The organism is Acinetobacter sp. GW821-FHT09D10, assembly GCF_059416285.1.
On record NZ_JBWKOW010000005.1, the window covers coordinates 131,277 to 188,947 of the forward strand.

The following is a 57,671-nucleotide window of genomic DNA, read 5'->3' on the forward strand; positions in this document are numbered from 1 at the left end:
GGTGGGCGCTGACGGGATCGAACCGCCGACATTCTGCTTGTAAGGCAGACGCTCTACCAACTGAGCTAAGCGCCCTTTAACGTCTTCATCGTTTGTGAGGTGCATTATAGAGAATCTTTAACAGGTGTCAAACGCTTTTCGACTTCTTTTTAAAAAAATGCGAATGAATGATTAAAAATAAGTCATTATTAAGTAAAAAACAATTTTTTGTATTTTATTTAAACACTTATTTCAATATTTTCTGCATTTACACCGCTAACCAAGAATAGATAAAACTCGCACTCAGGTTAAAGATTGTTCAGATAAATAAACTAATGCATCTTCAGCAACTAAATCAAATAGCTCAATGATTTCTTCATTACGCATTCGAACACACCCATGTGACATTGGCACCCCCATTGATTGCGTGTCTGGAGTTCCATGAATGTAGATATAACGTTGCATAGTGTCGTGGCCTTCCCCTTTATTAAACCCAGTCTCTAGGCCATCTAACCAGAGAATACGAGAAAGTATCCAGTCTCGTTCAGGATATTGGGCAGCTAACTCAGTGCTATAAACCTCCCCTGTTGGCTTACGCGCGATAAAAACTGCATTTTTGGGAGACTCTGCACCAATTTTCTTAGCCACTCTGTGCCATCCACGTGGTGTTCTACCCGTGTTTTCCTGCTCACCAATTCCATTCTTTCCGGTAGAGACAACATAAAACTTATTATGTTTAGGCAAAGTTAACGTTTGATTTGCTAAATCGATGAGAACATCAGCATCTTCGAGTTTAAATTGAGTCATTGAACTTATTCTCTTATCTGAATATCACTTTTGAATATATTTGTTAGGTTTTACAGCTCAACAATGGTTAACCATTACCTATATTTCTATACACAGCCATGTTGAAAAACAAAATATTAGTGGTCTTTGTTTTCTGGCTCAGGTCTTAGCCATAACCAAATTGCAACGATCAACATGGTAGTATCAGTAAAAGCCTTGACCAAAAGTGGCGCTGAAGTAAATAGCATTATAATTCCGCTAATTGCCATCATTATGCTTGCAATCCACTTCGCTTTACGAGGTACTGTGCCATTGGCTCGCCAATTACGTAATGTTGGTCCATATTTAGGGTGATTTAACAACCAATCATCCATTTGTGGCCAGCCTTTTGAAGCAGCCCAAGCAGCCAGAATCAAAAACACTGTTGTCGGCATACCTGGTAAAATTGCTCCAATAATGCCTAGCGTGATAAAAATCACGACTAAAGAGCGCCAGAACAATGTTCGCATATATAAACCTTAACCTGCTGTTGGCGTTAGTATAAAGTGTTTTTCTAATGTTTTTTTGTTGATCCGTTATGAAATTAGGATGAATTACTTCGAGTATTAAATGTATGAATATTGCCTCAGTTAAAACGTCCTATTTCGAGCCATGGCTTCAATTTCAACATCCTATCGTTCGACAACTCGCTTTTTGTATTGCCAGCCCAAATTTACTTTGCCAATTACCCACAAGTTTATCTATCCAGCATCACTTTAATTTGCATAGCGATAAAGTATGGGAAGATCATTTTCAAGATTATTTACCACGGTTAAAAGAACTTGATGAATCACCAGAACCCCTACTTCAATTTTTATCTCAGCTTAAAAGTACACGTTTAGGTTTACGCTTTGAACATCTACTTTGGTTTTGGCTACAAGAGGATCAGTACCATCCCTATCAATTATTGGGACATAGTATTCAAAAAATTGAAGGGGCAAAAACATTAGGCGAGCTGGATTTTTTAATTTTAAATAAAGACACTCAAAAAATTGAACACTGGGAGGTCGCCTTAAAATATTATCTCGGTGAGGCAGATTTACATTTAGAACAATGGATTGGCCTAAACCGTCAGGATACTTTAAGCAAAAAGCTTTACCACTTTACCAACAAACAATTTCAGTTTCCTGAAGCATTAAACTTTGAAATTCATCAACGCTTTGCAGTTTTAAAGGGACAACTTTATCTCCCTATAGAGTTAAATTTGCAGCAGCCCCTACCAAACTGGATCAATTTAAAGCGTCGTTTGGGATATTGGGGCACCACAATTCCACATTCTTCTTTTTATCGATTAGAAAGGCACGAATGGCTGTGTCCAAATAAACAACCTAGTTCCGCCCCAGCACATTGGTGGACAGACGGCTTATATTGTAAAAATGGTCAGGAGGTTGTGTTTTATATGTTTAGACACCCTTCACACTTAAAATTTAAGTCAACATTCAGAAATTCAAACAATTAACAATAACTTTAAGCTTCCAGAAACATTTTATAACGTTTTTACTATTAAACAGTCATGTTTCTTTTTCCGTTTGTTTTTTAATCTAAATTTACTTCATTATTAAATTTAAACGGAGAAAATGATGAAAAAAGTTTTAGCTGCTTCTGTAATGATTGCTGTTGTTTTAACAGGCTGTAATACGTTTAAGGGTTTTGGTAAAGATGTTTCTAAAGCAGGTGATGCTGTAACGAATACTGCTGAAAAAACACAAGATAAAATGTAAGTTAGAGTTGTCACTAAAAAACCTTATCATTCCGATAAGGTTTTTTTATTTTTACATACCCATCCCGTAGAGATTCGCCTATTATATCGGACTATATTTCACCTGATCAGCACGCAATTTCCGGTATGAACCATTCAGATACTCTCTCGCTTAGCCTAGAACTTTTACAACAACCTTCTGTTACTCCAATTGATCACACTTGCCAGACCATCATGGCAGACCGTTTAAGCCAAGTTGGTTTTCATATTGAACCAATGCGTTTTGGTGAGGTAGATAATCTCTGGGCGCGTCGCGGAACTGAAGAACCTGTATTTTGTTTTGCAGGTCATACTGACGTAGTCCCGACAGGTAAATTAGAAGCATGGAATTCAGACCCATTTGCGCCTGAAATCCGCGATGGAAAATTATATGGTCGCGGTTCAGCTGATATGAAAACTGCTTTGGCAGCTATGGTTGTCGCATCTGAGCGTTTTGTAGCAAAACACCCAGACCATAAAGGATCTATCGCATTTCTGATTACTTCCGATGAAGAAGGTCCTGCGGTTAACGGTACGGTTAAGGTTATTGAGACTCTTGAAGAACGTAATGAAAAAATTAAATGGTGTTTGGTCGGTGAACCCTCAAGTACTCATAAATTAGGGGATATTGTTAAAAATGGGCGTCGTGGTTCCCTCAATGCTGTATTAAAGGTCCAAGGTAAACAAGGCCATGTGGCTTATCCACATTTAGCACTAAACCCAATTCATGAAGCATCACCTGCTTTAACAGAGCTATGCCAAAGTGTTTGGGATAATGGAAATGAATATTTCCCAGCAACATCATTTCAGATTTCAAATATTCATGCTGGAACTGGTGCAACTAACGTAATTCCAGGTACTTTAGAAGTTACCTTTAACTTCCGTTATTCAACAGAAGTGACGGCTGAACAGCTTAAACAACGTGTTCATGAGATTTTAGATAAACACGGTTTACAGTATGAAATCGTTTGGAATCTCTCTGGTTTACCTTTCCTGACTCCAGTTGGTGAATTGGTTAATGCGGCTCAAACTGCGATTTTAAATGTAACTGGCACTGAAACTGAGCTTTCAACAAGTGGTGGTACTTCTGATGGACGTTTTATTGCCCCAACAGGCGCACAGGTATTGGAGTTAGGTGTTCTTAACGCAACAATTCATCAAATTAATGAACATGTTGACGTACATGACCTCGATCCACTGACTGATATTTATGAGCAAATTTTAGAAAATTTATTAGCTAAATAAAAATTAAAAAAGGAACTCAAATTGAGTTCCTTTTTTTTATAAATGAAGCGAATTTTGGATATATTGCAAATTAGGAACGTGGTAGCGTTGATTCTCCATACGCACATATTTAAATACAGTTGGGTGCTGTAAAGAGTCCTGTATATCTTCGTTTTCATCTACGACTTCAGAAATACGCAGACGAACTGAAACTGGCATCGATTTACATATGAGTGCAAAACGTTGGCTGATATCTTCACTTTCAATAACTAATGCTACCGCTCGCGAATCAATTTCATTATGCACTGTATAGACTGGAAGTTTTACGTCATGCCATTCAATATGCTTGATACCATTTTTAACATCCATAGCTGATAACACTATGTTTTGAGGCAATAGCATCGGTACTTGCTGATCGCATTCAATAATATATGCATCAATAAAACCAGTTGAAACAGTAATTAAATGTTGAAGTTCTTGCTGATCCATCTCATTAATTAAAGATGTACTGATATGACTCTTCATTAGGCAAGTTCCTCTTCACGTTTCGTGAAAAAAGCATCAATATTGTGAAGTAAGTCTTCTTCTTGGAAAGGTTTACCCATGTATTGGTTAACCCCTAAAGTAAATGCTCGTTCACGGTGTTTTTCACCAGTTCTCGATGTAATCATAATGACTGGCATATCTTGATGTAGATCATGATGTCGAACGAGATTAAGTACCTCAAAGCCATCCATTCGCGGCATTTCGATATCAAGCAGCATCAGATCTGGTTTAATATTTTCCAACTGCTCAATTGCATCGATACCATCTTTAGCAGTGACTACGTCATAGCCCTGACGTTCGAGTAAACGAGTCGTTACCTTACGGACTGTGACAGAGTCATCTACAATCATAATGAGACGGCGTTCATCAGACTCACGTTGTCTATAGATAGCTTCATTCAGCTGCTTATGTCGGCGGGTAGACTGAATTTGGCGAGCAATATTTTGTCCATCTAAAATTAGACAAACTTGACCATCACCTAAAATAGTTGCGCCTGCAATTGCACCAATACTAGAGAACTGCTGCCCGATTGGCTTGACCACAATCTGCGCACGTGAACCAATAAGCTGATCAACCAATAATGCAATTGTTTGTCCATTATTGGTCTTAATCATTAATACTGGTAGTGAATACATCATCCCGCTTAAACGAGGAATCGGTTGATTACCAACAAACTCAGATAAATAGCGTAATGGATAGCGTTTATTTTCAAATTCAAAGAATTCTTGTGCACTTCCAAAATACTGTTCTAATGATGTTGGTGAAACTCGAACAATTCGATCAATTTGAGCCAAAGGAATTGCAAATTGTTGATCAGCAACTTTAACCATTAAGGCATCACTAACAGCTACTGTGGTTGGAACGCGTATTGTAAAGATTGTTCCTTGCCCATACACAGAGTCGACACTCACATGTCCGCCCAAAGCTTTAATATCACTTTGTACAACATCTAGTCCTACACCACGACCTGAAATCTGAGTGACTTGATCGGCCGTACTTAACCCTGGATGGAAAATCAACTGTAAAATATCTTGATGTTCTAATACTTGTTCAGAATTAATCAAACCAGACAATAGGGCCTTTTGACGGACCTTCTCGATATCAATACCTCGGCCATCATCCTTAAATGTAACAACAACATCCGTACCTTGACGATGAATATTCAGTTCAATACGTCCAGTTTCTGGTTTTCGCACTTGTTCACGTTGCACACGATCTTCTAAACCATGGTCAATCGCATTTCGAAGCATGTGCTCAAGTGGTGTAACCAAACGCTCTAGCATCGTCCGGTCTAATTCACCTTCGGTATTATTAACAAAAAGCTCTGCTGGTCGATCCAACGCAGTAGAAGTCTGCCTCACAATTCTTTGTAAACGAGGTAGCAATCGAGAAAATGGTACTAATCGTGTTCGCATTAGCCCTTCTTGAATTTCGGCCTGAATACGTGATTGCTGTACCAGCAAACTTTCGGTGTCTCTGATTTTTTCGGATAATGTATTTTTGAAATCCACTAAATCCGATGCAGATTCGGCAAGTGATTTCGATAATTGATTCAATGAAGAATATTGGTCCATCTCTAGAGGATCAAATTCTGTATAACGAGAGTGCTCAATACCGTGTTTTGCAATAATCTGACTTTCTAATTCGCCTTCCATTCGACGTAACTGGTCTGCTAGTCGTTGAATGGCTAATTCCATTTCTACTAACGTATGACCAAATTGACTGAGATCCATTTCAATTCGTGAACGGTTAATCGAATTCTCACCAGACAAATCAATCATTTTCTCAATTAAATCTGCCGAAACCCGGATCATCTCATTATTTTGTTCAAGATGCTGCGTTTGTTCCCATGCCCCCATCATTGGCGGTGGTTCTGCACCATCACCTTGCACAAAGCTCATTACAGGTTCAGTACTAAATAGATCAGTTCTAGTCAACTTACTTGGAATTTGTATTGCAGTTTCAATAAACTGAATATTTTCTAAACTTTGTTGTAAACCATCGAAATGTTGATAATTTTGCTTAAAAATTGCCTCTTTTAACCAAACAATCGCACTCTCTAGCAAGTTGTCATAAATATTTGAGCTAAAATGATAAAGCGCAAATTTTTCAAAAGCGTTTTCAAGTTGATAAGCAATCGCTTGTACGGTTTCAAGTCCCACCATACGGGAACCACCCTTCAAGCTGTGCACAGCCCTTTGTAGCTGAAGCAAGATACTACGATTGGTACGCTGCTCAAACCACTGCTTTAATAGGTGATCGGCCATCTCTAACAGCTCGGCCGCTTCCTCCATAAATGTCTGCTCGACAACAGAGTCAATATCCTGATCTTGGATACTGTCTGTATAGCCTTCTGCATCAAAAACTTGTAATTCTTTGTGTTCAACAAGTCTAATATTAGACTCAACAATCTGCTCACAATTAGAAGTTAACTCATCGAGATTTAACGCAGTATTGTGTATAGCTTCTTGTTGTAATACTTCAAAACTTGATTCCGGTATAACATCTGTTCCAGACTCTGCTTGCATCTCTTTAGCAGCAGACCCGAGTGAATTATATACCTTACCTGCATTCTTAAGCGCTTGAATAGTATGAGAAGCAGCATAATCTAGGTGCTGTTCACGTACTATTTGTAGGCGATCAGCTAAATCATCTTGGACCAGACGGATAAAATCAATGAGAGCAGATGAAGTAATTAGCTGTCTTTGAATTAATCGCTCATAAATACTTTCTAATTCATGTGCAATTAAACCAATATAATTTGCCTGAATCATATTTGCCCCACCTTTTAAGGTATGCAAATAGCGCATCAAATTATTAAGAGCAGCGAAGTTCTCTTGATCATTAACCCAAATATTAAGATCTGTATCCATTCCTTCAAGCAACTCATCGGCTTCTTCAAGAAAAATATCTAACAATTCTGGATCAAAATAACGGTTTACGTGCTCAGTAGACATGAACTGGCGATCTAAATGCACACTCTGACTCATGACTACATGATCAGTTAGTATACTTTCGATAGATGCTGAAGGTTCATTTGCTGTTTGTTCTACATCAGCACTAAAGAGTGACTCAACAACGTCCTGATGACTTTCTAATGGTTCAGAATTAAGGCTTGGAATATATTGGGTATATAGTTTTAGCTCTTCCAAAATATTTTGGTGTTGCTCAATAATACTAACTCTTTGACCCGCAGCTAATGCATCAAATAACTGAATTAATTGTTGATGTGCTTTCTGATAAATTTCAAAAACATAATCTGATTGTAATAAATCAGGTCGATCAAGCAATACGTCATAGCTATCTTTCAGCTGGTTCGTATATTCATATAAACCAACCATGGCCTGCGACTGAGTATGTTGCAATAACAAATCAGCCTGTTCACTTAAACGTTCAAGATAATGAGGGAACTCAGAACGAATTCCTTTCTCAAAATCTAACTCTGCATCAAGTAATTCTGAAACATCGAGCTGTAACAGCTGAGATACTAAACCATGTGGAGGCGTGAGCGGGCTCGCATGCTCCCCATGTTGTTCCATATAAGCATCCCAAACCTGATTGAACTGTTTCAGGTTAGAGTCTAATTGCTCATTAGAGCAATGCGCAGCCAATAGATCTAAACAATTTCGAATAAACTGACGGTAATCACGGAGTAGTAAAATTTCTTCTGAATGAGAAGATAGCTCTTCTTGTAATAGGATTTTAAATAAATGCTCAACTTTAGTACTAGCATCAAAAATTGCTTCTACCTGAGCCATTGCTGAGCTGCCACGCAACGTATGTAATGCACGGATTAGTGCATTGTAACTCTCGTGCTGATGTATTTCTTGTTCTAAGAACTGATCGATGGTCGCTAAGTGCTCCTCCGCTTCTTCCATAAATAAAACTAAGGTTTCAGCAAGGTTATGTTCACTTTCTATGGCGGTTTCTAGAGTTAAATTATCTGATTCCTGTTCTAAATCACCCACCTCTAAACCAGTCTTAGTTTCCACAGTGAGACTATCAGACAATAATAAAAGTTCTTCTAAAGCAGGCTCTAAACTTTGCTGTTGTTGTAATTGTTGTCCTAATAAAATAAGGGGTCTAAAATCTACTGCATGTTCCTTTTTAGATTTAAAGTCATCTACTAATTTAAAGAAATAGAACTTAAATACCAACTGAACATATTGTTGGATGTTAGGAGTTAATATGAGACTTTCATTGATTACCCGATTAAGCGTATCTTCTACAGTCCAAGCAAGCTCAGCAGAGGATTTCGCTGCAATCATTCGCCCCGAACCTTTCAAGGTATGAAAATGGCGACGGATTTCAGTCAGCGTAGCAACATTTTCAGATTGCATCCATTCATGAATCAAAGATTGCAATTCAACAAAAATTTCTTCAATTTCTTCAACGAAGATATCAAGAAATTCGGCATCTTGTTGAGAATAGCTATCTTCCGGTAGCATCATTGCTTCAGTTAAAGTTTTTAATATTTCTTTCATAGCAAAGGCTTCTTTTGCTTGTCCCCTAAATGGAGAAAAACGACAGAGTCAACACCAGATAAATAGCTGTGTCCCCAATACTTATCTGGTGTTGTTAATACTTTTTAGAAGAATAGCTAGTATAGAAACAGCTATCCTCGTCCCCAATTTAATCAGGTAATTTAAAGTCCGTTACCGATTCACGTAATGACTCTGCCATATTTGCTAATTCAGAAACAGAACGCGCTGTATCGAATGTTGCAGTTGTCGTTTGCGAAGTAATTTCTTGTACGACGGTCATGGTTGTCGCAATGTGACTCGCAGATGCAGACTGAAGTTTTGCTGCATCAGAAATGTTGGCCATCAAGTTTGCCAAGTCACCAGATACTTTTTGAATCTCGTCCAAGGCAATACCTGCATCTTTTGCCAAGTTCGCTCCGCGCACAACCTCAGTGGTTGTTTGTTCCATTGAAATAACAGCTTCATTCGTATCGGTCTGAATTGTTTTAACCAGAGTTTCAATCTGTTTAGTTGCCGATGCAGAACGTTCTGCAAGACGCTGTACTTCATCTGCAACCACGGCAAAACCACGCCCTGCTTCACCTGCCATAGATGCTTGAATTGCTGCATTTAATGCAAGAATGTTTGTTTGGTCCGCAATGTCATTAATTAACGATACGATGTTACCAATTTCTTGTGAAGACTCACCCAAACGTTTAATACGTTTAGAGGTTTCTTGGATCTGTTCACGAATCGTGTCCATACCTTCAATTGAACGGTTTACTACTTGTGCTCCATTAGAAGCAATTTGTACCGAACGTTCTGCTACTTCGGTAGATTCAGATGCATTTGAAGATACTTGGTCAATTGATTGCGCCATTTCATTCATTGCGGTTGATGCGCCAGCAATTTCTTGTGCCTGATGCTCTGATGCTTCTGCCAACTGGTTAGTAATATTTTGTGTATCATGCGTATAGCGGGCAACTTCCTGAGAAGTTTCATGAATCCGGGATACAAGATCACGTAATTGGTCAATCGCGAAGTTAATCGAGTCGGCAATCGCTCCTGTAAAGTCCTCAGATACCGTTGCATATGAACGCAAGTCACCATCTGCCAAGTCGGCAATTTCATCTAGTAAACGTAAAATCGCGTTTTGGTTACGGTCATATTCTTCTTGCAAGGTAGCTACACGTTGTTTATCCGCTTTACTACGAAGTGATAAAAGCTTTAAGACTGAGCTAATTAAACCAATAAGTGATAATGTAAGAAGCGCAACTAAAGCAAAGGCTTTCCAACCATACTGTGTTTGCTTAGAAAGATCACCCAATACAGATAACATTTCATCAGATTCCGAGAAGATCTCACCTGATGATTGACGTACGTTTACAATCTGATCTGTATGTTTAAGAACTGATGCCGCTGCAGATTTTAAAACTTGATCATATTCAGATTTAATACCTTCCAAAGATTCACGTACTTCTGGAGACTCAACTCTAGCAACACCCAATTCAGCATTTCCGTTTAGCTGTGCATTTAAATACACACCAAAGGTCTCAATATCGACACTAAAGTCATGCGCTGAGTTCTCAGAGTTCTCTGAACCAACCAAAACAGAGTTAATAGAGCGTAAAATACGTTCTGCAATAAATACCTGGTTTTTAGCAATAATCACCTGACTACTCGGTGCTTTTTCGCGAACCATCTTATCGACCATCAAGTTATATTCAGCCTGAATCTCTGGAATAGAGTCACTAATCGAGATGTTCATGTTATATAACTGATTAATTACGTCCTGATGTGATGAGATCAAGTTAACGTCATAAGACAAAGCTTTCCACAGAACCGCAACCTTTTTGTATTCTTTTGAAGATGTACCATGAATATTTTCAACATCTTTCATATTTTCTGCAAAAAGTTTATTTGATTCAGCCAAGTCTTTCATCGCTTTAGGTGATCCAGAAGCCGTTGCTTCTGTAGCCTGTCTAGAAATAGTTTGTGACAATAAGCGCAACTCACCCAAACTACGGGTTAATTCGTTATGTCGAGGTACGCTATAAAATAAATAAGCGAGCGAAGTTAAAGCAAATAATAAACATAACAACGCTACATAAAGGATAGGCTTGGACTTTTCACTTTCCCCAAATAAACTGGCGTATTGCTCAATTCCCGACTGGATTTTTGCAATAAAATTGAGACCCGATTTTTCGGACGCAACACGATTGCCGCCTTTCTTTTTAAGCTTAAAGCCCATAGCTTCTCCCCAGAAAATACTCTGTTTTTCACAGCGTAAAAATTAGTTTATAAATTTTGTCGATGCATTCATGTAGTGTGGGTTTTGCAATAAACGACTAAATAAAAAGACATGCCAATGCTGGTTATGTTGGTGAAAATAACCTTGGCAATAATCTTTTAGATTTTCCTCTAAGTCTAAGCTTTGAGAAAAAAAACTTTTTTTATTAAAGTGCTGAATCCCCAAGACCTGATCCACAACCAACCCCACATACTGGTCGTGATGGCTAATACATAACACTTTTTGGGCAGACGAAAATGTACTTCGTTGCCCTGAAATAAAATGAGCCAAATCAGAAACCGAAAGCAATCGCCCCCGAATGTTCGCCAAACCTTTCACCCAACTTTGAGCATTTGGAACTGGCGTATATTTCGGTGGATAGATAACTTCTGACACTTCCCCAAGTGGTGCGACGAAGTATTGCCCTCTCATTTCAAAAGCAATTCCTGACCATCGCTGTGCTTCATTTTGAACTGAAGCGTAATTCTTATTACCCCGTTTAGACAAACGAAGTAACTCGATAAATCCATTCGCTGCCATACTCGATCCTATAAAACGGGCATGTAACCCCGTTATTTATGTTTTTATGGATGGATGAGTTACTTTAGAAATTGTTTAATTACATCAATCAATTGCTTTTCTTCGATAGGTTTAATCAGATAGTCGATTGCACCTTGACGCTTGCCCCATACTCGGTCAGTTGCCTGATCTTTAGTACTCACGATTACCACAGGAATATGCTTAGTGTCTTCATCACGGGTAATCTGGCGGGTTGCCTGAAAGCCATTTACACCTGGCATGACAACATCCATTAACACTAAGTCAGGCTGTTCTGCTTTTGCCAAAGTTACACCATCTGCACCATTAGATGCTTCAAGTACGTCATAACCATGCTTGGTTAGAATTTCTTTAAAACGAAAAGTTTCTGTTGGTGAATCATCAACAATGAGAATACGTGTCATTTCTTTGCCCTTAAATTACTTAATTATGAACTTACGTGATTACGAATCGCGTTTAACAATTCATCTTTGCTAAAAGGTTTCGTCAAGTATTCATCTGAACCTACCACACGCCCTTTTGCCTGATCAAATAAACCATCTTTACTAGAGAGCATGATAACGGGAATGTTCTGATAATTTTGAGAGTTTTTAATCAAAGCGCAAGTTTGATAACCATCTAAACGAGGCATCATGATATCGACAAAAACAATATCTGGATTTGCTTCTGCAATTTTGGACAAAGCTTCAAATCCATCCACCGCAGTAATCACTTCACAGCCTTCTCGCTGTAATAAAGTTTCGGCTGTACGGCGAATGGTTTTTGAGTCATCAATTACCATTACTTTCAGATTTTGGAATGCATCTTCCATTTAATCTTCCATCCCCAATAAATATAAAATATAAATGCAATTTAACTTAAATTTGTTTTTACACATTTATAAGTATTTTTAACATATCTCACGGTCTATTTTCAATGAGGCATTTTTGTCTACTTTCTCATTTATAAACAATAACTTTTAACCTCATCACACTTTAATTGAAATTATCATTTTTTTTATAATGACTATATTTTTATTCAGCTAAATAATAACTAATATAATAAAGATTAATTATTTAAAAATAAGCGATTTAGCTTTCTTTTTTGGGGATTTTCAATGAATAATTGGATGAAATATGCCTTTTATAGGAACTGCTTGTCTGTATCTATAGGCATTATTTCCTTCGGTTCACTCTTTTTCTGGGCTTCCACCCTTGCTATAGCCGATACTTCTAAAGTGGTCTGGTATCGTTATTATGATCAACAGGGTACGGCCAATATCAGTACATCAGTCACACCTGCTCATATTCGTTATGGTTATGAAGTTCTAGATCAAAATATGCAAGTGATTAAAAGAAACCATTCTTATAATGCACAGGCTGATTTAAATCAATCAAGTCAACGGGCATTATCAGCACGGCATAGAGAACTAGATATCAAATTAAAAAAAGCCTATAGCAATAGTAAGACAGCTTTGATTAAAAGAGATCAAGCACTACTTGCTATAAAGAAGCAAATTAACTATCAACAGGAACAACTCGACCAGTTACAACAAGATAAAATTTTATTTAAACGTCAAGAAATGGAATATTTCAGAAAGAGAGAAGTTATTCCTGAGCACCATAAGACGTTGATTGAAAACAATCTAAATAATATTTACAGGGTCAAACAAACACTTGAAACACTTTCCAAGACCTATAACCGTACCAATAGCGAGTATGAAAATATTATCGAACGTTTAAAAAAGCTTGAATAACTGTAAAGGTTTATCAAGAATAGGGACAAAATAAAATTTGAATTATAGGATGATGCTGTATGCACAAAATGCATCTCACCCCTTCCACTATTTTTAAACTGAGTATTATTAGTTTATGTTTGATTTTAGCTGCATGTAATCAGCAAGAAACAACTAAAACAACGGCACCAGCTCCAGCAAAAATTGAACTCATTCCTCAAGACCTGATTGCAGTTAAAGAGGGAGCACTTGACTCTCAAACTGCTTTTACAGGAACGATTCGTGCGGTTCAGCAAAGTTCAATTCAGGCTCAAGTGAGCGCCACGGCGACCACTGTAACTACAAATGTTGGTCAACAGGTACAAAAAGGCCAAGTTTTAGTGAGATTGAATAATCAGGACAATGTTGCACGATTAGCCCAAGCACGCGCCAATCTTGCATCAGCTCAGTCACAAGCTGAACTTGCACGCAATTTAATGAACCGAAAGCAAAGACTGTTTAATCAAGGATTTATTGCTCGTGTCGAGTTTGAACAAAGTCAGGTTGACTACAAAGGCCAACTTGAAAGTGTAAAAGCTCAACAAGCGAATGTTGATATTGCTCGAAAGGCTGATCAAGACGGAATTATTACCAGCCCAATTTCAGGTGTGATTACTAAACGACAAGTAGAACCTGGTCAGACTGTATCAGTTGGTCAAACACTATTTGAAATCGTAAATCCAGACCAACTTGAAATACAAGCCAAGTTACCAATTGAGCAACAGTCTGCTCTTAAAGTAGGTAACAGCATTCAATATCAGATTCAGGGAAATTCTAAACAATTAAACGCAACGCTTACTCGTATTTCACCTGTTGCAGATCAAGACAGCCGACAAATCGAATTTTTTGCAGTTCCTAAAGAAAAAATTGATTCGTTAAGCATAGGAGCTTTCATTAATGGAAATATTCTTCGTAGTGATACCAATCAAGGCCAAACGATTCCTTTAGACAGCATTCAAAATATGCAACATGATCCTTTTGTATGGGTGGTACGTAATCACACCATCCAAAAAGTTAAAATTCGAGTGATTGAACAGCGCTATAACGACAATATTGCTTTGGTTGGCGGTTTGCAAAGCACAGATATGGTGAGCCGTATTCAATTTGAAGATTCCGACATTAATAAAAAAGTGACGGTTACAAACGACAAAAATAAATAAGGTAGCAAATAGCGTATGTGGTTTACTCGAATCAGTGTGAAATACCCCGTTTTTACTATTATGATGATGATCAGCTTAATGGTACTCGGGTTAGCTTCTTGGAAACGGATGACCGTTGAAGAGTTTCCAAATATAGATTTCCCATTCGTCGTAGTGACTACAGAATATGCGGGTGCCTCGCCTGAAGCTGTCGAATCAGATATTACTAAAAAACTCGAAGATCAAATCAATACGATTTCAGGCATTAAGCAAATTACTTCACGTTCAAGTGAAGGTTTTTCGATGGTCGTTGCAGAGTTTAACCTTGATACATCTTCAGCCATTGCAGCACAAGATGTTCGAGACAAAATTGCTCCCGTCGCAGCACAGTTCCGTGATGAAATTGATACACCAATTGTACAGCGCTACGATCCTTCCTCTAGCCCAATTATGTCTGTTGTCTTTGAATCTACTAGCATGAATTTGGCTCAATTGAGTTCATATGTCGATAAACGGATCGTGCCTCAACTCAAAACCGTTTCAGGTGTCGGTAATGTGAATTTATTGGGGGATGCCAAACGACAAATACGAATAAAAATTCTTCCTGAGCAATTGCAAAGTTACGGTATTGGCATCGATCAGGTCATTAATACGTTAAAAAATGAAAACATTGAAGTTCCTGCTGGAACCTTACAACAAAAGAACTCTGAACTGGTTGTACAGATTCAATCCAAGGTTATTCATCCCCTTGCATTTGGAGATTTGGTGATTGCCAATAAAAATGGTTCACCGATTTTCTTAAAACAAGTGGCAACTGTTGAAGACACTCAAGCAGAACTACAATCAAGCGCTTTTTATAATGGTAAAACGGCTGTCTCTATTGATATTTTAAAAAGTTCCGATGCCAATGTAATTAAAGTCGTCGATCAGACTTATCAAACTTTAGAGAAGTTAAAAGCTCAGATGCCTGCGGGTTTAAATTATAAAGTCGTAGCTGATAGCTCTAAAGGCATTCGTGCTTCAATTAAAGATGTTGCTCGTACCATTATTGAAGGTGCCGCCTTAGCAGTTTTAATTGTTTTATTATTTTTAGGCTCTTTCCGCTCTACAATCATCACAGGTTTAACCTTACCCATTACCCTTCTTGGAACCCTAACTTTTATCTGGGCTTTTGGGTTTAGCATTAACATGATGACGCTTTTAGCCCTATCACTCAGTATTGGTCTATTAATTGATGATGCAATTGTGGTTCGGGAAAATATTGTAAGACATACAGAACTTGGCAAAGATCATGTCACAGCAGCCCTTGAAGGGACAAAAGAAATTGGTCTGGCTGTACTCGCAACTACCCTTACTATTGTGGCAGTCTTTTTACCGGTTGCCTTTATGGGCGGACTGATTGGACGTTTCTTTTATCAGTTTGGTGTAACAGTCAGTACCGCTGTTCTAATTTCAATGTTTATTAGCTTTACGCTCGATCCAATGCTTTCTGCTCACTGGAAAGATCCGGTCAAGAAAAAAGATAATTGGCTACAACGGTTTTTTGACCATATTTCTAATTTGCTAGATCGGCTTAGTCATGTGTATGAAAAGCTATTAAAACTTGCTCTACGTTTCCGTTTCATCACGGTGATTATTGCAATCGCTTCATTATTTGCTGCATTAGGACTTTCTAAACTCATTGGAACTGAATTTGTGCCTACCCCAGATAAAGGTGAAATTCGGATTCAGTTCGAAACTCCTGTAGATGCTTCTTTAGAATATACCCAAGCAAAACTCCATCAGGTTGACCAAATTATTAGGCAATTTCCAGATGTCGTTTCAACTTATGGTGTTGTCAATAGTGGGGTTGATTCTGGTAAAAATCGCGCTGGTTTGGGAGTTACCTTAAAGCCGAAACAACAGCGAAACAAGGATCTTAATGCGCTCAATAATGAATTCCGCGATCGTTTGCAAACTGTAGCGGGCATTCGAGTTACATCTGTTGCAGCGGCACAAGATTCTGTCTCGGGCGGGCAAAAGCCAATCATGATTTCTATTAAAGGGACAGACTTAAATGAACTACAAAAAATTTCAGATCGTTTTATCGCTGAAATGGAAAAAATTAAAGGTGTAGTTGATTTAGAAAGCTCTTTGAAAGAACCGAAACCAACTTTGGGTGTTCATATTAATCGTGTACTGGCAAGTGATTTAGGCCTATCTGTTTCACAAATTGCCAATGCGATTCGTCCATTAATTGCTGGTGATAATGTGACAACATGGGAAGATCGGGATGGTGAAAACTATGACGTTAATGTCCGTTTAAACGAAAATAAACGTATGCTCCCGCAAGATGTACAGAATCTATATCTCAACTCAAATAAAACCAATGCAACTGGACAAAACATTTTAGTTCCACTTAGCGCAGTGGCAACGACTGAAGAGAAACTCGGTGCTTCACAAATTAATCGACGTGATCTTGAGCGTGAAGTGCTCATTGAGGCAAATACATCTGGGCGACCTAGTGGTGATATTGGCCAAGACATCGATAAAATGCAAAAGGCGTTTAAGCTACCTGCTGGCTATACATTTGACACTCAAGGAGCCAATGCCGATATGGCAGAATCTGCCGGATATGCATTAACAGCAATTACCCTATCGATTGTATTTATCTATATTGTTTTAGGTTCTCAATTTAATAGCTTTATCCATCCAGCTGCGATTATGGCCTCTTTACCATTATCACTAATTGGCGTATTCCTTGCCCTCTTCTTGTTCCAAAGCACACTGAACCTGTTTTCGATTATTGGCATTATCATGCTGATGGGGCTTGTCACTAAAAACGCGATTTTGCTTATCGATTTTATTAAGAAAGCGATGGATCAGGGTGTCAGCCGTTATGATGCTATTTTACAAGCTGGCAAAACCCGTTTACGCCCAATTTTAATGACTACAAGCGCCATGGTAATGGGGATGGTTCCATTAGCTTTGGGTTTAGGTGAAGGCGGTGAGCAAAGCGCACCAATGGCTCACGCTGTGATTGGGGGAGTGATTACCTCTACCCTGTTGACTCTTGTGGTTGTACCCGTCATTTTCACTTATCTAGATGACTTGAAAAACTTTATGCTGCGTCAAACTCGACGATTCATGTCATAATGCAGCGATTATCGTATAATCTGCGTTTTTATAACGCTTAACTTTTAGGACTTTTTCCATGCGCGCAAGCCGCTTTTTATTTGCAACGTTGAGAGAAACCCCAAATGATGCTGAAGTGATTTCACACCAGCTCATGTTACGTGCGGGGATGATTCGTAAATTGGCATCTGGTTTATATACATGGCTGCCGATGGGAACACGTGTGCTTAAAAAAGTAGATGCAATTGTTCGTGAAGAAATGAACCGTTCAGGTGCAATGGAAGTATTCATGCCCGTGACTCAACCCGCAAGTCTTTGGGAAGAATCAGGTCGCTACGAACAATACGGTCCTGAACTATTACGTTTTAAAGATCGCCATGCGAACCCATTTGTACTTGGACCAACGCATGAAGAAGTTATTACAGATATGGCGCGTAACGAACTCAAAAGTTATAAGCAGCTTCCTGTAAATTTCTATCAAATTCAAACCAAATTCCGTGATGAAATTCGTCCACGTTTTGGTGTAATGCGTTCACGTGAGTTCATCATGAAAGATGCTTATTCTTTCCATGCAACTCAAGAATCGTTACAAGAAACTTATGACGTGATGTACGACACATACAGCCGTATTTTCACTCGCTTAGGCTTAGACTTCCGCCCAGTACAAGCAGATACAGGTTCAATTGGTGGTTCAGCTTCACATGAGTTTCACGTTTTGGCTTCAAGTGGTGAAGATGACATCGCATTTTCAACTGAATCTGATTATGCAGCAAACGTTGAAATGGCTGAGGCTGTTTTAGTCGGTGAACGTGCAGCCCCTACTCAAGAATTAAAATTGGTTGAAACACCAAACCAAAAAACGATTGACGATGTATGTCAGTTCTTAAATGCTGATCCTAAGCAATCTGTTAAAGCATTATTGGTTCAAGGCGTTGCTGACGAAAAAGGCCAAGTTCCTGTCGTTGCTCTATTTGTACGTGGTGACCACGAACTTAATGAAATTAAAGCTGAGAAGCATCCTTTAGTGGCTGCCCCTCTTACTTTTGCAACTGAAGAACAACTTCAAGCATTTGGTTTAACTGCTGGCTTTACGGGTCCACAAGGTTTAGTCGAAAAAGGCTTAACTGTGATTGTTGACCGCGCTGCATCTGTTCTTTCAGACTTCGTTGCTGGTGCAAATGAAACTGACAAACATGCTGTAGGTGTAAACTGGGAACGTGATGCACAAATTACCGAAGTTTTCGATTTGCGTAATGTAGTTGAAGGCGATCCATCTCCAGATGGCAAAGGTACACTACAAATTAAACGTGGTATTGAAGTAGGTCATATTTTCCAGCTTGGTACTAAATACTCTGAAGCTTTAGGCTGTAAAGTTCTAGGTGAAGATGGCAAACCATTTACAGTAACCATGGGATGCTACGGTATTGGTGTAACACGTGTTGTAGCGGCTGCAATTGAACAAAATTACGATGACAAAGGCATTATCTGGCCACAAGCCATTGCACCTTTTGAAATTGCAATTGTTCCAATGAATGCGCACAAATCACCACGTACTCTTGAAGCAGCAGAATCACTTTATGCAGAGCTTCAGGCACAAGGTTTTGATGTATTACTTGATGATCGTAATGAACGTCCGGGCGTTAAGTTCTCTGACCTTGAATTGATGGGTATTCCACACCGTATCGTGATTGGTGAGAAAGGTCTTGATGCCGGCACTTTTGAATATAAAGGCCGCCGAGATGCTGAAGCGAGCAATTTAACTAAAGAAGAACTTTTAGCTAAGTTAGCGTGTTAATAAATACATAAATAAAAAAGCAGCTTTTAGAAGCTGCTTTTTTTTAACTTAGTTTTTATGCCTGAACTGTTAAGTCCTTGATGGTCGTTGATGAACCATTGGTTTTAACAGACTCAATTCCTTTATCTCGCGAAGCTTCACTCGCATAGAACTGACTCGTTCCAATAATCTGATGATTTGCGGCTTTTAAATTGAAATAAGGCTTCCCATTTTTTGCAGTTAAACGCTCATATCGCGCGTCATCACCACTGTTTTTTTGAATTGATTCAATACCATTTGCAGCAGAAGCTTTTGCCTTATATAGCTCACTATTTAAAATAGGTTCACCATTTCCTGCCTTTAAGATAAAGCGGTATTGACCATCACTCGCTTGTGAAATTTCGTACCATCCTGCCATAAAAACCTCATTTTTTTGTTGGTGTGGGTATGACTTTCGTTATTATTCTGGACGAAAGTTATTTGTTATTTATGACAATATAAATGGGCAATCATTCTTTGAATAGCCCATTTTTTATACTTTTTCGTAATAAAATTATAATGATGTTAGGAATTTAAAAAGCAGAGATATAGACATATATCTCTGCTGAAATGTAATAATAATTAACAGTTTAAGCTTTTTTTACAAATTCAGATTTTAATTTCATCTGACCAATACCATCAATTTTACAATCGATATTGTGGCCATCACTTGCATCTGGAACTAAGCGAATCGTTTTTACTTTCGTGCCTACTTTTACCACCGAAGAAGAACCTTTAATTTTTAAATCTTTAATTACAGTTACGCTGTCGCCATCAGCTAAAATATTTCCATTAGCATCTTTAATAATTTCTTGTTCTTCAGCTGCTGAAGCATCCCCTTCTTTCCACTCGTTTGAGCATTCAGGACAAATCAATAAGTCGCCATCTTGGTAAGTATATTCTGATTGGCATTTTGGGCAGTTTGGCAAAGACATGAAAAAAATCTCAAAAAGTATATTATGCGAGATATGACTCATTTTTTAAAGTTTTAAATAAAAGACTTTTACCAAAAAAAAATTTATACATTCATTTTGAATTTTTGCTTAATAAATATTCTTTCAAAATAATTGCATGGTTATTTTCAACATCTTTTGCTGAATATAAAAGCGTAACTGTATGTTCTGCTGCGATGTGTTGTAGCTCTTCAACTGCGGAGTTGGTTTCAAGCTCTTTTAAATAGCGCTGCTTAAATTCTTCCCAATGATCTGGCGTTGCTGCATGAAACCATTTCCGAAGTTCAGTTGAAGGAGCCACTTCTTTTAGCCATAAATCTAAATGAGCATTTTCTTTGCTAATTCCCCTACTCCATAGGCGGTCAACTAAAATACGCTTTCCATCACTAGGGTCAGCATTTTCATAAATTCGTTTAATTTGGATATCCATTTCCAGCACACACATATTCCATACCATGAACATCATCGCATTGATTTAACTATTTCTACAATCGGAAACTTTTACACTCCCCTCTATTTTTATTGCGCTGATCAATTTATTTCAGGCATACAAATTGCTTTTTAATTTCTTATTATTTTATCAAATGGTAAAAAATGAAGCATTCTGTTTATCCCTGTTCATCTCAAGAAGATGCTCCCTATTTGATTTTGTCATCTGGGTTAGGTGGTCATGCTAGTTTTTGGAGTCCACAACTCGAATCGTTAAATGCACATTTCAACGTCGTGACTTATGACCAAGAAGGTTGTCACCAAGACAGTGCTTTATTACCTGCACACTACCAGATGTTCAATATGGCTGAACAGGTACTACTTCTGTTAAAACAACTCAACATTCATGAGTTTCATTTTATTGGTCATGCTTTAGGCGGCATGATTGGTATTGAACTGGCGAAGTTACTGCAAAATAGTCCTCTAGACATGCTCAGCCTAACTGTAATTAATGCATGGGATGTTCTCGATCCACACACCCACAAATGCTTTGATGCCCGTATCGCTTTGCTCACCACAGCAGGCGCAGAAGCTTATGTCCGCGCACAAGCGCTGTTTTTATATCCCCCTGCATGGATTTCTTATCACCATAAACAAATTAATAACGCAGAAAACCAACAACTCAAAGACTTTCCACCCATACAAAATGTACTGGCACGCCTCAATGCCCTTATGCAGTTCCAGTTACAGCCACTACATATCGAAGCACTACAAAATGTTCCCCTTCATGTCGTTGCAAATAATGACGATTTTTTAGTGCCCGTGCAAAAATCTCATGATCTATTCAAACAGTTAGGACATGGCCAACTTAGTATTTTAACTACGGGTGCACATGCCTCAACCGTGACAGAACCTCAATTGCTCAACCACACCCTTACTCAATTTTTCTATAACAGTAGGATTTTATAATGAACGCAAAAACAATGAATATAATTGATCAACTTTTCTTAGAGGCTCGTACCCACACTACTTGGTTAGATCGAGCTGTTAGCATTGATCAAATCCGGCAAATTTATGATCTAGTAAAAATGGCTCCCACATCTGCAAACTGTAGTCCAGCCCGATTTGTTTTTTTAACCACTCAAGAAGCGAAAGAAAAACTAAGACCAGCACTTTTTTCCGGCAATATCGAAAAAACGATGACAGCACCTGTCACGGTTTTAGTCGCAACAGATAAAAAGTTTTATGAAAAATTACCAGAATTATTTCCCTATGCCGATGCGAAGTCTTGGTTCACATCCAGTGAAGCTATAGCAAACGAAACAGCCTTCCGTAATAGCTCTTTGCAAGCAGCCTACTTGATTATGGCTTGTCGTAGCTTGGGACTAGATACAGGTCCTATGTCTGGTTTTGATGCGAAACAAGTCGATGAACTATTTTTTGCAGACACCAATCACCATATTAATCTGATTATTAATATCGGTTATGGAGATAATCAAAAGGTTTATAAGCGTTTACCACGTTTGAGCTTTGAAGATACATGCAAAATAGAATAGCTCATCCATTTTTTTGAATTTAGAAGACTGCTTGCTCTACACATGCAGTCTTTTTTATTACCGAAATTGATCAAAAGATACACAATGAAGCACTTTGGATTTACCGTGGTGCATAATTGCTACATTTTTTACCATTTGATAAATTTTATACCAAACAATATATTCAAGTTACTAATAAATAATAATTTTAATAAGTTGGCACATAGTATGCATTATTAAAAACACAAAGCAATGCACCGAGAATATAAAGGTTTATAGATTTCCGGTGTGATATTACAAACTCATGATGGGGATTCAATATGAAGATCGGCATCTTTAGTCCAATTGGAAATAATGGCTGGTTGCTTTCTGAGAACGCACCGCAATACAAACCGAGTTTTGAACTCAACAAACAGATTGTTCAACGCGCTGAACATTATGGATTTGACTTTGCTTTATCCATGATCAAATTACGTGGCTTCGGCGGAAAAACTGAATTTTGGGACTATAACCTAGAATCATTTACGCTCATGGCAGGCTTAGCAGCTGTTACCAGTAAAATCCAGATTTATGCAACCGCAGCAACATTAGTTATGCCCCCTGCAATTGTTGCGCGTATGGCATCGACAATCGACTCTATTTCAAATGGCCGCTTTGGTCTAAATGTTGTGACAGGCTGGCAAGCACCTGAATATACCCAAATGAATATGTGGCCTGGGGATGAGTACTTCGGCAAACGTTATGAGTATTTATCAGAATATGTCGAAATTTTAAGAGAGCTTTGGGCAACAGGAAAATCTGACTTTAAGGGCGAGTTTTTCCAAATGGAAGATTGCCAAGTTAAACCTAGGCCTCAAGCAGATATGAAAATCATTTGCGCTGGTCAATCTGATAGTGGGCTTGCCTTTTCAGCAAAATATGCAGACTACAACTTTGTGTTTGGAAAAGGTCTAAATACTCCAACAGCATATGCAGAAATCAACGACCGTCTAAAAGTACATACCAATCAAACCGGACGCAATGTTCAAACCTACGTGCTGTTTATGGTCATTGCTGCACAAACAGATGAAGAAGCCATGGCAAAGTGGCAGCACTACAACGATGGTGCAGATCTGGAAGCTATCAACTGGCTCATGAACCAAGGCAATAAAGATAAAACATCAGGTAGTGACACCAATATTAGACAAATGGCATCAAGCGTTTCTCCCGTCAATATCAACATGGGAACTCTTGTCGGTTCTTATGAAAAAGTCGCTGAAATGTTGGATGAAATTTCTACCATTGAAGGTACTGAAGGCATTTTATTGACCTTTGATGATTTTGTACAAGGTGTTGAAGATTTTGGTCAACGTATCCAACCTCTAATGGCATGCCGTAAGCATATTGAAATTGAGATTGAACCCTCTTCTAGCTTGAATATTTTGGAGAAAACAGCATGAGCAAGGTTAATTCTAATGTCGTTTGTGCAGATTTCACTGCACAAATTGGAACTGGCAAAGTCTTAAACGCTGAACCTGAAGCGATTCAACTTGCCCCTGAACAAACAGCACTGATTGTGATTGATATGCAAAATGCCTATACATCTTTAGGTGGCTATTTAGATTTGGCTGGCTTTGATGTATCAGCCACCCAACCCGTTGTCACCAATATTATAAAAAGTATTGATGCAGCGCATGCAGCTGGAGTACAGGTGATCTATTTTCAAAATGGATGGGATGATCAATACATTGAAGCTGGCGGTTTAGGTTCACCAAATTATCACAAGTCTAACGCCCTCAAAACAATGCGCAAAAAACCAGAACTACAAGGCAAACTTTTATCTAAAGGTAGTTGGGATTTTGCTTTAATCGATGCATTAAAACCGCTTCCCCAAGATATTGTGATTGAAAAACCACGCTATAGCGGGTTCTTTAATACAGCTCTCGACAGCATTTTACGTGCACGTGGAATCCGTAATTTAGTCTTTGTAGGCATTGCCACCAATGTTTGCGTCGAATCAACTTTACGCGATGGATTCTTTTTAGAATATTTTGGCATTGCGCTCAAAGATGCATGTTATCAAGCTGGCCCTCAAGAAGCACATGAGGCTGCTTTATATAACATCAAGACTTTCTTTGGTTGGGTGTCTGATACCAATTCTTTTATAGAAAGCTTTCAAACCACACCAAAATTACTCAGTAAATCAGCATAAACATCGCGCCTAAAATATTTCAAAAAATATACCCAAATGAGGACAAAGAATATGCCAAAACAAGTTGTTATTCCTGAAGGAACCTCGGCTCCACTAGCTCCTTATGTACCTGCAACTAAAGCAGACAATATTGTTTATGTTTCAGGAACTCTAGCTTTTGATGAAAACAATACAGTGGTCTACGTGGGTGATGCCGCGGGTCAAACTCGTCATATTTTAGAAACCATTAAAAAGGTAATCGAAACTGCTGGTGGTTCAATGGATGACGTAACCTTCAATTCAATTTTCATTAAAGATTGGAGAGATTATGCGTCGATCAATACAGTTTATGCAGAATATTTTCCTGGCGACAAGCCAGCACGTTTCTGTATTCAAACAGGATTGGTCAAGCCAGATGCATTAGTTGAAATTGCATCGATTGCCCACGTGGGATGAAGGATGGCAACAATTAAACCAACTCAAATCAGGTACAACACAATGTATTAGCCTCGATTCGTCATGCTAAAGGGTATCGGGGCCGGAGACCAATCATGCAAAAATGTAATCAAAAAAATGCTTCTGACTTATTATTGTCTACATCTCATATCCAGCCCAGTTCTATACATTTAGAAATTAATCAGGATATTTTTAGACAAGGAATGGCAAATCTTGGAGCAGCAGTCAATGTTATTACAACAGAAGGCCCTGCTGGACAGGCTGGTTTTACTGCATCGGCAGTATGCAGTGTAACGGATACACCACCAACTCTATTAGTTTGCCTAAATCGCTCGGCTTCAGTCTTTCAAACTTTTAAAAAAAATGAAGTACTTTGCGTCAATACACTTGCCGCACATCAAAGCACGCTATCCACAGTTTTCGGTGGAAAAACTCCTATGCAAGAACGCTTTACTCATGGAGAGTGGAGCAAATTAGTTACGGGTTCTCCAATTTTAAATGAAGCTCTGGTGTCATTTGATTGTGAAATTGTGCAGAGTATGAGCATCGGTAGTCATGACGTCTTGTTCTGTGAAGTCAAAGCAATGCAACACCAAAGTGGGCACAATGCACTGATGTATTTCAACCGCAATTATTGCGAATTACAAACAGCATGCTAATGCAGATAAAAACAAAAAAGAGGATCTGTTATGCGAACAAAAGAATCTTGGTTTCCTAAATTTAAACCGCACGCAGGTAATTTAGAAACTCCCGTACAAATTGATGAATATCTCCCTCCCGGTAAAAGTATTGTTTTGGGGTTACAACATGCGTTTGCTATGTTCGGAGCAACTGTTTTAGCTCCGTTACTCATGGGCTTTGATCCGAATCTCACCATTTTTATTACTGGTATTGGCACCATCTTGTTCTTTTTAATTACAGGTGGGCGTATGCCGAGCTATCTTGGATCAAGCTTCGCCTTTATTGGCGCTGTTGCTGCAGCCACAGGCTATGCAGGCGTTGGATTAAATCCAAATTTAGCTGTGGCACTTGGTGGCACAATCATTTGTGGTTTGATTTATGCCTGCATCGGTTTAATTGTCATGAAAACTGGAACCGCATGGATTGAAAAAATCATGCCACCCGTGGTCACTGGTGCAATTGTCATGATTATTGGTTTAAACCTTGCACCTGTAACAATTAAAAGCGTTTCGACAAATAGCTTTGACACGTGGATGGCTGTAATTACCATTTTATGCATTAGTGCCGTTGCCGTTTTTACAAGAGGTATGATTCGCCGCCTTCTATTACTCATTGGGCTAGTCAGTGCTTATTTTATTTATTTTCTACTCACCAATATCTTAGGGTTAGGTAAACCCATCGATTTTAATGCGATCAATCAAGCAGCTTGGTTTGGTCTACCTACATTTCACTCCCCTGCTTTTAATGCTAACGCTATTTTATTGATTGCACCTGTCGCGATTATTCTAGTGGCTGAAAACTTAGGACATTTCAAAGCTGTTTCTGCCATGACAGGACGTAATCTATCTCCATATATGGGTCGTGCTTTTTTTGCCGATGGTATTTGTACAAGTTTATCTGCCTCAATAGGCGGCACAGGCATGACAACATATGCTGAAAATATTGGAGTAATGGCCGTTACTAAAGTCTATTCCACCACTATTTTTGTAGTTGCTGGACTGTTCGCAATTTTGCTTGGCCTTTCTCCTAAATTTGGAGCAGTTATCAGTACGATTCCTGTTGCTTTATTAGGCGGCGCCTCGATTGTAGTGTTTGGTCTGATTACTGTTGCAGGTGCAAAAATCTGGATCGATAACAAAGTTGATTTCACTAAGAATAGTACGCTAATTATTGCGGCGGTTAGCTTAATTATGGGTGCTGGAAATTTCAGTCTACATATAGGTCCATTTGACTTGGGCGGAATTGGAACGGCAACGCTTGCAGCAATTGCCCTAAACCTGTTCCTCAATCGTACAGAAGCCTCAGAAACGAATACTGTAGAGAAACCTGTGGAATCTCTTAACCATGTACCACATGTTTAAATCAGGAGATATCCATTGATTCAAAGTGTTTCATTTATTGGTTTAGGAGCGATGGGGTGGCATATGGCATCCCATCTTAAAAAAGTATCTGGTCAGGTTTACGTATGGAACCGCAACTTTGAAAAAGCAAAACAACATGAACAAACCTTTGGTACAAAAGCAGTCAGTCTGCAACAAGCAGTACAAGCCGATATTATTTTCTCATGTTTGCCCACCAGCCAAAATGTAGAAAACCTGCTTGAAATTTGCTCACCAAAGCAAGGTAGTATCTGGATAGATTGTACAAGTGGTGTACCCGACATAGCCAAAAGACTTAATCAACAGCTTAAACATCAAGGTGTAGATTATTTAGATGCTCCCGTTTCTGGGCAGACTGTGGGTGCTGAGCGTGGAACCTTGACAGTAATGGTTGGGGGGAATCAGACCGCCTTTGAAAAAGCTCGCCCAATTATTCAAGCTTTTGCAGGTTTAATTGAATACGTCGGTGACAGTGGTTCAGCATTTGCAGTAAAGGCCGTAAATAATACTTTAATGGCAACCCATTTGTGGGCACTTGCAGAAGGGCTCAGTGTACTAAAAGCTCACGGCGTTAACTTACATTCGGCCATTAATTGCATTAATCACTCAAGTGGAAAAAGCAATATTTCAGAAAATATTATGGCTCAACGTGTTCTAAGCAGAAAGTTTGATAAAACCTTTGCTCTAAATTTATTGCAAAAAGATATTGGTATCGCAATAGATTTGATCACAGCAAGTAACTTAGATCTTCCCACCTTAAATCTGATTCAACAACACTTTAACCAGATACATAAAACCGATGCTCAACACCTAGATTTTTCTGCTGTGGTTAAAACATTGGAACAACGCAATCAATTAGAACTATATTGAAATATAAAAAAAGCATGACTATAGCCATGCTTTTTTATTTCTCATTAATCATATTACTGATCAGGAATATCCGCTTCTATCAACAAAGTTAGTAAAGATAAAGATTCTTGCCATCCCAAATAGCACGCTTCCACAGGGATAACTTCAGGTATGCCTTCTTGAGTAATATGTACTTCTGTACCCACCAATACCGTTTTTAATGTAATGGTGACCTGCATAGTCCCGGGTAAATTAGGGTCATCAAATTGGTCGTTATATCGAATTAACTCATTGGGAACTAACTCAACATAGGTTCCACCAAAAGAGTGGGTCGAACCTGTCGAAAAATTGGTAAAACTCATTTTGTATGAGCCTCCCACACTTGAATCAAAACTATGGACCTTTGCGGTAAAACCATGAGGTGGTAACCACTTTACTAAAGCATCCGGATCTAAAAATGCACGATAAACACGCTCGGCTGGTGCCTTAAACACTCGATGAAATTTCACTGTACCGGTTGCCATCATTATTCTCCTTATTTTAATTTCCTTTAAATTATCGAAATTATGCTTATTAGCTTAAACCTTCGGATTCATTCGAACGTATCTTTTTGGTGTTTTTTTAAACAAAAAAGCTATCTTTTATGCAAAATCAAAATAAGAAAACTCTGGCTGATTTTTTAGTAAAAATGGAGCAAAATAGTCAGCAATCATAAAGAAACATATTGAATTTGAGATTAATCATGAGTCTGCTCGCTTTCTCTTCATATACTTTAAACGGTGTAGATGCACAAAAGTTTTTACAAGGCCAAGTTACTGTAGATACTGAACGTTTAATTGAAAATGAAACACGCTATACAGCTATCTGTGATCTTAAAGGTCGTATCCACTTTGGCTTGTGGTTAAAAAAGATTAATGCTGAAAGTTTTGAAATCGTTGTTACTCAAGATCAAGCAGAAGAGTTTGCCAAACATATTAAAAAATTTGGTGCTTTTTCGAAAATGACCTTGATTGAACAAGGTCCTGCTTTTCCAAAAATCTCTGGTCATCAGACTGAGTTTTCTGCACTAGAAACTGATATTTCTGAATGGCAGAAACAAGCAATTATGACTGGCCAAGCTTGGATTACACAGGCAACTGAACATGAGTTTCAACCTCAAGAATTACGTTTACATCAACGTGAAGGCGTTAATTACGATAAGGGCTGTTACCTAGGTCAGGAAATTGTGGCGCGCCTTTGGTTTAAAGCAAAACCAAAACACTGGTTACATCTAGTGCAAGGTACAGGTGAAGCACCTGCGGCGAAAGCTCAACTCCATAACGATATTGAAGTCGTCAATAGTGTTGCAAATGAGGAAGGTTATCTTGCTTTAGTGGTGGCTAAACCTGCTGCTCTAGAAGAGCTAGGACTTCAGGTTCTAGATTTACCTGAAGCCTTAAGCGGTGATGTTGCCAGACCACAATAGCTCATTATTTGCTTAAGCTGGAAAGCCCACCTATAAACTTGTGGGCTTTTTTATAGATACAAAATACTAATGAATTCATTAAATTAGAACGTCAATTTTTTAAGTTTTATATGCCATCATTAACCCTGTTGAAATTAAAGAGAAAAAAGATGAAGACTAAACTTGCTACACTCATGTTGAGTTTGGCTATTTTCGGTTCTGCTCATGCTGATGTTAAAACACTTGAACAAAATCTTAAGACCAATTATCCAGATTTGCCTGTAAAAGGTGTTTACCAATCTCCAGTACAAGGCATTTATGAAGTGTATACAAGCGGTCGTATTGTCTATACCAATCAAGAAGCCAAGTATTTTTTTGTCGGTAATTTAGTCGACATTAAACAACAAAAAAATATGACTGATGAACGAATTGCCGAATTGGGTAAGATTGATGTTAAAAGTTTGCCACTCAATCAAGCGATTAAATACGTAAAAGGAAAAGGCGAACGTACGATCTATATTTTTAGCGATCCTGACTGTCCATATTGCCAACACTTAGAACAAAATATGGTTGGAGTTGATAACGTAACGGTATACGTCTTCCTTTACCCTCTTACCAGTTTGCATCCGAACGCCGAAAAAGTATCTAATCAAATCTGGTGTTCAAAAAATCCTGCAGAGGCATGGAACAACTATATGCTTAACCGTAAGTTACCTACAACGAGCAAAAACTGTTCGACACCAATTCAGAAAAACATAACTTTAGGTAATAAATTAAATATTGATGGAACACCTACCCTATTCTTACAAGATGGTCAAAGAATCGCGGGTGTACCGAGTGATGCTAAACAAATTGAGGCATTACTCAAGTCAGCAAAATAATACAAACAGCCATTCTGAAGTTTTTCTCAGAGTGGCTATTATTTTCTCCATAATTTGCCCAAAGTGCAGTGCTTTATATACAAATCGGCTGTTTACTTTCAGCGTTCAAGATTTATGATGAGAACTTGAAACTATTTTAATGCATCAACGGAATGATGTAGCTATGAAGTAAAAGGTTAAAAAGAAATGAAGAAATTACTAATCGCAAGCCTAATCACCTTTTCAAGTGCATCAATTTTTGCAGCAGATAATACTGCCGCTGCTGCTAAAACAGATGCTTTTAAACAAGCTGAACAACTCTATGCAGCAAAAAATTACCCAGCTGCATTTCAGGAAATGCAACGCTTAGCTCAAACGGGTAATGCTCAAGCCATCTATAACTTAGGTTACATGACCCAAACGGGGCAAGGCACAGCAAAAGATTCTTCTAAAGCCCTTAAGTATTATGAAGATGCATCTAATAAAGGCTACGCACAAGCGAGTTACACACTCGCTCAAATCTATGAGACAGGCGAACTAGGAGTTGCTAAAGATAGCAACAAATTCAGTCAATATATTCAAAAAGCATCGGCTCAAGGGTCGGATGATGCAACTGTAAAAATTGCTACGATTTTATTTGCTCAGAAAAAACCGCAATCACATCAAATCGCTCTGCAAAAGTTAGCGCCTTTAATTAGAAAGGGTAACTACCCTGCGATTCAGGTAAAAGCGCTTTATGATATTAGCCAAGGTGTGGAAAATAAAAATCCTTTAATGAAACGTCAGGGGATTGAGTCTTTACAATCAATTGCACAAAAGGGTTATGCACCGGCTTCTATGGCTTTAGCGACCATGATGGCCAATGGCAATATCATTCCACAAAATTTGCCACAGGCTAAAAAGATTTTTACTGAGTTAGCTAACCAAAATGTTCCCAATGCTAGAGAATCTTTAGCTTCGGTTGATAAAATTATTGCAGAAAAAAGTAAACAACCAGCCACTGCTCCAGCACAACCAGCCCCGAAAAAATAGTGAATGATTTAAGCCCCGCGAGGGGCTTTTTAATTTACCACCACAAAGCGATAAGTCCACTCACCCCAATAAAACCAACAACTGTACTAATCATTAAAGGTGTTAAGGCCTTTTCATTTAAGCCATAGGCTTGTCCAAAAATTCCAAAAGCAATCGGCATTGGTAAAGCAGCGATTAATGTTCCAGCGTAAAGCATTTCACGGCTTACATCTGGAGTGATTAAAAAGAGTGCAAAAATAACAGATGGCATCAGGATAACTTTAAATGTCGCCAACAAAACACTTTGCATGTTTACTGTGGTGATTCCAATCCCAACTAAGCTTCCCCCAATTGCAAACAAAGCCAAAGGTGATGCCGTGCGCCCAAGTAACTCCAAAGACTGATCAAGAGTCGTAGGAAGATTAACATCTAAAAGAATGCATCCCATCCCAACCAAAATAGCGATAATCACTGGATTCTTGAGTAAATTCAAAAAGGTTTGTTTTAAAAGCGGTAAAAGATTTTGTTGTTGATGTAAGCCAGCTTCGGCCAAAATCAGCATGAGTGCCACAATCAATAAATTTTCAATGATTAAGGTTAAAGAAATATAGATTGCTGCATGGTTGCCAATCAACATAGTCAAAATAGCAGTTCCCATGAATCCAGTATTGGACATCGAAGCGCCCATCGCGATTACGGCGCTATGGGTTAAACTATTTTTAAAATATTTTCGATAGAGAATAAAAGCCAAGAAAAATAAAATTAAAGAGCCACCGCCATAAGCAACAAAATAAGCAGGGTGCCAAATGTCCTGTAAGTTTTTATTTGCTAAAGAATGAATTAAAAAAGCTGGTAAAGAAATTTTAATCACAAATGCACTAAGTGCCCGGATCTGTTCAGGCGTTACCAATTTGATGAGGACACAAATATAGCCCATCAATAGCAATATCAAGATAGGCAAAATAACCTGAAAAACCACCGAACGACCTCACTCATCTAAAGAAAAACGGGCAAAGATGACTTTGCCCGATACAGTTAAAAAGAATTAAAAAGCTGTTTTACCCCGTGAGGTTGACAACGTAAATACTGAGGCGCAATTTTAACTTCCGCGCCTAAAGCTGCTGCTGCATGCCAAGGCCATCTTGGGTCATATAACATGGCGCGAGCAAGACCAATTGCATCGGCCTGATGCGAAGTAAGGATACTTTCTGCTTGTTCAGGTTCGGTAATCAGTCCTACAGCAATGACGGGAATAGACACATGTTTTTTGACTTGCTCAGCAAATGGAACCTGATAACCAGAGCCAATCTTAATAGATTGGTGCTCGTGCAAACCACCACTAGACACATGCACATAGGCTGCGCCCAACTGCTCTAAAGCTTTTGATAAACCAACGGTAGATTCAACATCCCAGTGTTCTACACCGTCTAACCAGTCGGTCGCAGACAATCTAACTCCCACTGGATAACCAGCAGGAACAGCCAATTTAATTGCCTGAAGAACCTCAAGAGTCATGCGCATACGGTTTTCTAAAGAACCGCCATACTCATCTGTACGCTGATTCGCAATTGGCGATAAAAATTGATGTAATAAGTAACCATGAGCAGCGTGAACTTCAATTAACTCAAAGCCAGCTTCTACAGCACGTTTTGCAGCGGCAGCAAAATCTTGTTGAACTTGTTTAATCTCAGCAATGGTCAAAGCATGTGGCGCAGCATCATGAACGGAAAAGGTACTTTCACTTGGGGCAACAGTTTGCCAACCATGTGGCTGATCTTTTGCAATTTGCCCTTTCCCTAACCATGGTTTTTCAGTAGAAGCCTTACGACCTGCATGTGCTAACTGAATTCCAAATGGCATGGGTGAAAGTGTTCTAACCTTACCCAATAACGTTTTGATTTGGTCACGTTGCTGATCATTCCAAAGTCCAAGGTCCGCATAACTAATACGTCCTTCAGCTTGTACAGCAGTCGCCTCTACAATACAAAGCCCTGCACCAGACAACGCATAATTTGCCCATTGCTGCTCATGCCAATAGGTCACTTCACCTTCATCTGTTGCCGAATATTGGCACATTGGGGCAATTACAATTCTATTGACCAGTTGTAGTGAACCAAAGTTAACCGTTTCAAATAATTTTGCCATTTTTAATTCCTAGAATTGTTTAATTACACGTAAACCTGCACTCCAGTTACGTCCATCCGCTGGCTCAAAGTAGCGTCCATTACCGTCATTTACGATGACTGAACCTGCATAGTTTTTATCAAAGAGGTTATCAACACGGGCAAAGCTATTCACTTTCCAGTCGCCCATCACCCATGCATAACCAACATTAGCTGAGGTTACACTGTGGCTTGGCGCTGCGTCACTATTGGTATCATTCACGTATACTTTATCCATATACTGTACATCTACACCACCATATAGACCGTGTGTAGGTTGCCAAGCTAAAGAGGCATAAGCCTGATTTTTAGCAATACCTGGAATGGCATTCCCTGATGGAATTGCTGAAGCGAGAACTTTGTCGTCTTGATCAAGCTTTTCAGGAACGTTTGCATCAAAAGTCGCATCTAAATATGTATAGCTTGCAGTCGCTGTTAAATCTCGCCATAACTTTTTATTCCATGCAAACTCTACGCCTTCACGTAGGGTTTTATCGGCATTACGGAATGTTGAACGCCCATCTAAGCTTCCAGCTGAAACAATATCATTCTTAGTTTTTGTTTGGAAAACTGCTAACGTAAAATCACCTAAATGGTTTTGTGACTTTAAGCCTGTTTCATAGGTATCGCTTGTGGATGGTTTTAAATCAAAGTTAAAACCTGACTTTGAGTTATCAGCCTGATAAGCCATTTCAGTAAAAGTTGGAGTTTCAAAGCCTTTGGCATAACTCACATAGGCCATGAGTTCAGGTAAAATTTGCCAGCTTAAAGCAGCAGAAGGCAAAACTTTATCGTAATCTGTTTTGCCACTATCATCACCGTTAACAGTCCCATACTCATCAGGCCCTGAAGTAAAATGATCTTTTGACTTGTAATGGACATTGCTATAACGCACACCCGTATCTAAACGCCATGTTGGTAAAAACTGCCATGAAGCTTGTAAATATGGGTCAATATTCCATAAAGTATTGTCTTCATCACGGCGTAAATTACCTTTGACACCATAAGAAGGTTGACCGTTTACTAAGTTAAAGTTTTCAAAGCCTTTGCGGTCTTCATCCATGGTATCGAGTGCAACACCGACACTTACAGTCGTATTTGGAAGTAACTCTTTACCTGTCCAACGGAAATCAGCACCATAATAATTACGTTCAAAATCAATGACTCCGCCAGCATGATTAGGGCTCTTTTGACCTGTATAAACTGGCTTGCCATTTTCCACTCCTACCTGACCTTGGGGGATAGATTGATATTGAGTAACTTGGCGATTGCCTAAATATGCCATGGCATAAAGTTCGTGCTGATCATTGATTGGTTTAAACCAAGTTATACCTGTTTGAGTTTGTTCAATATCTTTACGGACATTAAATTGCTTTAAAAATGGAACCTGTTGCTTTGGGTTAGCATTCCACTGGTCATGAGTTAAACCTTGCGGATCATCTGCATGAATTTTGACATAGTTGGTCACCCAGTTAATTTTGCTGCCATCATCAAGATTCCAACTGAGCTTTGCATTATTTAATACTTTTTCTGCACCGCTATGTTCTCGGTAACCATCAGTGTCGAAATATGATGAGCTAATAACATAACTTGGTTCATTCGCGCTCTTTGCCCCACCTTGTAGCACGAGTCCCGCTCGGCTTTTATCGTGGCTGCCTCCCGAATAACTCAGCTCAATCGAGTCTTTACCCTGCCCTTCTTTAGTAGACGTTAAAATCGTTCCGCCAGATGAGTTTCCATAAAGCGAAGAAAAAGGTCCTGTTAGAACCTCAACATGGTCCAGACTACTTAAATCGATATTAGACGTTTGGCCTTGTCCATCTGGCATCGTTGCAGGAATACCATCAACATATAGGCGAATACCTCGAACACCAAAAGTAGAACGTGCACCAAAACCACGCATGGAGAGCTGTAAATCTTGGGCATAATTTTCACGATTACGAATCTGTAAACTCGGTATACCTTTCACAACTTCAGTTAAATTTACTTGTGAGGAAGTATCCGCTTGAGGCGCATCAACTCTAAAAACCGAAGCAGGTGTTTGCAAATAGGTTGTATCGGTACGCGTTGCTTCAACATGTAAAGTTGGCAATACCGTAATGTCTTGAGCTAAGTCATCTGCCCAAACGAGTGGACTAGAAATACAACCCATACTCATCAAAATACAGTAATGAAGTCGGTCTAAGCGTAATAAGGACATGCTTATTTCCTTTATTTATATTGTAGTTATGATAACAAAAAGTAGTGTCTTGTCTGGATATAGAATTTGCTCTGCATTGTTTTAAATCTGGAACACATTTAATCACTATCGAAGAACTTACTACCTACTTTAATTAACGACTTAAAGATGGATGATCTTTCCAGCAATATCGTTCAGGCCAATCTTTTGCCTCTTCGGCATAGTCAATTCCTATACGTGGTGTCATCACCACTTCAGGCTGCGTTGATGCCGATTCAATCCACAGTCCAGATTCTTCACCTAAAGTCTGACCTTTTAAACTTCGATCAATGCCTAAATATCGTGTGAGTTTGCCGGGTCCAGCTAAAAGCTTATATTCTTTTTTAGTTGAAGCATTACTTAAAAATACAGACCGAATCATTACCCCTTCAGGGATGCCTTCTGTCTGGGTAATGAGATTGAGCATTTCATACATGCCGTAAATTAAGTAGACGTAAATCGTACCACCATGACCATACATTACATCTGTTCGAGCTGTGCGTTTATCATTGTAACTATGGCAAGCTTTATCTCGAATTCCTAAATAAGCTTCGGTTTCGGTAATCGTACATCGAATGACGTGTCCATCAGGCTGTCGCTTACATAACACGCATCCGATTAAATCATGAGCAACCTGTGAAGTTTCACGTTGAAACCAGCTTAATGGTAAAATATCTGACATAGTAATCTCTGAAATATTACATACCACACGATATACTTGACTATTCCAGTATATCTGTTAATTCTGCGAGTTGGCGATGCCTGAGTTACCCGAAGTCGAAACAACTAAAACCAGTTTATTTCCCTTATTGAATCAAAAAGTTCAAAGTGTAGAAGTACGTAACCCAAGCTTACGCTGGGCAATTCCTGATGATGTTCATAAACTCGTTGGGCAACGTCTTATTGGATTAAATCGACGCTCAAAATATATTTTGGCAGAGTTCGAACAAGATCAAATGCTTTGGCATTTAGGAATGTCTGGCAGCTTCCGCTTGTGTCAACCAAATGATGAGCTGAGAAAACATGATCACTTCATCATTCGCTTTGAGGAACATGAGTTACGTTATCATGACCCACGTCGCTTTGGCTGTATTCTCTGGCTAAATTCCGAAACACAAGGGAAGTTAATTGATACTTTAGGGCCCGAGCCTTTAAGTACCGACTTTAATGCAGAATATTTAGCTTCAAAACTTAAAAACAAATCTGTCGGCACAAAAATTGCACTTATGGATAATCATGTTGTGGTTGGTGTTGGCAATATTTATGCAACTGAAAGTTTATTTAATGTCGGGATCCATCCAGCACAACCTGCTGCGGACCTAAGCCTTGAACAAATCGAGAAACTGGTGATCGAAATCAAACGGATTTTAAAATCTGCTATTGATTTGGGCGGTTCGACCTTACGTGATTACAGCAATGCCATGGGAGAAAATGGTTATTTCCAACAGACCCTTTTGGCGTATGGACGTGCAGGACAGATGTGTGTTAACTGTGAAACCACACTAGAAAACTTGAAACTCGGACAACGTGCTAGTGTATTTTGCCCAGAGTGCCAACCCCTCAAAAAGCCCAATAAGCTCTAATTTTCAGAGGAAGTCATAATGCAAACAGCAATCGTCCGACATATTCTGGTCAAAGATAAAGACTTAGCTGAACAGTTAAAAAAGAAGCTACAAAGTGGTGCTGACTTTGCCAAACTTGCCAAGCAATATTCAACTTGTAATTCAGCAAAACGTGGTGGTGAATTAGGCGAAGTCAAAAAAGGACAGCTGGTACCAGTAATTGATAAAGTGGTGTTTACCGCCGCTGAACGTGTACTACAAGGTCCAATAAAAAGCCAGTTTGGTTATCATCTTTTAGAAGTTAAATTTAGAATGAGCAGCTTACGTTGATTCCATTATTTTAATTGTGGTTTTCAGAAGCTTGAGCCTGTGCATTCAGTTGATATGTCCAAGCTTTGATCTGTTCACCTGACTCAAGCTTCACATCGGCTATGACACGTTGATATTGAAAACCTTCAAAATCATCAAGCATCTGCCAGTTTTCAACCAGTTTTTCTGTGCTAAACAGATAACCCTCTACCCAATCGGCTTTTGCGTCCAAAACAATTGCTTTTAAGCCTTTGTCGGGTCCCCAATCTAAAATATGAATCACACCACGCACACTGGCTTTTATCCAGTTACCGCCAATCTGCTCTAAAATATGAGCATTTGCTTTATTTGGGCATAAGGTTCCATACACAAAAAGCTGATTCATTTATATACCCCTTTTACAATAAGCGTAGTTGAACGTATCGGTAGCCTTTCAATTTTATCAATATCTTTAGCCCAACATAAAATACTTAGTAATAAAAAACGGCACTTTAAGTACCGTTTTTATTAATTCAGAAGATTGTTAAGCTTGCTTTTTCAACTCATCACGAATTTCACGTAATAATTGAATATCTTCAGGAGTTGCAGCTGGAGCTTCTGGCTCATTCTTATCACGGCGAAGTCTGTTTAATAATTTCACCATTAAGAACACAACCCAAGCCAAAATAATAAAGTTGATTAAAATAGTGAGGAAATTACCATAGGTTAAAACATTGATACCTGCTTTTTGCAAAGCATCTAAAGATTGCAGATTGGCAGGGTTTGCTCCTAGAACAATGAATTTCTGCGAAAAATCAACACCACCACCAGTAATTACACTGATAAGCGGCATGATAATATCTTTTACCAAAGAGTCTACGATTTTGCCAAAAGCACCACCAATAATCACACCAATGGCTAAATCCATCATATTGCCTTTAATGGCAAATTCTTTAAATTCTTGAATAATACTCATCTAAACATCTCCAGATGTCGGGGGTCGAAACACGTCATATTTTTCTTTTTCATTGGCATCTTATCCATTTAGATAGTACTCGCCATGATATTGATAATTTAATATTTTTATCAAAAAAAAGAAAACTATCTCACACTTTAACAACATATTCTCTGATAAGAAAAATATGATTTTAAGCTTAGTTTAATTTTAAATAGAACGATTAAAAAAACCGCTAAATTAATTTAGCGGTTTTTTCTTTTTCATTTAAGAAAAATTATTTATCACGGTTACGTTTACGTTCGTTTTCAGTCAAGTAACGCTTACGGATACGGATTGACTTTGGAGTAACTTCAACTAATTCGTCATCTTCAATGAACTCAAGCGCTTGTTCAAGCGTGTATTCAACAGCTGGTGTCAACGTTAACGCTTCATCTGTACCAGATGCACGTACGTTTGTTAACTGTTTCGCTTTAGTTGGGTTAACAACCATATCATCTGAACGAGAGTTAATACCAATGATCATACCTTCGTAAACTTCTAACTGAGGTTTAGCGAATAGACGACCACGGTCTTGCAATGTGAATAATGCATAGCCCAAACAAACGCCTTGAACCATAGAAATCAACACACCGTTTTGACGTTTCGCAACAGTACCTTGTTTCATTGGACCGTAATGCGAGAAGCTTGATGTCATGATCCCTGTACCAGAAGTCATGGTCAAGAATTCAGAACGGAAACCAATTAAGCCACGTGAAGGAACAGTTGCTTCAATACGGATACGGCCTTTACCGTCAACTTCCATATTTGTCATTTCACCTTTACGGTAACCCATTTGTTCCATTACCGAACCTTGGTGCTGTTCTTCAACGTCAAATGTTACGTTTTCGTATGGTTCTTGCTTTTCGCCGTCAACATCTTTCAAAATAACTTGTGGACGTGATACGCCCATTTCGAAGCCTTCACGACGCATGTTTTCAATAAGAACTGAAAGGTGAAGTTCACCACGACCAGACACTTTGAAACGGTCTGGACTGTCAGTATCTTCAACACGTAATGCTACGTTGTGAATCAATTCACGATCTAAACGTTCACGAATATTACGTGAAGTAACAAATTTACCTTCTTTACCCGCAAACGGTGAGTTGTTTACTTGGAAAGTCATCGTAACAGTAGGTTCATCTACAGATAACGGCGGTAAAGCTTCAACATTTTTCGGATCACAAATCGTGTCAGAAATATGAAGTGCATCGATACCTGTTACACAAACGATATCACCAGCATTTGCCTCTTCAACGTCAACGCGATCTAGACCATGGTAACCCATGATTTTTAAGATACGACCGTTACGTGTTTTACCTTCTTTGTCGATAACAGTTACAGGTGTGTTTAATTTAACTGAACCACGCTGAATACGACCAACACCGATAACACCTACGAAGCTGTTATAATCAAGTGAAGAGATTTGCATTTGGAATGGACCATCAACATCAACTGCTGGTGGTTCAACGATATCTACAATTGTTTGGAACAATGGAGTCATGTCGTCAGCAAGTTCTTCTGGAGAAGGACCAGCAACACCACGAAGACCTGAAGCATAAACAACTGGGAAGTCTAACTGTTCGTCAGTACCACCTAAGTTATCAAACAAATCAAATACTTGGTCAATTACCCAATCAGGACGCGCACTTGGCTTATCTACTTTGTTGATAATCACGATTGGCTTCAAACCGCTCGCAAAGGCTTTCGATGTCACAAAACGAGTTTGTGGCATTGGACCTTCTTGAGAATCGACAAGAAGAAGTACGCAGTCAACCATCGACATTACACGTTCAACTTCACCACCGAAGTCAGCATGTCCTGGGGTGTCCACGATGTTAATGCGGTATTCTGTATTTGTACGCGCATCAGTCCATTTAATTGCAGTGTTTTTTGCAAGAATGGTAATACCACGTTCACTTTCAATTGCACCTGAATCCATCACACGCTCGATTTCACCCGCGCGATCACCTAATGCACCTGATTGTTGTAAAAGTTTGTCGACTAAAGTCGTTTTACCATGATCGACGTGCGCAATGATGGCAATGTTACGGAGTGTTTTAATATCTGACATGTAAATTCGATACGCCTAAAGTTTGAGGGCAAATTATACAGAAAAACACTACTCTTGAGTAGTGACAGTTTATTGACATTGACAAAAAAATTTCTAATAGTCTGTATTTCGTTTTGTAAAGATAGTTATCTCGATTAGAATAGCGCCAATTTGCAAAATTGCGGCGGACCTACACCCATGTCCAATCAACACTCTCAAGACCATTTAGACCTTGTTTATGGTTTAAATGATCGACCAAAACCTTTGATCGCTTTTTTAGCAGCTTTCCAGCATTTGCTTGCGATTATTGTACCAATTGTTACACCTGGCCTTTTAATTTGCTTAGCTTTAGGCGTTTCACGCACCGAAACTAACATGATTTTATCAATGTCTTTGGTGATTTCGGGCATTGCTACATTTTTACAATGTAAAAAAGTTGGTCCATTTGGTGCTGGTCTTCTTATTGTTCAAGGCACAAGCTTTAACTTTATTGGTCCTATTATTGGTATTGGTAGTGCAATGGTTGCCGCAGGAACACCTGTAAACCAAGTCATGGCTGCAATATTTGGTGTGGTCATTGCAGGTTCCTTCATTGAAATGGGTGTTTCGCAAATTCTTCCATGGGTAAAAAGACTAATTACTCCTTTGGTGACTGGCATTGTTGTTTTATTAATTGGCTTAACGCTTATTAAAGAAGGCTTGATTAGTATGGGTGGTGGCTACCAAGCCATGCAAGATCATACTTTTGCAAGTGCAGACAACCTTATTATGTCATGTACCGTACTTGCCATTATTGTTGTTCTAAATCGTATTCGAGTGGTTTGGATTAAAAGCTCAGCTATTTTAATCGCTTTAGTGAGTGGTTACATTCTTGCTGGATTTATGGGATATCTAGATTTCTCTGGTATTAAAGATGCGCCACTCGTACAAATTCCAACACCAATGCACTTTGGTTTGAGCTTCTCGTGGGGATTATTCATTCCAATGGCATTCATTTATTTGGTGACCTCTTTAGAAGCAATTGGTGATGTGACAGCAACCAGTAAACTTTCAAACCAACCTGTTAATGGTCCAGTATGGATGCAACGTATTAAAGGTGGCGTATTAGTTAATGGTGCAAACTCTTTATTAGCAGGATTATTTAACACTTTCCCTAGTTCTGTTTTCGCTCAAAACAATGGTGTAATTCAATTAACTGGGGTTGCTAGCCGCTATGTAGGTATCTGGATTGCCATTTTACTGATTTTATTAGGTCTATTTCCTGCGGTAGCTGGTGTGATACAAGCAGTTCCTCAAGCGGTATTAGGTGGCGCTGTTATGGTCATGTTCGGTGCAGTGGCTGCATCTGGTATTAATATACTGTCTTCAGTTCATCTTGATCGCCGAGCATTATTAATTATTGCTATCTCACTTGCATTAGGTTTAGGTGTTGCTCAAGTTCCTCAAATTTTAGAGCACCTTCCAGAATTATTTAAAAATATTTTTAGCTCTGGCGTGGCAACAGGTGGTATAGCAGCATTAATTTTAAATGTTGTGCTTCCTGAAACGCATAAATAACTAATTTTTAATTTTGATTACTGCCCAGCTCCCACTGGGCATTCTTCTTCATGAGAGATGTACATGGATCCTAGAAGTGAAGTGGTATTAAGACAGCAAGACTATTTAAAAGGTAGAATCTTATTAATTAATGCACCGAATGATGCCTTAGTCAGTCAATTACCCGCTGGGACTGATGCGTCAGTCTGGACATGGAACCATGCCGACTATCAGGGATTTATAAATAGTGGAACAAAAGCGCACTTCTCAGTTGAGTTTCCATCACAAGAATTCGACCAAGCAATCATTTTTGTTCCAAAATCTAAAGAGCTTTTGAATTACATATTGCATGTAGTGATGAGCCATCTTAAAAGCAATCAATCTGTTTTTTTAGTTGGTGAAAAAAAGGGTGGTATAGAAAGAGCCGCCAAACAATTACAAAGCCTTGGCAAGGTACTAAAACTTGATAGCGCCCGCCACTGTCAGCTGTGGCATTTAAAGATTGAGAAAACTGAAAAGATCAAACCTCTGGAAAGCTGGCTTAAAACTTACACAGTTCAGGTGAATGAACAAGAGCTTACGATTTGTGCCCTACCCGGTGTTTTTAGTCAAAATCACCTAGATGTCGGAACTGCTGTTTTACTCCCTTATCTTAATCAGGTGAAATCAGGTAGAATTGCCGACTTCGGGTGTGGTGCTGGAATTATCAGTTGCTATTTGGCAAAAATAAATTCAAGTAATATTATTCATGCCCTAGATATTGATGCTTTCGCTTTACGGTCAACGGAAATGACTTTTAGTCGAAATGGAATAGGTTCAGACCAGTTGAGATTGCAGCCTGTTATAGGTATTGCAGACGCTCCAACAGAACTCGATGCCATTGTCAGTAATCCTCCTTTTCATCAAGGTATTCATACCAACTATGATGCAAGTGAAGGACTCTGCCAGAACGCTAAAAAACATTTAAAGGCATCAGGTGAGCTATGGATTGTAGCAAACCGTTTTTTAAACTATCCGATCTTAATTGAGAAGCACTTTGGTCAGTGCCAGATTAAAACTGACCTTCAAGGCTTTAAGGTGTTATATGCCTGTGCATAACAAACTATGTAAGGAATCTCCATGAGCGAAACACATGCTCCTGAAAAACTCCAGCGTAAGCTCGGGGCTCGTCATCTGAATATGATCGCCATTGGTGGTTCCATTGGTACAGGCCTCTTCCTTGCTTCTGGATCAACCATTGCAAATGCTGGCCCAGGTGGAGCGCTACTCGCCTACTCCCTCATTGGCATTATGATTTACTTTTTAATGACCAGTTTAGGTGAGCTTGCAACCCACAATCCGACTTCTGGTGCTTTTTTTACATATGGCAGTCGTTATGTCGAAGAAGGCTTTGGCTTCGCTTTAGGTTGGAACTACTGGTATAACTGGGCGATTACGGTTGCATTCGAACTTGTTGCAGTTCAGTTTATTATGAAATTCTGGTTCCCTGATATACCAGGATTCTATTGGAGTGCCCTGTTCCTTATCGTTATCTTTATGATTAATGCCATGACAGTAAAGGGATTCGGCGAAAGCGAATTCTGGTTCTCAATGGTAAAAGTTATCGCAATTATTGCCTTTATTATCATTGGCTTAGCCATGATCATTAAGATTATGCTAACTCCAGGTGTCGCAGCTTTTGGAAACTGGACCTATAAAGAAGCACCTTTTGTAGGTGGTTTACAGGCCATGATTGGTGTTGCAATGATTGCCGGATTCTCTTTCCAAGGAACTGAGATGGTTGGCGTTGCTGCTGGTGAATCAAAAGATCCAAAGAAGACGATTCCACTTGCAATCAAACAGATTTTCTGGCGAATCTTACTGTTTTATATCTTATGTATTTTCATTATCGGCACTCTCATTGCCTATGATGACCCAAATTTGTTGCAAGCTGCTACCACTGAAAATATTGCGCTTTCTCCATTTACCTTACTCTATGAAAGAGTTGGCTTTGCTTTCGCGGCTGGTTTGATGAATGCTGTCATTCTTACTGCTATTTTGTCAGCAGGTAACTCGGGTATGTATTCTTCAACTCGCATGTTGTTTAAAATGGCTCAAGAAGGCCGTGCTCCAAGGTGGTTTGCAAAACTTGATGGTCGTGGCGTTCCGATGAATGCACTATATGCCACAACATTTATCGCCGCATTTTGTTTCTTGACGACTTTTATTGGTGAAAAGCAAGTATTTAACTGGCTACTCAATATGTCAGGTATGTGCGGCTTTATTGTTTGGCTAGGAATTGCTATTTCACACTATCGTTTCCGCAAAGGTTATATTGCTCAAGGCTATAAATTAGAAGATTTAGCATACCGTGCCAAATTTTTCCCATTTGCACCTTGGTTTGCATTTATCCTATGTTCAATCATTATTTTAGGACAGAACTATCAAGCCATTTTAGGTGGGAAAATTGACTGGTTAGGCTTACTTTCAACCTATATTAGCTTGCCATTGTTCTTAATTATCTGGTTAGGCTATAAGTGGAAAAACAAAACCAAACTGATCCCTTATGATCAGATGAACGTCAAACCTGAACAAGATTAAAAGTCGGTTCTAATAGGTAATTTAAAGTTAATCAAAGATCAAAAACTTGATCTTTGATTAAAAAGAGGTAAAATGCCGTTCAGATTTTCAACGGCACGTTTAAATAAGGAGGACATCATGCCAGCAGTACAAGGTAAAACAGACTAAATAATTTGGCACGATGTCAGCTCACGGATAAGTGTACAAATTCACTTCACTTGTCCGAATGCTCAAATTTAAGACCTAGCATTCGCTAGGTTTTTTTATGCCTGCTCGGACAAAAATAAGAGAAAAATTATGGGCATACAAAAAATATTAAACGAGGAAGCACTTTACGGTGTTCCCGTTAAAATTTTCACTCAAGATATAGATAGTGAAAGTATTGAACAACTCAAGAAAATGGCTCAACTGCAATTTATATACTCACATATTGCTGTTATGCCAGATGTTCACGTAGGAAAAGGCGCGACTGTAGACAGTGTTATTCCGACGAAACATGCCATTATTCCTGCTGCTGTAGGCGTAGATATTGGCTGTGGAATGAATGCAATTCGTTTAAGTCTAAAGGCTTCTCAATTGCCAGATAGTTTAAGTCGTTTACGCGATGCAATCGAACGTAAAGTACCCGTCGGATTTGCTTTACACAAACAGGTTAAGGCAAAAGCTTCAAGCATTATTCCACTTGAAAAAAGCTTAGAGCCGATTATCAAAAACATCCTGGCCTTGTTCGAATGCTTCGACAATTTGATGCAACATGGCAAAAACAGCTATGTACTTTAGGTGGCGGCAACCACTTTATCGAGCTCTGTATTGATGAAAATCAAGACGTATGGATTATGCTGCATTCAGGTAGCAGAGGGCTGGGTAACGTTATTGGCACTTATTTTATTGAGTTAGCCAAGAAAGAAGCTCAGCATCGTTTTGGTCATGTCCCTGATAAAGATTTGAGTTATTTTGCCGAAGGCTCAAAAAGTTTCGATGACTATGTGGAAGCGGTAGAATGGACTCAAGAATATGCTTTTGAAAATCGCAAAGAAATGATGCGATTAATATTAGAAGCAATTCGCTCTCTTCTACCCTCTTTTCAAATGAAAAAAGAAGCAATTAATTGTCACCATAACTATGTAAGCCGTGAAATACATTTCGGTGAAAGTTTATTGATTACCCGAAAAGGTGCAATTCGAGCAGGCTTAGATGAATTAGGGATTATCCCGGGTTCAATGGGAGCAAGATCTTATAGCGTCAGAGGTAAAGCAAATCCTGAGTCATTTTGTTCTTGTTCTCATGGCGCAGGTCGCAAGATGAGTCGAAGCAAGGCAAAAAACCTTTTTAACCAGCAAGATCTTATTGAACAAACCCAAGGTATTGAATGCCGTAAAGACAGTAGTGTTGTCGATGAAATTCCAAGTGCTTATAAAGATATTGATGAAGTCATGGCAAATCAGACGGACCTCATTGAGGTTGTCCACACACTTAAACAAGTTTTATGTATTAAAGGTTAAAATATGAAAATTAAAGAAATGTCAAAGATCAAAGTTCGCAATCAGGTGGCTCTTTCCCCTTTACTTCAAAAAGGTGGGATGCATGAAACGGAAAAACCTCGTGCCCAACATCGTAGAGATAGACAAGATACTAAACAGCAATTGAGAAGAGGCGATTGGTAAATAATTTAGCCCAAGATCGAAAGAAATTATGATTAAGGAGAGGTAGAAATGAGTAAATATTTTAAAAATCGCAATAAAAAAAGCGACTCTAACGAGTCGCTTTTTTTACTGTTCAAAAACTCAAATTATTGAGCTTGTTGACCAGGTTGAACTACTACAGTACGGCTACCAGTGATTGTCGCGAATACACGACGGTTCATAGCACGACCTTCTTTAGTTTTGTTGTCAGCAATCGGTTGATCCCAAGCAAAACCTTGAGTAGACAAACGAGATGCATCAACGTTGTATTCGTTTACAAGAGCTGATTTAACAGAGTTAGCACGAGCTAAAGATAAACGTTCGTTTAACTTACGTGGACCAGTGTTATCTGTGTGACCTTCGATACGTGCAGTAGCGTTAGGGTATTCAGTTAACTTCTCAGCAACTTTAGCGATTTCTGGCTTGTATTGGTCTTTGATATTTGATTTGTTAGTATCAAAGAACACACGAAGTTCCATGTTAAGGTCTTCAGTTAACTCTTGTGGTTGTGGAGCAACTGGAGTTGGTTCAACTGGAGCAACTTCTACTACAGGAGCAGCAGGCTTCAAGTGACCACCAAGAACTACGTTTAAACCAGCAAGAGCTGTATAACGCCAGTATTTCTCATCAAAATCATAAGTACCACGAGCTTCGGTACGAAGTGATAATGCATCATTCAAACGATAGAAAGCACCTACACCAGCGTTACCAATAGTGTCTTTTTTATCAACACCACCATCAAATTCAGTTTTAGTTTGACCAGCACCTAACAATACGTACGGCTTAAATTTGCTGTCGTAATTCTTAGTAATCAAATCTGAAGTTGCGTAGAAGTTACCCGCAATAGTTTTTTGCTTATATTCAGAACCAGCTACGCCAGTACCTTCAAGATCACCCTTAACTTGGTTATATTCAGCTTCAAAACCCAACCAAGGAGTTAATTCAACACCTAGTGCAGCGCCAACGAACAAATCATCTTGTAATTCCTCATGACTTGTTAATTTATCGTTGTTATGGTCAGTATCCTGCCAAGTATAACCAACTAACAAAGGGGTAACAGTTACGCCCGCATTAGCAGCAGCTAATGGAGCAGCGACAAGCATAGCAAGTGCAATACGACTCAATTTCATGGATATCCTCCAGAGATAACAATTGTTGTTCAAGCTCAGCCTAAATTTATTGGCCCCTGAGATATTTTTACCCCAGTATTATTTTTAAGCTATTCACATTTGAATCATACAAACACTTGATAGACTTTCCAAGTGCTTGATAATTTTAATCAAGTAAATTATTGACAAAATTACTTACAATTTCCGTTGTAATTCGGTAATTTTTTACTCAACTAGAAAATATGAACAACTTCTTTCTTTCGCTTAGGATGATTTTACCAGTATTCTAGCGTCCTGATAACCTTTATTTAATTTTGTGTTTCCTCATTATAAAAAACTATATAAATCATTGATAGAACGCATAAAATCAAAATATTATTTTATATATTAAGGAATTTTAATGTTTAAATCTCCCGGTTTCACATTGATGGAACTCACTATAACGCTCGCAATTCTTATGATTATGTTCACTATAGCTCTTCCTTTATACCATCAATTTATGGCTTCGGTAGAATTAAAAAACACTCCTCGACTACTGACAATTCATATACAAAAAGCCAAATACGACGCAATTCTACGACATAAGAGTGTCGTACTTTGCCCAAGTGTTGATTTAACGCTGTGTAATAGTAATTGGGATACAAGCCTTATAAGCTTTGTAGACACAAATCATAATCTACAAAGAGAAAGCGACGAAGAGATATTGACCAATGTTGAACTTAATCATCGTTATGGTTCTTTAAAATTTCAAAAGTTTGGAAAAAAACTCAATAGTATCGTATTTCAAGGAGACACTGGACTGCCACGTGAGTCTAACGGCAGTTTTACTTATTGTTCTTATGATCAGCTTAAAAACTTTAAATTGGTTCTCAGCAAAATGGGACATATTCGTTTAGAAGATATTAAAAATTGTTAGAACTCTACAGTCTAATGCAGAAGATATTTCTCTCTGATTTTTGCAATATACTGCCTAGGTTTTAAACATTTCTTATTTTGAGATTAAGAACAACTGGAGATTAGAACAATGACTGACATCGTAATTGTTAATGGTGCTCGTACTGCCATGGGTGGTTTTCAAGGATCGTTATCGGGACTTACTGCGCCTGAACTAGGCGCTGTAACCATTAAAGAAGCAATCGCAAGAGCAGGTTTACAACCTACTGATGTCGAAGAAGTCATTATGGGTTGTGTTCTTCCTGCTGGTTTAAAACAAGGCCCTGCTCGTCAAGCAATGCGTAAAGCAGGCTTACCTGATTCTACAGGTGCTGTAACGATTAATAAGCTTTGTGGCTCTGGCATGAAAGCAGTAATGCAAGCAACCGATATGATTAAAGCAGGCAGTGCTGAAATTGTTGTTGCTGGCGGTATGGAGTCCATGACAAATGCGCCTTATGTTTTACCAAAAGCACGTGCTGGCTATCGTATGGGTCACGGCGAAATTAAGGATCATATGTTTCTTGATGGACTTGAAGATGCTGAAACTGGTCGTTTAATGGGTTCTTTTGCTCAAGATATGGCAAACACACGTGGCTATACACGTGAGCAAATGGATGACTTTGCAATTCGTTCTTTGAAACGTGCTCAAACAGCGATTACTGAAGGCTATTTCAAAGATGAAATTGTTTCGGTTACCGTACCTAGTCGCAAAGGTGATGTTGTTGTTGATCAAGATGAACAACCTCTAAATGCAAAGATCGACAAAATTCCTTCACTTAAACCAGCTTTTGCAAAAGACGGAACAATTACTGCTGCAAATGCGAGTTCTATTTCGGATGGTGCATCTGCATTAGTACTGACATCAAGTGAAGTTGCTGCTCAACGTGGTTTACAGCCGCTTGCAAAAATTATCGCAACAGCATCAAACTCTCAGCACCCTTCAGAATTTACAATCGCTCCTGTTGGTGCCATCGAGAAAGTTTTGAAAAAAGCTGGCTGGAATGCTCAAGATGTCGACCTATGGGAAATTAACGAAGCTTTTGCCATGGTCACCATGTGCCCAATTGATGATTTCAAACTTGATGCTGAAAAAGTAAATATCAATGGTGGTGCTTGCGCATTAGGTCATCCTGTTGGTTCCACAGGTTCTCGTATCATTCTTACGTTGATCCATGCTCTTAAACGCACTGGCGGTAAAAAAGGTATTGCTGCTCTTTGTATTGGTGGTGGTGAGGCTACAGCCGTTGCAATTGAACTCATTTAATTAAAAAAACAATATTTCAAAATCCCGCTTCGGCGGGATTTTTTTTATGAAAAAACTACAAAAAATGACCCACAAAATCACTTTTACGTTTTAACTTATTCTTCTAAATGAAAACAACAATGGACTATAACAATGCAACTCAATCACTATCTCAACTTTCAAGGTCAGGCAGAGCAAGCCTTTAATTTCTATAAGTCAGTTTTTGGCGGTGAGTTTGGCATGTTGAGCCGCTATGGCGATATGCCACCTACTGAAGGCGTGACTTTATCGGAAGCTGATAAGAATCTAGTTCTTCATATTTCACTGCCAATTAATGAATACACTGTACTTATGGCATCAGATACAAATGATCAATTCTGTGCCCCTAACAGCGTTTTTACCCAAGGTAATAATCACTACATTTCGATTAATCTTGAAAAAGATGAGCAAGAAAAGGCTAAACAACTTTTTGATGCTTTATCTGCAAATGGTCAAATCGAAATGCCTCTAGAAAAAACGTTCTGGGGCGCATTGTACGGCGCTTTTACCGATCAATTTGGCATAAAATGGATGGTCAACTGTCAGCTTGATACTTAATATTTTCAACACTTAAGCCTCATAGAAACACTCAGATATTTCTATGAGGCTTTTAAATATCGATATTGGAATATTGAGCAACAATCATCAGCCCTACCGTAATGAATCCAATTCCGACCCACCCTGCCACATCAATATTTTGCCCAAGAAAAATCTTTGCTAGAAAAGCTGTCGCTAATACGCCAATTCCAGACCAAAGTACGTACAGAATTCCAGCCTGCATATATTTCAAAGCAATGGCAGCACAAGCGAAAGAGATCATATATAGAATCAGAGCAATACCTTGAGCTGTCTTATTAACTAAGCCATTACCTCTGGCAGAATAGAATGTTGAGAGTACATCCGTCGCGATGGCAAATAATAACCACCAAGCGCCGGGGTTTATTTTTGAAATTAAACCTAGCATTCTTGTTCTTCAGTTAAGTCATTTAAAAATTATTTATAAAAAAAGCTGAACCTAGGTTCAGCTTTCGTATTTGAAATCTATTTAAGCACCAGTTTGATAACTTGCTTGCGGTACAGCGGTTGAAGCTTGATATGGATTGGTAAAGTCTTGTAAACCTGCCGCCGCTTCTTGTACGTCTTTGCCTTCTTTTACGACAAAACTATCAAAGCCAGAACGTTTTAAGTAGTTTAAGACATCCTTAAATACATCACCCGTTGCCCGCAACTCACCTTGGAAACCTTGGCGACGTAATAGTGCAGCAAATGAGTAACCACGACCATCACCAAAACCTGCAAACTCAATGAAAATTGCATTAAGCTCGTTTAATGGGAATGTATGATCTTCAGGTGAATCATTCACAGTCACATACAAAGCTTTTTTACCTTGAATGTTTGCTAATTGGTCTAGTTGAGCTGTTGTTACAACAACGTCACCTTGAGGAATAACACCGTCTTCAGCAATGATTTGATAAGTATTGTCAGCGATCGTGCCATCTTTATAAAGCACTGGTAGAGCTGTATTAAGCATATGCACGCTCCTTAAATGGTTGAATTCCTACACGGCGATATGTGTCAACAAAACGCTCACCCTCAGTACGTAAATCAAGATAAGTATTTAATATTTCTTCAATTACGTCAGGCACAGCATCTGCTGCAAATGATGGTCCTAAGATGTCACCGATTGATGCATCATGGTCCGAATTACCACCTAATGTAATTTGGTAGAATTCAGCACCTTTTTTATCTACACCTAAAATACCGATGTTACCTACGTGGTGGTGACCACAGGCGTTCATACAACCAGAAATATTTAAGTCTAAATGACCAAGGTCATAAACTTTGTCCAAGTCATCGAAACGACGTGTAATTGCTTCAGCAATTGGAATTGATTTCGCATTTGCCAGTGAACAGAAATCACCGCCTGGGCAACTAATAATATCGGTAATAAAACCAATATGTGCACGAGCCATATTTTGTTGTTCAAGCGCTTGCCATACATCGAACAAATCTTTTTGAGGCACATCTGCCAAAGCAATGTTTTGTTCGTGAGTCGTACGAAGTTCACCAAAAGTATATTTATCAGCAAGATCTGCAATAAAGTTCATTTCTTCGGTGGTCATATCACCCGGTGCGATACCTGCACGTTTTAGAGAAATCGTAACAATACGATAGCCCTTCACTTTATGCGCATGTGTGTTGATATTGAACCATTGCTTGAATTTTGGATGCTCAGCAAATAGAGCAGTGAAATCTTCATCTGCCAAATTTTGATAGTCAAATGGGATGAACTCTTCATCCAGTTTTTTCAAGATTTCTGGCTGAATTTTTAATGCTTCACGTGTGTGTTCAAATTCAGCTTCAACTTTCTGAGCAAAAACTTCAGGAGTTAACGCTTTCACTAGAATTTTGATACGCGCTTTATATTTATTATCACGACGACCATGTAAGTTATAAACACGTAAAACTGCTTCTAAGTATGCAATTAAATCTTCACGTGGTAAAAACTCACGAATGACGCTACCAATGATTGGGGTACGGCCTAAACCACCACCAGCCATAATTTTGTAGCCAATTTCACCTGCTTCATTACGCACGATATATACACCAATATCATGGAATGCTGTTGCTGCACGGTCTTTTTCTTCAAGTGCAGAAACGGCAATTTTGAACTTACGTGGCAAGAATGCAAATTCAGGATGGAACGTACTCCACTGACGGATCAATTCACATGTTGGACGTGGGTCTGCAATTTCACCTGCAACCACACCTGCATATTGGTCAGTCGTTGTGTTACGAATACAGTTACCACTGGTTTGAATGGCATGCATTTGCACGGTTGCAAGTTCAGCTAAAATTTCTGGTACATCTTCAAGAGCTGGCCAGTTTAACTGAATGTTCTGACGTGTAGATACGTGTGCATAGCCACGATCATATTCAGTTGAAACTTCAGCAATTTTACGTAATTGTTTTGAATTCATTAAGCCATACGGCACGGCGATACGCAGCATAGGCGCATAGCGTTGCACATATAAACCATTTTGCAAACGTAATGGACGGTATTCATCTTCAGAAAGTTTGCCCGCTAAATAGCGCTCTGTCTGATCGCGGAACTGAGCAACTCGTTGATTAATCAGCTGCTGATCGAAATCGGTATATAAATACATGGCGTACGGCTAGTAGTTTCATTATTAAGGCAGATAGCATAGCGAGCTTTTATTCATCAATAAAATGCTTTTTTTGCATATTTAATAACGGTTTTATTGATAAGCTTTAATATAAATCGACATAAAAAAAGCCTGGATAAATCCAGGCCCTTTTTATAGAAGCATTTTATTTGTTATCTGGTAAGGCATAAGCCACTAAATAGTCGCCCATTTTCGTACCAAATGAACCATGACCACCGGCCATAATTACAACATATTGCTTACCATTGATTTCATAAGTCATTGGTGTTGCTTGTCCACCCGCTGGTAAACGCGCTTCCCAAAGTTTCTTACCGTTAGTGACATTAAATGCACGTAAGTAGTTATCTTGAGTTGCACCAACAAACATGACATTACCGGCAGTAGAGATTGAACCACCTAAACCAGGAACACCAATTTTTACAGCTGGTAATTGGAACAAGTTCGGTAAGCTGTCACGAATTGTACCAATACGTTTTTTCCATACCACTTCATGGGTTTTCAAATCTACGCCTGCAACATATCCCCAAGCTGGTTGTTTACAAGGTAAACCAAGTGGAGATAAGAATGCGCTGATTTCTACGCCATAAGGTACGCCGTACATTGGTTGTACGCCCTGCTCAGTTCCCGCACCTTTTGCAGTTTGCGCACGGTTTGGATCAGCAGGAATCAAACGGCTCACAAATGGCAATCCGATTGGGTTCATTACAGCAACCTGACGGTCAGGGTTAACCGACATACCGCCCCACTCAAACACACCTAAGTTACCAGGGAAAACTAAAGTACCGTTTTCAGATGGTGGAGTATAAATACCATCGTAATTTAGACGTTTGAACGAAACACGACACATGAGCTGATCAAGCATTGTGGCACCCCACATATCTTTATCAGTCAATTTGTCTTGTGGTGCCAAGTTCAAGTCAGAGAATGGCTGAGTTTTTGAATAATGCTCGCCTTTCGTTTGTGGCCCACGTTTAACTGTTTGCGGAACTGGTTTTTCAGTCACAGGAACAATTGGTTGACCATTGCGACGATCAAGAACAAAAGCATTACCTGTTTTCGTCAATACATAGATTGCAGGAACAGTTTGGCCAGCTTTGTTTTTAATATCAGCTAAAGATGGCTGAGATGGTACATCCATATCCCATAAATCGTGATGGGTTGTCTGGAAGTTCCATACTAATTTACCAGTAGAGGCATTAATCGCTAACATTGAGTTTGCATAGCGCTCTTTAAGTTCAGTACGGTCACCACCCCAGATGTCTGGAGTACCTACACCTGTTGGCACATAAACGATATCAAGTTTGGCATCGTATGCTAAAGGAGCCCACGCATTTGGTGAGTTATGAACGAAATTCGTACCTTCGCCCGGCATTGCATTTGGATCTGCTGCGCCTGTATCAAATACCCAAAGAAGTTTACCAGTGTTAACGTCGTATCCACGAATTACACCTGATGGCTCTTTGTTTGAGTAGTTATCTGTTACCGAACCAGCAATAACAACAGTTGAACCAGTCACGACACCAGGAGATGTTGGGTTGTAACCACCTGGGTAAGCGTATGGCATAAACTCTTGCAAGTTCACTTCACCATTTTTACCAAAGTCAGTACATGCTTTACCAGTGTCAGCATTCACCGCAACTAAACGGCCGTCATTCACAGGAACAAAGACTTTACGCGGACATTGTGTAGAGTCAGATTTCTTGCCTTGAAGACTCGTTGCAAACTCAGTTGTGTTGTTTGCATCGTAGTACATCACACCACGACAAGTTAAATGCTGGAACGATTTATCCGTTTTAAGCTTCGGATCAAAACGCCATTTTTCTTTACCTGTAGCAGGATCAATCGAGATTAATTGCTGATGAGCTGTACAGATAAACATGTTATTACCGATTTTAATCGGAGTAACCTGATTGGTTGTTTCGCCAGAGTCATTACCCGTTTTAAGATCGCCAGTACGTAAAGTCCAAGCAACTTTCAAATCTTTTACGTTTTGGTCATTAATCTGTTTTAACGGAGAATAACGCACACCTGCCTGAGTACGACCATAAGCGGGCCAATCACTCTCGGCAACACCAGGTACTGCTTGAGCAGTTTCTGGTTGAGGTGTTTTGATTTCACCATTAATTTCTTGCGGATCATTGAAAACAGAGTAAACCATCAACAAGATAGCGATTGCTAACGTTGAAGATAACGCAACTTTACTTGATCCAAGGTTGCTGATTCCACGAGTTACGGCTGGAACCAATAACCATAAACCAAGAATGCCTAAAATATCTAAACGCGGTGCAAGAGCCCAGAAGTCAGTTCCAACTTCCCAGACTCCCCAAATAATGGTACCTAGCATTAAAGCGGCATACACCCACAATGCTGTGGAAGCGCGCTTATACAGTTGCCATGCAACAATCAGGAGTAATACACCAGCAATAATATAGTAAATTGAACCGCCTAATGTAGCGAGCCAAATACCTCCAATTAACAGGAATAACGCTAATAACCCAATAATAATTACGGTAAAAGTCGTTAAACCTGATCTTGAAGTAGGTTGATTCATAAATCACCTCTTATCAATCATCATTTTTATCGGAAAGATACGCCAAGCTTTTGATCAAAAAACTGGCATACCAATACATCTAAAATAAAACTCAGGCACAAAGAAAAAAACGGAAGGTCAAGTTATGTCAATCAATGATTTAACCCTCGACAATCCGTTTTCGGAGTAATTACGCTTAGAATGCAGTTGAGAATTTAATACCGCCTACCCAAGTGTTATCACCATTTTTTAATGCACCAACATGACGAACATATTGCACATTTGGACGGATAGTCAGCCAATTTGTCGCATGAATACCGTAGTAAAGCTCGGTATTGTATTCAGTGTCATATTCTTTATTTTGGACATCGTTCCAATCATCGTTGATATGGATACGCGCAACACCTAATGCCAACTCATCTTGAGGACGTTGATTCAGCAAACCTTTATAGACTAAGCCTACATTTTGCATGTTATCAATTTTGTTGGTGTCGGAATCGTGGAAAGTGAGGTTCACAAAACCAGTCAAACCGCGGTCTGTTTGATCAGCAGGCTGAAATAATTTTTGTTTTGCAGTTACCCAAACACCTTGCTTATGAGAGTTTTTGGTCTTATCAGCAATTTCTTCGGCATCAGCAGTGCTGTAGTAATACCCTAAACGGTATTCACCAGACATACTTTGAGCACCTAATTTAGGTGACCAAACCACTTCAGCAGGAATAATCGCCCCATGCGAACCATCAGTACTTAGGTTAAAACCTTTGCCTCGGTCCAGATTTTCTGGGTTATATTCATATACACCCACTTGCGTATATAAGTCAGGTTGCAAGTTATATTTAACACGCATTGCCCATTGGCTAACTGGCCAGTTATACCACTGATCGCCGACCCAGTTCCCTACTTGAGAGCCGCAAAGCGCCAAGTTCTGGAAATCACAGTCAAAGCTATTAAAGTCTTCACCCTCGCCAAAACGACCGACTTTAACGTCTAACTTTTGATCCATGAATTTCTTCTTGATCCATAAATCTGTTAAACGCCAAGTCTGCTCACGCCCCCACACTTCTTGTGCCGAGCTTAAGTGCCCTGCTAAAGCTGGTGAGTGTTCAGAAAGCGACTGCCCATCACGATAAGTTAATGTGATTTGAGCTTCTGTATCTTGCCAACCTAAAATTTTATTTAGGTCAAAATGAGTTCCTAAAGCAAGTTGCCCTGTATAAGCACTACCATGGGTAGATGTCTGCTTTGAGTCTAAAATACCAGCATATTCACCGGTATATCCAAACGAAAAATCATAACCTTGTGCTTGTAACGCTGTGCGTTGACCGTTCCAATCACCCAACATCCACGGACTATTTGGGTCAAATGCAGCCGCAGCTTGTGCATGCTGAATAAAAAGGGTAATTGATAAAACGGATAAACAAGAAGCCATCAAGGATTTATGTGCTTTCATGTTTACATACCTTTTATGTCTTTGTTTATTAAGGGTACGCTAATTTTATGTAAAGAAATTATTCAAAATGTTAATTAATTGATTAATCAGATAATAATTTTCACCCACCCTGACTAAAAAATAACATCAAGCCCTTACCATCGCCCTTCGCCAAGCTTTTGACCTATAAAGGAATATCTCATTTTAGATCGTGAAAACTTAATTGGACAAGCCAATTGTGGTTCTGTATCTGCTGTATTATTTTGCAAAGGTACATCCACAATCCATCCACGTTCTTGTGCTAAGGGAGAATTTAAAGCCTCAGTTAGGTTTAAAACAGGTTCTACACATACATCAAGATTTGCGAATATTTCATGCCATTCTTTAAAGGTTTTAGTTTTAATTTTTTCTTGAATGGCTTGTTTAACTTCTTGTCGGTCATCGGCATCTAATGAAGCACCTTTTTGTAATAATAGTGGCAAATCAAGAGCTATTGATAAACCTGACATAAATTGTGGTTCAAGACTACCAATTGATAGATAGCGCCCATCTTGAGTCATATAATAATCATAGAAAATGCCGCCATTGAGCATGCCATGCTCTGGGGCCTGCTCGACCTGAGCAGCAAGTGTGGCTGACGCAGCCATACTATTTAAGCTAGCAACACAATCGGTCATGGAAATATCAATGTATTGCCCTATACCGCTACTCACGCGCTCAACCACTGCGGCTAATATAGCAATCACTGCATGAAGTGAACCACCTGCAATATCTGCAACTTGAATACCAAACGGTGGCGGACCACTGTCTTGTCGGCCGCTATACCCAGCAATACCGGCTAAAGCTAAATAGTTAATGTCATGCCCTGCTCTGTCTTTATAGCTTCCTGTTTGCCCATATCCTGTAATTGAGCAATAAATTAAACGCGGATTAA

53 protein-coding genes, 1 tRNA gene and 1 pseudogene (1 of these 55 only partly in view) are annotated in these 57,671 nt (G+C 39.0%); 28 read left to right on the top strand and 27 right to left on the bottom strand.

The window, feature by feature from the left end; all coding sequences use genetic code 11:
- Positions 1-2: 2 nt before the first annotated feature.
- The 3 genes from AC07M3_RS12855 to AC07M3_RS12865 form a co-directional block, all read right to left on the bottom strand.
- Positions 3-75, bottom strand: a tRNA-Val gene (locus AC07M3_RS12855).
- A 207-nt stretch (positions 76-282) separates the two neighbouring features.
- Complete coding sequence (elsL, locus tag AC07M3_RS12860; protein ID WP_494567472.1) at positions 283-786, bottom strand: cell wall-recycling L,D-carboxypeptidase ElsL; 504 nt, start codon at positions 784-786, stop codon at positions 283-285.
- A 116-nt stretch (positions 787-902) separates the two neighbouring features.
- On the bottom strand, positions 903-1,274 hold the full coding sequence (locus AC07M3_RS12865; protein ID WP_092708793.1) for a YbaN family protein: 372 nt from the start codon (positions 1,272-1,274) through the stop codon (positions 903-905).
- A 104-nt stretch (positions 1,275-1,378) separates the two neighbouring features.
- On the opposite strand from AC07M3_RS12865, the gene AC07M3_RS12870 reads away from it, so the two are divergent.
- From AC07M3_RS12870 to dapE, 3 genes are all read left to right on the top strand, one after another.
- Positions 1,379-2,263 carry a DUF1853 family protein gene (locus AC07M3_RS12870; protein ID WP_494567473.1) on the top strand — a complete coding sequence of 295 codons (885 nt, stop codon included), beginning with the start codon at positions 1,379-1,381 and terminating at the stop codon, positions 2,261-2,263.
- A gap of 118 nt (positions 2,264-2,381) precedes the next feature.
- Positions 2,382-2,525 (top strand): entericidin A/B family lipoprotein, encoded by a 144-nt coding sequence (locus AC07M3_RS12875; protein ID WP_003655297.1) that lies wholly within the window; start codon positions 2,382-2,384, stop codon positions 2,523-2,525.
- A gap of 125 nt (positions 2,526-2,650) precedes the next feature.
- Positions 2,651-3,787, top strand: a complete 1,137-nt coding sequence (dapE, locus tag AC07M3_RS12880) for a succinyl-diaminopimelate desuccinylase (protein ID WP_056483376.1) — start codon at positions 2,651-2,653, stop codon at positions 3,785-3,787.
- 36 nt (positions 3,788-3,823) lie between these two features.
- Here dapE and AC07M3_RS12885 read toward each other — a convergent pair whose 3' ends face one another.
- The 6 genes from AC07M3_RS12885 to pilG all read right to left on the bottom strand — a co-directional run bounded on the left by AC07M3_RS12885 (position 3,824) and on the right by pilG (position 12,434).
- Positions 3,824-4,291 carry a hypothetical protein gene (locus AC07M3_RS12885; RefSeq protein ID WP_004639007.1) on the bottom strand — a complete coding sequence of 156 codons (468 nt, stop codon included), beginning with the start codon at positions 4,289-4,291 and terminating at the stop codon, positions 3,824-3,826.
- Positions 4,291-8,796 (bottom strand): Hpt domain-containing protein, encoded by a 4,506-nt coding sequence (locus tag AC07M3_RS12890; protein ID WP_494567474.1) that lies wholly within the window; start codon positions 8,794-8,796, stop codon positions 4,291-4,293. Before AC07M3_RS12890 ends, AC07M3_RS12885 begins: the two co-directional genes overlap by 1 nt.
- Positions 8,797-8,944: 148 nt before the next feature.
- Positions 8,945-11,026: a methyl-accepting chemotaxis protein gene (locus AC07M3_RS12895; protein ID WP_309953209.1), complete on the bottom strand. Its 2,082-nt coding sequence runs from the start codon at positions 11,024-11,026 to the stop codon at positions 8,945-8,947.
- Positions 11,027-11,068: 42 nt separating this feature from the next.
- Entirely contained in the window at positions 11,069-11,605 is a 537-nt protein-coding gene (locus tag AC07M3_RS12900; RefSeq protein ID WP_005309806.1) for a chemotaxis protein CheW, read from the bottom strand.
- Positions 11,606-11,664: 59 nt separating this feature from the next.
- Entirely contained in the window at positions 11,665-12,027 is a 363-nt protein-coding gene (locus tag AC07M3_RS12905) for a response regulator (RefSeq protein WP_005036319.1), read from the bottom strand.
- Between the two features lie 23 nt (positions 12,028-12,050).
- The gene (gene pilG / locus AC07M3_RS12910; protein WP_000389061.1) at positions 12,051-12,434 is read right to left on the bottom strand and encodes a twitching motility response regulator PilG; all 384 of its coding nucleotides are present in this window, start codon (positions 12,432-12,434) and stop codon (positions 12,051-12,053) included.
- Between the two features lie 285 nt (positions 12,435-12,719).
- Here pilG and AC07M3_RS12915 point away from each other — a divergent pair, with 285 nt between their 5' ends.
- The 4 genes from AC07M3_RS12915 (at position 12,720) to AC07M3_RS12930 (ending at position 19,424) form a co-directional block, all read left to right on the top strand.
- The gene (locus tag AC07M3_RS12915; protein ID WP_213031161.1) at positions 12,720-13,358 is read left to right on the top strand and encodes a hypothetical protein; all 639 of its coding nucleotides are present in this window, start codon (positions 12,720-12,722) and stop codon (positions 13,356-13,358) included.
- A gap of 68 nt (positions 13,359-13,426) precedes the next feature.
- Positions 13,427-14,536 (top strand): efflux RND transporter periplasmic adaptor subunit, encoded by a 1,110-nt coding sequence (locus tag AC07M3_RS12920; RefSeq protein WP_375038751.1) that lies wholly within the window; start codon positions 13,427-13,429, stop codon positions 14,534-14,536.
- Between the two features lie 15 nt (positions 14,537-14,551).
- Positions 14,552-17,650 (top strand): efflux RND transporter permease subunit, encoded by a 3,099-nt coding sequence (locus AC07M3_RS12925; protein ID WP_494567475.1) that lies wholly within the window; start codon positions 14,552-14,554, stop codon positions 17,648-17,650.
- Between the two features lie 58 nt (positions 17,651-17,708).
- Positions 17,709-19,424, top strand: a complete 1,716-nt coding sequence (locus AC07M3_RS12930; protein ID WP_494567476.1) for a proline--tRNA ligase — start codon at positions 17,709-17,711, stop codon at positions 19,422-19,424.
- A 55-nt stretch (positions 19,425-19,479) separates the two neighbouring features.
- Here the strand turns inward: AC07M3_RS12930 and AC07M3_RS12935 are convergent, their stop codons facing one another.
- From AC07M3_RS12935 to AC07M3_RS12945, 3 genes are all read right to left on the bottom strand, one after another.
- Positions 19,480-19,821 carry a YegP family protein gene (locus AC07M3_RS12935; RefSeq protein WP_092708773.1) on the bottom strand — a complete coding sequence of 114 codons (342 nt, stop codon included), beginning with the start codon at positions 19,819-19,821 and terminating at the stop codon, positions 19,480-19,482.
- A gap of 211 nt (positions 19,822-20,032) precedes the next feature.
- Complete coding sequence (locus AC07M3_RS12940) at positions 20,033-20,377, bottom strand: zinc ribbon domain-containing protein YjdM (RefSeq protein ID WP_494567477.1); 345 nt, start codon at positions 20,375-20,377, stop codon at positions 20,033-20,035.
- A gap of 91 nt (positions 20,378-20,468) precedes the next feature.
- On the bottom strand, positions 20,469-20,825 hold the full coding sequence (locus AC07M3_RS12945; protein ID WP_494567478.1) for a DUF488 domain-containing protein: 357 nt from the start codon (positions 20,823-20,825) through the stop codon (positions 20,469-20,471).
- Positions 20,826-20,989: 164 nt separating this feature from the next.
- Between AC07M3_RS12945 and rutD the strand changes: the two genes are divergently transcribed.
- From rutD to AC07M3_RS12985, 8 genes are all read left to right on the top strand, one after another.
- Positions 20,990-21,793 (top strand): pyrimidine utilization protein D, encoded by an 804-nt coding sequence (gene rutD / locus AC07M3_RS12950; protein ID WP_494567479.1) that lies wholly within the window; start codon positions 20,990-20,992, stop codon positions 21,791-21,793.
- A complete protein-coding gene (locus AC07M3_RS12955) occupies positions 21,793-22,380 on the top strand; it encodes a malonic semialdehyde reductase (RefSeq protein WP_494567480.1) in 588 nt (195 codons plus the stop codon). Before rutD ends, AC07M3_RS12955 begins: the two co-directional genes overlap by 1 nt.
- Positions 22,381-22,679: 299 nt before the next feature.
- A complete protein-coding gene (rutA, locus tag AC07M3_RS12960) occupies positions 22,680-23,798 on the top strand; it encodes a pyrimidine utilization protein A (RefSeq protein ID WP_494567481.1) in 1,119 nt (372 codons plus the stop codon).
- Positions 23,795-24,550: a pyrimidine utilization protein B gene (gene rutB, locus AC07M3_RS12965; RefSeq protein WP_494567482.1), complete on the top strand. Its 756-nt coding sequence runs from the start codon at positions 23,795-23,797 to the stop codon at positions 24,548-24,550. Before rutA ends, rutB begins: the two co-directional genes overlap by 4 nt.
- A 51-nt stretch (positions 24,551-24,601) precedes the next feature.
- Positions 24,602-24,985, top strand: a complete 384-nt coding sequence (gene rutC / locus AC07M3_RS12970; RefSeq protein ID WP_427962913.1) for a pyrimidine utilization protein C — start codon at positions 24,602-24,604, stop codon at positions 24,983-24,985.
- 95 nt (positions 24,986-25,080) lie between these two features.
- Positions 25,081-25,644 (top strand): NADH-dependent FMN reductase RutF, encoded by a 564-nt coding sequence (rutF, locus tag AC07M3_RS12975; RefSeq protein WP_494567483.1) that lies wholly within the window; start codon positions 25,081-25,083, stop codon positions 25,642-25,644.
- Positions 25,645-25,674: 30 nt separating this feature from the next.
- A complete protein-coding gene (rutG, locus tag AC07M3_RS12980) occupies positions 25,675-27,027 on the top strand; it encodes a pyrimidine utilization transport protein G (protein WP_494567484.1) in 1,353 nt (450 codons plus the stop codon).
- A 15-nt stretch (positions 27,028-27,042) separates the two neighbouring features.
- Positions 27,043-27,915 carry an NAD(P)-dependent oxidoreductase gene (locus AC07M3_RS12985; RefSeq protein WP_494567485.1) on the top strand — a complete coding sequence of 291 codons (873 nt, stop codon included), beginning with the start codon at positions 27,043-27,045 and terminating at the stop codon, positions 27,913-27,915.
- A 53-nt stretch (positions 27,916-27,968) separates the two neighbouring features.
- Here AC07M3_RS12985 and AC07M3_RS12990 read toward each other — a convergent pair whose 3' ends face one another.
- Positions 27,969-28,421: an SRPBCC family protein gene (locus AC07M3_RS12990; RefSeq protein ID WP_199990758.1), complete on the bottom strand. Its 453-nt coding sequence runs from the start codon at positions 28,419-28,421 to the stop codon at positions 27,969-27,971.
- A gap of 215 nt (positions 28,422-28,636) precedes the next feature.
- On the opposite strand from AC07M3_RS12990, the gene ygfZ reads away from it, so the two are divergent.
- The 3 genes from ygfZ to AC07M3_RS13005 all read left to right on the top strand — a co-directional run bounded on the left by ygfZ (position 28,637) and on the right by AC07M3_RS13005 (position 31,230).
- Positions 28,637-29,359, top strand: a complete 723-nt coding sequence (ygfZ, locus tag AC07M3_RS12995; RefSeq protein ID WP_494567486.1) for a CAF17-like 4Fe-4S cluster assembly/insertion protein YgfZ — start codon at positions 28,637-28,639, stop codon at positions 29,357-29,359.
- A 149-nt stretch (positions 29,360-29,508) separates the two neighbouring features.
- Positions 29,509-30,219, top strand: coding sequence for a DsbC family protein (locus tag AC07M3_RS13000; RefSeq protein ID WP_494567487.1), 711 nt, complete (start codon positions 29,509-29,511; stop codon positions 30,217-30,219).
- A gap of 186 nt (positions 30,220-30,405) precedes the next feature.
- Entirely contained in the window at positions 30,406-31,230 is an 825-nt protein-coding gene (locus AC07M3_RS13005; protein ID WP_092708752.1) for a tetratricopeptide repeat protein, read from the top strand.
- Positions 31,231-31,264: 34 nt separating this feature from the next.
- Here AC07M3_RS13005 and AC07M3_RS13010 read toward each other — a convergent pair whose 3' ends face one another.
- The 4 genes from AC07M3_RS13010 to AC07M3_RS13025 form a co-directional block, all read right to left on the bottom strand.
- Positions 31,265-32,188 carry an AEC family transporter gene (locus tag AC07M3_RS13010; RefSeq protein ID WP_494567488.1) on the bottom strand — a complete coding sequence of 308 codons (924 nt, stop codon included), beginning with the start codon at positions 32,186-32,188 and terminating at the stop codon, positions 31,265-31,267.
- Between the two features lie 56 nt (positions 32,189-32,244).
- On the bottom strand, positions 32,245-33,354 hold the full coding sequence (locus AC07M3_RS13015; protein ID WP_494567489.1) for an NADH:flavin oxidoreductase/NADH oxidase: 1,110 nt from the start codon (positions 33,352-33,354) through the stop codon (positions 32,245-32,247).
- A gap of 9 nt (positions 33,355-33,363) precedes the next feature.
- Positions 33,364-35,571 (bottom strand): TonB-dependent receptor family protein, encoded by a 2,208-nt coding sequence (locus tag AC07M3_RS13020; protein WP_494567490.1) that lies wholly within the window; start codon positions 35,569-35,571, stop codon positions 33,364-33,366.
- A gap of 133 nt (positions 35,572-35,704) precedes the next feature.
- Positions 35,705-36,271 carry a DNA-3-methyladenine glycosylase gene (locus AC07M3_RS13025; RefSeq protein WP_199990763.1) on the bottom strand — a complete coding sequence of 189 codons (567 nt, stop codon included), beginning with the start codon at positions 36,269-36,271 and terminating at the stop codon, positions 35,705-35,707.
- A gap of 76 nt (positions 36,272-36,347) precedes the next feature.
- Here AC07M3_RS13025 and mutM point away from each other — a divergent pair, with 76 nt between their 5' ends.
- Together mutM and AC07M3_RS13035 are read left to right on the top strand one after the other, a co-directional pair.
- Positions 36,348-37,172: a bifunctional DNA-formamidopyrimidine glycosylase/DNA-(apurinic or apyrimidinic site) lyase gene (mutM, locus tag AC07M3_RS13030; RefSeq protein WP_080027735.1), complete on the top strand. Its 825-nt coding sequence runs from the start codon at positions 36,348-36,350 to the stop codon at positions 37,170-37,172.
- Between the two features lie 18 nt (positions 37,173-37,190).
- Positions 37,191-37,481: a peptidylprolyl isomerase gene (locus AC07M3_RS13035; protein WP_003655265.1), complete on the top strand. Its 291-nt coding sequence runs from the start codon at positions 37,191-37,193 to the stop codon at positions 37,479-37,481.
- A 10-nt stretch (positions 37,482-37,491) separates the two neighbouring features.
- Here the strand turns inward: AC07M3_RS13035 and AC07M3_RS13040 are convergent, their stop codons facing one another.
- The 3 genes from AC07M3_RS13040 to typA all read right to left on the bottom strand — a co-directional run bounded on the left by AC07M3_RS13040 (position 37,492) and on the right by typA (position 40,507).
- A complete protein-coding gene (locus AC07M3_RS13040; RefSeq protein ID WP_494567491.1) occupies positions 37,492-37,845 on the bottom strand; it encodes a gamma-glutamylcyclotransferase family protein in 354 nt (117 codons plus the stop codon).
- 138 nt (positions 37,846-37,983) lie between these two features.
- Positions 37,984-38,415: a large conductance mechanosensitive channel protein MscL gene (gene mscL / locus AC07M3_RS13045; protein ID WP_494567492.1), complete on the bottom strand. Its 432-nt coding sequence runs from the start codon at positions 38,413-38,415 to the stop codon at positions 37,984-37,986.
- A 256-nt stretch (positions 38,416-38,671) separates the two neighbouring features.
- On the bottom strand, positions 38,672-40,507 hold the full coding sequence (gene typA, locus AC07M3_RS13050) for a translational GTPase TypA (RefSeq protein WP_375037742.1): 1,836 nt from the start codon (positions 40,505-40,507) through the stop codon (positions 38,672-38,674).
- 177 nt (positions 40,508-40,684) lie between these two features.
- On the opposite strand from typA, the gene AC07M3_RS13055 reads away from it, so the two are divergent.
- The 5 genes and pseudogenes from AC07M3_RS13055 to AC07M3_RS13075 all read left to right on the top strand — a co-directional run bounded on the left by AC07M3_RS13055 (position 40,685) and on the right by AC07M3_RS13075 (position 46,245).
- A complete protein-coding gene (locus AC07M3_RS13055; protein WP_199990765.1) occupies positions 40,685-42,043 on the top strand; it encodes a uracil-xanthine permease family protein in 1,359 nt (452 codons plus the stop codon).
- Positions 42,044-42,106: 63 nt separating this feature from the next.
- On the top strand, positions 42,107-43,120 hold the full coding sequence (locus AC07M3_RS13060; RefSeq protein WP_494567493.1) for a methyltransferase: 1,014 nt from the start codon (positions 42,107-42,109) through the stop codon (positions 43,118-43,120).
- 21 nt (positions 43,121-43,141) lie between these two features.
- Positions 43,142-44,602, top strand: a complete 1,461-nt coding sequence (locus AC07M3_RS13065; protein WP_092708728.1) for an amino acid permease — start codon at positions 43,142-43,144, stop codon at positions 44,600-44,602.
- Positions 44,603-44,878: 276 nt separating this feature from the next.
- Positions 44,879-46,083: pseudogene (locus tag AC07M3_RS13070) on the top strand (RtcB family protein).
- Between the two features lie 3 nt (positions 46,084-46,086).
- Positions 46,087-46,245 (top strand): hypothetical protein, encoded by a 159-nt coding sequence (locus tag AC07M3_RS13075; RefSeq protein ID WP_307012593.1) that lies wholly within the window; start codon positions 46,087-46,089, stop codon positions 46,243-46,245.
- Positions 46,246-46,370: 125 nt separating this feature from the next.
- Here the strand turns inward: AC07M3_RS13075 and omp38 are convergent, their stop codons facing one another.
- Positions 46,371-47,393: an outer membrane protein Omp38 gene (gene omp38 / locus AC07M3_RS13080; protein ID WP_307012591.1), complete on the bottom strand. Its 1,023-nt coding sequence runs from the start codon at positions 47,391-47,393 to the stop codon at positions 46,371-46,373.
- A gap of 379 nt (positions 47,394-47,772) precedes the next feature.
- Here omp38 and AC07M3_RS13085 point away from each other — a divergent pair, with 379 nt between their 5' ends.
- From AC07M3_RS13085 to AC07M3_RS13095, 3 genes are all read left to right on the top strand, one after another.
- Positions 47,773-48,288, top strand: a complete 516-nt coding sequence (locus tag AC07M3_RS13085) for a GspH/FimT family pseudopilin (protein WP_133747750.1) — start codon at positions 47,773-47,775, stop codon at positions 48,286-48,288.
- Positions 48,289-48,396: 108 nt separating this feature from the next.
- Positions 48,397-49,572 (top strand): thiolase family protein, encoded by a 1,176-nt coding sequence (locus tag AC07M3_RS13090; RefSeq protein ID WP_005036248.1) that lies wholly within the window; start codon positions 48,397-48,399, stop codon positions 49,570-49,572.
- Positions 49,573-49,704: 132 nt separating this feature from the next.
- On the top strand, positions 49,705-50,148 hold the full coding sequence (locus AC07M3_RS13095) for a VOC family protein (protein ID WP_494567494.1): 444 nt from the start codon (positions 49,705-49,707) through the stop codon (positions 50,146-50,148).
- Between the two features lie 52 nt (positions 50,149-50,200).
- On the opposite strand, the gene AC07M3_RS13100 is transcribed toward AC07M3_RS13095, so the two are convergent.
- The 6 genes from AC07M3_RS13100 to AC07M3_RS13125 form a co-directional block, all read right to left on the bottom strand.
- The gene (locus AC07M3_RS13100) at positions 50,201-50,554 is read right to left on the bottom strand and encodes a DMT family transporter (RefSeq protein WP_494567495.1); all 354 of its coding nucleotides are present in this window, start codon (positions 50,552-50,554) and stop codon (positions 50,201-50,203) included.
- An 81-nt stretch (positions 50,555-50,635) separates the two neighbouring features.
- The gene (locus AC07M3_RS13105; protein ID WP_004638960.1) at positions 50,636-51,121 is read right to left on the bottom strand and encodes a DUF934 domain-containing protein; all 486 of its coding nucleotides are present in this window, start codon (positions 51,119-51,121) and stop codon (positions 50,636-50,638) included.
- Positions 51,114-52,757 carry a nitrite/sulfite reductase gene (locus AC07M3_RS13110; protein ID WP_494567496.1) on the bottom strand — a complete coding sequence of 548 codons (1,644 nt, stop codon included), beginning with the start codon at positions 52,755-52,757 and terminating at the stop codon, positions 51,114-51,116. The genes AC07M3_RS13105 and AC07M3_RS13110 overlap by 8 nt, the downstream gene beginning before the upstream one ends.
- A 166-nt stretch (positions 52,758-52,923) precedes the next feature.
- Positions 52,924-55,329: a glucose/quinate/shikimate family membrane-bound PQQ-dependent dehydrogenase gene (locus tag AC07M3_RS13115; RefSeq protein WP_092708712.1), complete on the bottom strand. Its 2,406-nt coding sequence runs from the start codon at positions 55,327-55,329 to the stop codon at positions 52,924-52,926.
- Positions 55,330-55,504: 175 nt separating this feature from the next.
- Positions 55,505-56,737 (bottom strand): carbohydrate porin, encoded by a 1,233-nt coding sequence (locus tag AC07M3_RS13120; protein WP_080632415.1) that lies wholly within the window; start codon positions 56,735-56,737, stop codon positions 55,505-55,507.
- 155 nt (positions 56,738-56,892) lie between these two features.
- On the bottom strand, positions 56,893-57,671 hold the 3' portion of the coding sequence (locus AC07M3_RS13125; RefSeq protein WP_199990771.1) for a CaiB/BaiF CoA transferase family protein. Its footprint extends 340 nt past the window's final position; the window shows 779 of its 1,119 coding nt (coding positions 341-1,119); its start codon lies off the right edge, out of view; the stop codon is at positions 56,893-56,895.

Bases quoted from the DNA above. Each gene is read 5' to 3' on its own strand.
- elsL (WP_494567472.1), bottom strand. From the start codon at position 786: ATGACTCAATTTAAACTCGAAGATGCTGATGTTCTCATCGATTTAGCA.
- AC07M3_RS12865 (WP_092708793.1), bottom strand. From the start codon at position 1,274: ATGCGAACATTGTTCTGGCGCTCTTTAGTCGTGATTTTTATCACGCTA.
- AC07M3_RS12870 (WP_494567473.1), top strand. From the start codon at position 1,379: ATGAATATTGCCTCAGTTAAAACGTCCTATTTCGAGCCATGGCTTCAA.
- AC07M3_RS12875 (WP_003655297.1), top strand. From the start codon at position 2,382: ATGATGAAAAAAGTTTTAGCTGCTTCTGTAATGATTGCTGTTGTTTTA.
- dapE (WP_056483376.1), top strand. From the start codon at position 2,651: ATGAACCATTCAGATACTCTCTCGCTTAGCCTAGAACTTTTACAACAA.
- AC07M3_RS12885 (WP_004639007.1), bottom strand. From the start codon at position 4,291: ATGAAGAGTCATATCAGTACATCTTTAATTAATGAGATGGATCAGCAA.
- AC07M3_RS12890 (WP_494567474.1), bottom strand. From the start codon at position 8,796: ATGAAAGAAATATTAAAAACTTTAACTGAAGCAATGATGCTACCGGAA.
- AC07M3_RS12895 (WP_309953209.1), bottom strand. From the start codon at position 11,026: ATGGGCTTTAAGCTTAAAAAGAAAGGCGGCAATCGTGTTGCGTCCGAA.
- AC07M3_RS12900 (WP_005309806.1), bottom strand. From the start codon at position 11,605: ATGGCAGCGAATGGATTTATCGAGTTACTTCGTTTGTCTAAACGGGGT.
- AC07M3_RS12905 (WP_005036319.1), bottom strand. From the start codon at position 12,027: ATGACACGTATTCTCATTGTTGATGATTCACCAACAGAAACTTTTCGT.
- pilG (WP_000389061.1), bottom strand. From the start codon at position 12,434: ATGGAAGATGCATTCCAAAATCTGAAAGTAATGGTAATTGATGACTCA.
- AC07M3_RS12915 (WP_213031161.1), top strand. From the start codon at position 12,720: ATGAATAATTGGATGAAATATGCCTTTTATAGGAACTGCTTGTCTGTA.
- AC07M3_RS12920 (WP_375038751.1), top strand. From the start codon at position 13,427: ATGCATCTCACCCCTTCCACTATTTTTAAACTGAGTATTATTAGTTTA.
- AC07M3_RS12925 (WP_494567475.1), top strand. From the start codon at position 14,552: ATGTGGTTTACTCGAATCAGTGTGAAATACCCCGTTTTTACTATTATG.
- AC07M3_RS12930 (WP_494567476.1), top strand. From the start codon at position 17,709: ATGCGCGCAAGCCGCTTTTTATTTGCAACGTTGAGAGAAACCCCAAAT.
- AC07M3_RS12935 (WP_092708773.1), bottom strand. From the start codon at position 19,821: ATGGCAGGATGGTACGAAATTTCACAAGCGAGTGATGGTCAATACCGC.
- AC07M3_RS12940 (WP_494567477.1), bottom strand. From the start codon at position 20,377: ATGTCTTTGCCAAACTGCCCAAAATGCCAATCAGAATATACTTACCAA.
- AC07M3_RS12945 (WP_494567478.1), bottom strand. From the start codon at position 20,825: ATGGATATCCAAATTAAACGAATTTATGAAAATGCTGACCCTAGTGAT.
- rutD (WP_494567479.1), top strand. From the start codon at position 20,990: ATGAAGCATTCTGTTTATCCCTGTTCATCTCAAGAAGATGCTCCCTAT.
- AC07M3_RS12955 (WP_494567480.1), top strand. From the start codon at position 21,793: ATGAACGCAAAAACAATGAATATAATTGATCAACTTTTCTTAGAGGCT.
- rutA (WP_494567481.1), top strand. From the start codon at position 22,680: ATGAAGATCGGCATCTTTAGTCCAATTGGAAATAATGGCTGGTTGCTT.
- rutB (WP_494567482.1), top strand. From the start codon at position 23,795: ATGAGCAAGGTTAATTCTAATGTCGTTTGTGCAGATTTCACTGCACAA.
- rutC (WP_427962913.1), top strand. From the start codon at position 24,602: ATGCCAAAACAAGTTGTTATTCCTGAAGGAACCTCGGCTCCACTAGCT.
- rutF (WP_494567483.1), top strand. From the start codon at position 25,081: ATGCAAAAATGTAATCAAAAAAATGCTTCTGACTTATTATTGTCTACA.
- rutG (WP_494567484.1), top strand. From the start codon at position 25,675: ATGCGAACAAAAGAATCTTGGTTTCCTAAATTTAAACCGCACGCAGGT.
- AC07M3_RS12990 (WP_199990758.1), bottom strand. From the start codon at position 28,421: ATGATGGCAACCGGTACAGTGAAATTTCATCGAGTGTTTAAGGCACCA.
- ygfZ (WP_494567486.1), top strand. From the start codon at position 28,637: ATGAGTCTGCTCGCTTTCTCTTCATATACTTTAAACGGTGTAGATGCA.
- AC07M3_RS13000 (WP_494567487.1), top strand. From the start codon at position 29,509: ATGAAGACTAAACTTGCTACACTCATGTTGAGTTTGGCTATTTTCGGT.
- AC07M3_RS13005 (WP_092708752.1), top strand. From the start codon at position 30,406: ATGAAGAAATTACTAATCGCAAGCCTAATCACCTTTTCAAGTGCATCA.
- AC07M3_RS13015 (WP_494567489.1), bottom strand. From the start codon at position 33,354: ATGGCAAAATTATTTGAAACGGTTAACTTTGGTTCACTACAACTGGTC.
- AC07M3_RS13020 (WP_494567490.1), bottom strand. From the start codon at position 35,571: ATGTCCTTATTACGCTTAGACCGACTTCATTACTGTATTTTGATGAGT.
- AC07M3_RS13025 (WP_199990763.1), bottom strand. From the start codon at position 36,271: ATGTCAGATATTTTACCATTAAGCTGGTTTCAACGTGAAACTTCACAG.
- mutM (WP_080027735.1), top strand. From the start codon at position 36,348: ATGCCTGAGTTACCCGAAGTCGAAACAACTAAAACCAGTTTATTTCCC.
- AC07M3_RS13035 (WP_003655265.1), top strand. From the start codon at position 37,191: ATGCAAACAGCAATCGTCCGACATATTCTGGTCAAAGATAAAGACTTA.
- AC07M3_RS13040 (WP_494567491.1), bottom strand. From the start codon at position 37,845: ATGAATCAGCTTTTTGTGTATGGAACCTTATGCCCAAATAAAGCAAAT.
- mscL (WP_494567492.1), bottom strand. From the start codon at position 38,415: ATGAGTATTATTCAAGAATTTAAAGAATTTGCCATTAAAGGCAATATG.
- typA (WP_375037742.1), bottom strand. From the start codon at position 40,507: ATGTCAGATATTAAAACACTCCGTAACATTGCCATCATTGCGCACGTC.
- AC07M3_RS13055 (WP_199990765.1), top strand. From the start codon at position 40,685: ATGTCCAATCAACACTCTCAAGACCATTTAGACCTTGTTTATGGTTTA.
- AC07M3_RS13060 (WP_494567493.1), top strand. From the start codon at position 42,107: ATGGATCCTAGAAGTGAAGTGGTATTAAGACAGCAAGACTATTTAAAA.
- AC07M3_RS13065 (WP_092708728.1), top strand. From the start codon at position 43,142: ATGAGCGAAACACATGCTCCTGAAAAACTCCAGCGTAAGCTCGGGGCT.
- AC07M3_RS13075 (WP_307012593.1), top strand. From the start codon at position 46,087: ATGAAAATTAAAGAAATGTCAAAGATCAAAGTTCGCAATCAGGTGGCT.
- omp38 (WP_307012591.1), bottom strand. From the start codon at position 47,393: ATGAAATTGAGTCGTATTGCACTTGCTATGCTTGTCGCTGCTCCATTA.
- AC07M3_RS13085 (WP_133747750.1), top strand. From the start codon at position 47,773: ATGTTTAAATCTCCCGGTTTCACATTGATGGAACTCACTATAACGCTC.
- AC07M3_RS13090 (WP_005036248.1), top strand. From the start codon at position 48,397: ATGACTGACATCGTAATTGTTAATGGTGCTCGTACTGCCATGGGTGGT.
- AC07M3_RS13095 (WP_494567494.1), top strand. From the start codon at position 49,705: ATGCAACTCAATCACTATCTCAACTTTCAAGGTCAGGCAGAGCAAGCC.
- AC07M3_RS13100 (WP_494567495.1), bottom strand. From the start codon at position 50,554: ATGCTAGGTTTAATTTCAAAAATAAACCCCGGCGCTTGGTGGTTATTA.
- AC07M3_RS13105 (WP_004638960.1), bottom strand. From the start codon at position 51,121: ATGCTTAATACAGCTCTACCAGTGCTTTATAAAGATGGCACGATCGCT.
- AC07M3_RS13110 (WP_494567496.1), bottom strand. From the start codon at position 52,757: ATGTATTTATATACCGATTTCGATCAGCAGCTGATTAATCAACGAGTT.
- AC07M3_RS13115 (WP_092708712.1), bottom strand. From the start codon at position 55,329: ATGAATCAACCTACTTCAAGATCAGGTTTAACGACTTTTACCGTAATT.
- AC07M3_RS13120 (WP_080632415.1), bottom strand. From the start codon at position 56,737: ATGGCTTCTTGTTTATCCGTTTTATCAATTACCCTTTTTATTCAGCAT.